The organism is Streptomyces sp. ADMS, from assembly GCF_033441795.1.
Lineage (GTDB): Bacteria > Actinomycetota > Actinomycetes > Streptomycetales > Streptomycetaceae > Streptomyces.
The window spans coordinates 114,985-156,607 of sequence record NZ_JAVFVX010000006.1 but is presented as its reverse complement, the minus strand read 5'-3'; the positions used below and the strand labels follow the sequence as shown (position 1 = coordinate 156,607).

Below are 41,623 nucleotides of genomic sequence, written 5' to 3'. Positions count from 1 at the left end.
GGCGTGAGGGAACCCGCCCCCGCATCCCCGGACCACGGACACGATCCGTGCCGCCCGGACGCGGAGCGAACGCGGGCAACCAGAACGCCCGACACCGTCGGGGCGTTCGACTGAGCATGGGTCCTGGCAACAGGACTCACCTTCCGCTCAGTCTCCAGGAACGGTCAGACTGGGACTGGCGGAGGATGAGGACCGGGGAGGTGCCGGGATGCCGGAGCTGTCGCAGGAGAGCGAACACATGAACGAACACGGGAGCGAGCATGGAGGGGCCGCGAAGCCCTTCGGGTGGGTCGAGGTGACAGGACCGTCCATGGTGCCGACGCTCTGTCACGGCGATTTCCTCGTGGTGCGGTACGGGAACCGGGTCAGGGTCGGCGACATCGTCGTCCTGCGCCATCCGTTCCAGCAGGACCTGCTGGTCGTCAAACGGGCCGCGGAGCGGCGTGAGGGCGGCTGGTGGGTGCTCGGGGACAACTCCTTCGCCGGCGGCGACAGCACCGACTACGGGACCGTGCCGCACGAACTGATCCTGGGCAGGGTGCGGTTCCGGTACCGGCCGTTGAAGCCCGGTCAGCGCTCGCCGCTGGCGCTGCTGCGCTGGGCGGTGGCGGCCGCCAGGCCCGTCTTCTCGGACCGGTCCGCCTCCAGGCGCTTGCGGGCGCGGTAGGCGGCCACGTTGGCGCGGGTCGCGCAGCGGTCGGAGCAGTAGCGCCGGGAGCGGTTCGTCGAGGTGTCGAGGTAGGCGTTGCGGCAGGGCGGCGCCTCGCACAGGCCCAGGCGGTCCACGCCGTACTCGGTGAGGTGGAAGGCCAGGCCCATCGCGGCGGTCGCCGCGAAGCCCGCGGTCGCGTTCGACGGGTGGTCGGCGAGGTGCATGTGCCACAGCGGGCGGCCGTCGTCGTCCCGGAAGTCGTGCCCGGAGATCTGCGGGCTCACCGGGAACTCCAGCAGGAGTGAGTTCAGCAGGTCCACCGAGAGCGTCTCGTCGCCGGTGTCCGCCGCTTCGAAGACCGCGCGCAGCCGGGCCCGAACGGAGCGGAAGCGGGTCACGTCGGCGTCGGTGGCGCGACGGGCGGCCTGCTGGTTGGCGCCAAAGAGATCGCGCACCGCGTCGATCGAGGTCAGCACGTCCTTGCCACGCGCCGGTTCCTCGGTGTTGACGAGGCGCACTGCGTAGTCCGAGTAATAGGCCAGTTCCACTTGTAGTCCTTACGGGGGCGTTCTATGGTCGTGGATCCGAGGAAGTAACGACTGACATTGCTTCCAGGGTATTACGCATGCGTTCAGAGTGAGCGGCCGACGGAGGGGCTTCGATGACCACCAGTACCGGGACGAACGCCAAGACCGGCTGGAACACCTGGCAGACGAGCTGGGACCGGCAGCAGGAGTGGTACATGCCGGACCGGGAGGAACGGTTCCGGATCATGCTCGACATGGTCGAGGCCCTCGTCGGCCCCGCCCCGCGCGTCCTCGACCTCGCGTGCGGCACGGGAAGTATCACGTCCCGCCTGCTCGACCGGTTCCCCGAGGCCACCAGCACCGGCGTCGACCTCGACCCGGCGCTCCTCGCCATCGCCGAGGGCACCTTCGCGGACGACGACCGCGTCACTCTCGTCACGGCCGACCTGAAGGACCCGCAGTGGATCAGCGGGCTGCCGTACGGCTCGTACGACGCCGTTCTGACCGCCACCGCCCTGCACTGGCTGCACAGCGAACCCCTCGCGGACCTCTACGGCCGGATCGCGGAGGTCGTCCGCGACGGCGGTCTGTTCATGAACGCGGACCACATGATCGACGACAGCACGCCCCGGATCAACGCGGCGGAGCGCGCACAGCGCCACGCACGTATGGATCAGGCCAAACACGGCGGCGCCGTCGACTGGGCGGAATGGTGGCAGCTCGCCGCGCAGGACCCCGTCCTCGCCGGACCGACCGCCCGCCGCTTCGAGATCTACGGCGAGCACGCCGAGGGCGACATGCCCTCCGCCGAGTGGCACGCGCGCGTGCTGCGCCAGAAGGGGTTCGCGGAGGCGCGTCCCGTGTGGTGCTCCCCCTCGGACACGCTGCTGCTCGCGCTCAAGTGACCCAGTGGGCAAGGGGCCGCGGAGGGTTCCGGCGGTACGGGAGAAATCCGTACCGCCTTTTCCGTGTGCGCCGCGTCCTGTGCGGGCCCCCACGGCACTGGAAAGGGTGAGACGGTCTTCGACCAGTGGACCGGGAGAGGGGGGAAGGATGATGCGGGGCGCGGACGCGACTCTGCACGCCTTCGTGGAGGGCAGACGTACGGCGCTGTTCAGGAGCGCCTATCTGCTCTGCGGCAACCGTGACGAGGCCGACGATCTCGTACAGACGACGCTGGTGAAGGTCGTCCTCGGCGCGCGCAGGTACGGGCGGCTGGACAACCTCGAGGCCTATGCGCGGCAGACGCTGATCAACACCTTCATCGCGGGACGCCGGCGCTTCTGGCGGCGCGAGCACGCCTACGGCGAACTGCCGGAGACGCCCGCCGAGTCGGCCGACAACGACACGGGGCTGATGGTGCGCGCCGCGCTGGCGAAGCTCGCGCCCAAGCAGCGGGCGGTGCTGGTGCTGCGTTACTGGGAGGACCTCAGCGTCAACGACACCGCGGACCTGCTCGGCATGCGGGTGAGCACGGTCAAGAGCCACACGGCCAGGGGAATCGCGGCGATGAGGGCCGCGGTGCGGGAGGAACACGTATGAGCATCGACGAGATCGACGAGGTCGAGACGTGGCTGGAGGGGCGCGATCTTCTCGGGCGGGCCCTGGAGGGGGTCTCCGCGCCGGCGGGGGGCGGTACGCGCGGTACTGGCGGTACGGAGGCGGTGTTCGCGCGGGCCGCGCGGCTGCGGCGGCGACGGTGGGGCGGGGCGACGGTCGTCGTGGCGGCCGCGGTCGCGGCGGGTGCGGTCGTGGGGCCCGGGTGGCTGACTTACGACGAGGCTGGGCCGAACGTGGGGACGGCCCAGCCCGCCGGCGAGGCGACCGAGGACGCGGCGCGCTTCGCGAAGCTGCTGCCCGCCGGGATCGGCGAGATCCGTGAAGTGGACCTGCGTCCCGGCGACTTCTTCTGGACGCCGGAATATGTGCAGACCGGCCGGATCGGCCCGTACCAGGGCGACTACTCGGTCAGCAGGGACGGGGGCGTCGGGTACCTCAGGGTCGACGGCGTGTTCAGCAAGAGTCGGTCCAAAGGCTGGGCGAACCCCTGCACCTGGCGGCCCGACGCGGCCAAGGACTGGAGTAACAGTGCGTACGTCCTGCCCTACAACCGGGAGAAGAACTGCACCTTCGAGAGGCTGCCGAACGGCAACGTCCTGGAGTTCCGGGAGAGCCTGGACCACCTCAATGTCCTGACGGCCACGAACAAGATCCAGACGTGGGACACGTATCTCAGCGCCACGCTCTATCTGAAGAGCGGCGGCTACGTCCAGGTCGACGACGCGACCGGCTTCACGGGCACGGACTCACTGGGTAGGCCCCTCGACGAGCTGCCGCTGATCAAGAGTCAGCTGCGTGAACTGGTCCTCAGCCCGAAGCTGTTGCTGAAGGCAAAGGACTAGCGCAGTGCGGAAGGGGCGGTACGGGATCCCCGTACCGCCCCTTCCGTATGTCAGCCGTCGTCAGAGCACCTTGGACAGGAACGACTGAGTCCGCTCGTGCTGCGGGTTCGTCAGGACGTCGCGCGGGTTGCCGGACTCGACGACCACGCCGCCGTCCATGAAGACGAGGCTGTCGCCCACCTCGCGGGCGAAGCCCATCTCGTGGGTGACGACGACCATCGTCATGCCGGACTCGGCCAGGTCGCGCATGACGTCCAGGACGTCACCGACCAGCTCCGGGTCCAGGGCCGAGGTCGGCTCGTCGAACAGCATCAGCTTCGGGTCCATGGCCAGGGCCCGGGCGATGGCCACGCGCTGCTGCTGGCCGCCGGAGAGCTGCGAGGGGTAGGTGGCGGCCTTGTCGGCCAGGCCCACGCGCTCCAGGAGCTGGCCCGCGCGCTCGCGGGCCTGCGTCTTGTTGACGCCCTTGACCTGGACCGGGGCCTCCATGATGTTCTCCAGCGCCGTCAGGTGCGGGAACAGGTTGAAGCGCTGGAAGACCATGCCGATGTCCCGCCGCTTCAGCGCGACCTCGTTGTCCTTCAGCTCGTACAGCTTGTCGCCCTTCTGGCGGTAGCCGACCAGCTCCCCGTCGACGTACAGGCGCCCCGCGTTGACCTTCTCCAGGTGGTTGATGCACCTGAGGAACGTCGACTTGCCGGAGCCGGAGGGGCCGATGAGGCAGAACACCTCGCCCGACTTCACCTCCAGGTCTATGCCCTTGAGGACCTCGACCGGGCCGAAGGACTTGTGGACGCCCTCCGACTTGACCATCGCGACGGCCTCGGACTGTGCCGGAGCCGTGCCGGTGACCTTTTCCGCGCCCATGGTCAGCGCCTCCAGCTTCCGAGGGACAGCATGTTCGCCTTGATCTTCTGGAGCGGTGTGTCCGGAAGGGTACGGCTGGAACCACGCGCGTAGTACCGCTCGATGTAGTACTGGCCGACGCTGAGGACCGAGGTGAGAATCAGGTACCAGGCCGCGGCGAGGAAGTACATCTCCACCGGCGCACCGGACGTCTGCCCGATGTCCTGGGCGTAGCGGAACAGTTCGGCGAACTGCACCACCGACACCAGCGAGGTCGTCTTGAGCATGTTGATGACCTCGTTGCCCGTGGGCGGCACGATCACGCGCATCGCCTGCGGGATCACGATCCGGCGCAGGGTCTTGGCGTGGCTCATGCCCAGGGCGTGCGAGGCCTCGGTCTGGCCCTCGTCGACCGACAGGAGGCCGGCGCGGCAGATCTCCGCCATGTAGGCGGCCTCGTTCAGGCCCAGGCCCAGCAGCGCCGTCAGGAGCGGCGTCATGAAGCTGGACCAGTAGTCCTTGTAGACCGGACCGAGGTTGATGTACGTGAAGACCAGGCCCAGGTTGAACCAGACGACGAGCTGGACCAGTACCGGGGTGCCGCGGAAGAACCAGATGTAGAACCAGGCGATGGTCGACATCACCGGGTTCCTCGACAGCCGCATGACGGCGAGCAGGATGCCGCCGACGATGCCGATCAGCATCGAGAGGACGGTCAGCAGCAGGGTCTTCCCGACGCCCGTCATGATGCGGTCGTCGAAGAAGTAGTCCGGTACGGCGCCCCAGTTGATGTTGCCCTGGGCGAACGCGTAGACGATCGAGACGAAGATCGCGATCGCGATGGCGGCGGAGACGTACCGCCCGTAGTGCCGGACCGGGATGGCTTTGATGGCCTCCGGTCCGGCCGGGGGAGTGTCAGCCGGGCCTGTCGACTTGTCGATGTCAGCAGTCACGGGTGTTGCCTTTCAGTGCCCGTAGCTTCCGTGAGCCTCGGGTCACTTGCCGCCGTTGACGGTGGCCGACGTCACGGCACCGTCCTCGACGCCCCACTTGGCGATGATCTTGCCGTACTCGCCGTTCTCGATGATCGCGTCGAGCGCGGCCTTCAGGGCGTCCCGCAGCTGGGTGTTCGACTTGGCGACCGCGATGCCGTACGGCGCCGCCTCGACCTGCTCACCGACGACCTGGAAGTCGTTGCCGCCGCCCGAGGTCTTCACCGCGTACGCCGTGACGGGGAAGTCGGAGGAGCCGGCGTTCGCGCCGCCCGCGCGCACCCGGGTCTGGGCCTGCTGGTCGTTGTCGTACGACTCGATGGTGATCTTCTTGCCGCCCGTGCACTTCGCCGACTCGGCCTTGGCGAGGTCCTCGGAGACCGTGCCGCGCTGCACCGCGATCTTCTTGCCGCACAGGTCGGACCAGGTCTTGATGCCCTGGTCGTCGCCCTTCTTGGTGTAGATCGAGACACCGGCGGTGAAGTAGTCGACGAAGTCGACGCCCTCGCCGACCTTCTTGCCGTTCTCGGTGCCCTCCTGGCGGTCCTTGGTGTCGGTCATCGCGGACATGGCGATGTCGTACCGCTTGGAGCGCAGACCCGTGATCAGGGTGTCGAAGGTGCCGTTCTGGAACTCGAACTTCACACCGAGCTGCTTGCCCATGGCGTCCGCGATATCCGGGTCGATACCGACCGTCTTGCCGGAGTCGTCCTTGAACTCGACCGGTGCGTACGCGATGTCCGAGCCGACGGTGACGACGCCCTTGTCCCGGATGTCCTGGGGCAGCTTGTCGGCCAGCGGGGCCGAGCTCGTCGAGGCGGTGGCCGAGCCGCTGTCCTTGTCCTTGGTCTGGTCACCGCAGCCGGTGAGCAGCAGGGCGCCCGCGACCGCGATCGCACCGACCGCGGCTAGCCGGTTCTGCGCGGCGGTCGTACGAACGGTGGAGCTTGCGGTCATGGTGGGTTCCTCCGGCGGATGGATGGTGTGCCATTGGGGCCGGCGCCCGCCCAGAAGGCGGACAAAACCGGCGGGTCGACTTGTGCACGCATCTTTGAGTGTCGCGACCTTGTGTGATTACGGCATCTTGCCATTCGGACTTGGGCATTCAGGCGACCGGCTATGTCAAAATCGGATAACGGGTGACCCCCGCTGGGCGTCAGGTCGGTGCATCGGAGCCGGACTTTCCCGGATCTTCTACGGGAATCACCGGTTCCGGCCGGAAGATCTCCGGCATATCTCGCCAGGTGAGCCGCTGCTGCATCCGCATGTATCTCGGCGTGGACGGCCGCGTGAGGACTCCGTCCGACTCGGCCTCCGCGTGTACCCCGGCTCGCCTCTCGATTTGATCGATCATGCCCGGGTATGTGGCCGTGTGTGGTGATGAGTCGTGTCGCCCGCGTGTGACCTTCGCGTTATGGGGTCGTCGTCGGTGTCCTCCGTCCGGTAAGAAGGTTCTTTACACCCCTCATCAGGGGCTCAGGGCGCGTGTGCGGCGCGCCCGTCGCGTTCGTGCCCGTGCGCATCACTCACCGGGGCCTTGCGCGGTGCCCGCCCACCCCTCACCAGGAGTGGCCACCCTCAAACCGTGAAGACTTAAGGGGTAAAACACAGTGGCAGCGGAGATCGTCAATCCTCGCAGCGACATCGACACGGACAGTGACACCGGTGAGTTCGACCCGGCGTTCGCTCTCCACCGGGGCGGCAAGATGGCCGTGCAGGCAACCGTGCCCATCCGGGACAAGGACGACCTGTCCCTCGCGTACACACCCGGAGTGGCCCGGGTGTGCACCGCCATCGCCGAGCAGCCCGAACTTGTCAACGACTACACCTGGAAGTCGTCCGTCGTCGCGGTCGTGACCGACGGTACGGCGGTGCTCGGACTCGGGGACATCGGCCCCGAGGCCTCCCTTCCGGTGATGGAGGGCAAGGCGATCCTGTTCAAGCAGTTCGGCGGCGTGGACGCGGTCCCGATCGCGCTGGCCTGCACGGGCGTGGACGAGATCGTCGAGACGGTGGTCCGGCTGGCGCCGTCCTTCGGTGGGATCAACCTGGAGGACATCTCGGCACCGCGGTGCTTCGAGATCGAGCGGCAGCTGCAGGAGCGGCTGGACATCCCCGTCTTCCACGACGACCAGCACGGCACGGCGGTGGTGACCCTGTCGGCCCTGCGCAACGCCGCGCGACTGACCGGGCGGGAGCTCGGGGAACTGCGTGGGGTGATCTCGGGCGCGGGCGCGGCGGGTGTCGCCATCGCGAAGTTCCTCCTTGAGGCGGGGCTCGGCGATGTCGCCGTCGCCGACCGCAAGGGCATCGTCTCGGTGGACCGGGACGACCTCACGCCGGTCAAGCGCGAGCTGGCCGAGCTGACGAACAAGGCCGGGCTCACGGGGTCGCTGGAGAGCGCCCTGGCAGGCGCCGACGTCTTCATCGGGGTCTCCGGCGGTACGGTCCCGGAAGCGGCGGTGGCTTCGATGGCCAAGGACGCGTTCGTGTTCGCGATGGCCAACCCGGACCCCGAGGTGCACCCCGACGTCGCGCACAAGTACGCGGCGGTCGTCGCGACCGGGCGCTCGGACTTCCCGAACCAGATCAACAACGTGCTGGCGTTCCCGGGGATCTTCGCGGGGGCACTGCAGGTGCGGGCGTCGCGGATCACCGAAGGGATGAAGATCGCGGCGGCGGAGGCGCTGGCCGCGGTCGTCGGTGAGGATCTGGCCGCCGACTACGTGATTCCGTCACCGTTCGACGCGCGGGTTGCTCCCGCGGTGACGGCGGCGGTCGCGGCGGCGGCTCGTGCCGAGGGTGTCGCTCGGCGCTGAGCGCTGGTCGTGGGTGGCCCCGCCGGTCGCGGTGGGGCCATTTCTCTGCCCACCCGCCTGCCCGAACTGTTTCCCCAGCCCAGGCCCCGGGTATCTCAGCCCGTCCGGCGTTTGACTGCAAGGCCCGTTCAGGGCCGTGGCGGGGGTCTGGGGGTGCAGCCCCCAGGGGTGGGACGTAGGGGCGGCGGGGGTGATATCAACAGGGCGTGTGTCACAGCGCCCCACCGTTCCCCCGGGCCCGCCGGGCCCCCTATCGTCAAGGTCATGTTCGCTGCCTACGCCGCCCGCATCGACCCCGACCACCCGCTCGACGGACTCGAGTTGGGTGACCGCCCAGCTCCGGAGGCGCGCCCGGGCTGGACGACGGTCGACGTCAGGGCCGCCTCACTGAACCATCACGACCTGTGGTCCCTGCGCGGAGTGGGCCTCCCCGAGGACCGGCTGCCGATGATCCTCGGCTGCGACGCGGCCGGCGTCGACGCGGACGGCAACGAGGTCGTCCTGCACTCCGTCATCGGCCAGACCGGTCACGGCGTCGGCCCCAAGGAACCCCGCTCCATCCTCACCGAGCGCTACCAGGGCACGTTCGCCGAGCAGGTCGCCGTACCGGCGTGGAACGTCCTGCCCAAGCCCAAGGAGCTCTCCTTCGCGGAGGCCGCCTGTCTGCCCACGGCCTGGCTGACCGCGTACCGCATGCTCTTCACCAACGCGGGCGTGCGCCCCGGCGACTCGGTGCTCGTGCAGGGCGCCGGCGGCGGTGTCGCGACCGCCGCGATCGTGCTCGGCAAGGCGGCGGGCCTGCGGGTCTTCGCCACCAGCCGGGACGAGGCCAGGCGGAAGCGGGCCGTGGAGCTGGGCGCCGTCGAGGCGGTGGAGTCCGGGGCGCGGCTGCCGCAGCGCGTGGACGCCGTGATCGAGACGGTCGGGGCCGCCACCTGGTCGCACTCGGTCAAGTCGCTGCGGCCCGGCGGCACACTCGTCATCTCGGGCGCCACCAGCGGCGACCGCCCATCGCACGCCGAACTGACCCGCATCTTCTTCCTCGAACTCAAGGTCGTCGGCTCGACGATGGGCACGAAGGACGAACTGGAGGACCTGCTGTCGTTCTGCGCCACAACCGGCGTACGCCCCGTCATCGACGAGGTGCTCCCGCTGGACCGGGCTCGCGAGGGCTTCGAACGCCTCGAATCCGGCGACCAGTTCGGCAAGATCGTCCTTACCACCTCCTGATCACTGTCACGTACGTCCGTCTGCGTCACGCACGTCCGTCTGCGGCGGGCCCGGGCTTCCGGGCCCGCCGTTCGCGTGTCCACGCACCCCGTGGCGTCAATCGGGGTTGACGGCGACCAGCGTGTCAACCTAAGTTGACGTCATGACCGAAGCAACAGATCTCGCCGAGCGCGCGGGCGACCGCGACCCGCGGGTCGGACTGCGGGCCGTCTCCGCGCTGCGGAAGCTGGTCGAGCAGTTGGAGGCCGTGCAGGTGCGCAGTGCGCGCAACCAGGGCTGGTCGTGGCAGGAGATCGCCGCGGAACTCGGTGTCAGCAGGCAGGCCGTGCACAAGAAATACGGGAGGCAGTGATGTTCGAACGGTTCACGAGCGATGCGCGCGCCGTGGTGAGGGGTGCCGTCGAGCACTCCGAGCGTGCCGGCAGTCGGTTTGTCGACGCCGAGCACCTGCTGCTCGCGCTGCTCGACCGCGAGGCGAGCCGGGCCTCCTTCGCGCTGGCCTCGCTCGGGCTCGCCGACCGCAAGGAGCCGGTGAAGGCCGCGCTGGCAGACGCCAGGCGCCGCGCAGGGTTGTCCCAGGCCGAGGCCGACGCCCTCGCCGGGCTCGGTATCGACGTGTCCGACCTCGTCTCCCGGGTCGAGGAGATGCACGGCGTCGGCGCGATGTCCGGCGATCGCAGGGGCCGGGGCTGGTGGTCGGGGCGCACCACCTTCAGCCGGGACGGCAAGGAGGTGCTGGAGAGGTGCCTGCGCATCGCGGTGGCCCACCGTGACCGCCGGATCGGCGACGAGCACATCCTTCTCGCCCTGGTGGCCCGGCCCGGTGTGCCGTCAGAGGTTCTCGCCGACCAGGGGGTCACCTACGAGACCCTGAGCCGTGTGCTGTACGGCGGGGGCGAGGCGAAGGCGGGCTGAGAGGGCGGGCGGGTTCGGAAGGCGTTCGGTGAGTGCCCTGCTCTCCCGGGCACTCCCGTTCACGCCTTCGGTGTCCGCAGCGCCGCCTCCACGTGTGCTGCGGCCGTTGACAAGTGGCGGCGGATTTCCTGGAGTTGGGGCTCCGCGACGCCGTGGTCGCGGGCCGTGTCGCGGATGTCGTCGCGGAAGCGGTCGAGGAGTCGGTCCAGGTCACGGGCCGGGTTGCCGGTGGATCCCTCGTGGGCCCAGGACGGTTCGTAGCCGGCCGGGAAATCTGGGGGAGTGTCCGTGAACTCCGGTTCGGGTGCCGTGGGGGGCGTCGAGCCGCCGGGGCGGGTGAAGCCGAAGTCCTTGCCCAGGCCCCTGCCGATGTCCTTTCCGAAGTCCCTGCCGAACTCGCCGAACTCCTTGGCCAGTTCGGTCAGTCCTTCCCGGACCCCCGTCGGCCAGTCACCCCTGGAGAAGTGGTCCTGGACCTGCTCCTGGACGCGTTTGGCGATGCGCTGCACCTCTTCCTGTGCCTGGGCGCGGGCGTGCTCCTGCGCCTCCTTGGCCTGGTGCCTGGCACGCTGGGCCTCGTCGCGGGCCCGGCGGCTCTCGTCCTTCGCGCGCCGGGCCTGCTCCTTCCACTCCTGTTTGACGCGTCGCATCTCCTCCTTCGCGGCGCGCCACGCCTCCTTGTCGCCGAGGTCCCCCTGCTCACCGGAAGCTCCGGGTTCTCTGCGGACCTCGCTCGCCGCCGCACGCATCTCCCTGCGCAGGTCGCCCGCCGCGCCCCGGACGTCGGACCGGATCTCGGCGGCCAGTTCGGCGACCGAGTCGCGGATCTCAAGTTCCAGGTCGGCCAGTTCGCCGCTGCGGTCGGCCAGTTCGGCGCGGCCCGCGTCCGTGATCGCGTACACCTTGCGGCCGCCCTCGGTGGTGTGCGTGACCAGGCCCTCGGTCTCCAGCTTGGCCAGGCGGGGGTACACGGTGCCCGCCGACGGCGCGTACAGCCCCTGGAAGCGCTCCTCCAGGAGGCGGATCACCTCGTAGCCGTGGCGGGGGGCCTCGTCCAGCAGCTTCAGCAGGTAGAGGCGCAGGCGGCCGTGGGCGAAGACGGGAGGCATGTCAGAGCACCTTCTTGTTCGTCGGGCCGGAATTGTCCCCCGGGGTGGGTTGATCGTCGGTGGTCGGGGTGGCTGTCGTACCCTTCTCGGCCTGCTCGTCCTCCCGCTGGGGACGGCGGAGCAGGGCGATCGAGCCGGATACCGTCGTCGCCCGCAGCTTTCCCGTGCCGGCGCCCAGCCGGCCCGTGACGCGATGAGCGCCCCACTGGCCGTGGACGCGGAGTCCGTCGAAGGCGTTCGAGATCCTTCCGCTCGCCGTGTTCGCCTCCACCTCGGCGTCCGCCGGGTGCGGGATCCGGATGGCGATCTCGCCCGACACGTTCGTCAGGTGCACATCCGTCGGGCCCTCCGGGTCGAGGTCGACGATCATGGAGCCGCTCACCGACTCCGCGCGCACGGAGGGTCCGGAACCCTCGACGACGGTGAGGTCGCCGGAGACGGAGTTGAAACGCAGATCACCCGTGACGGCCTGGGCCTCCAGGCTGCCCGAGACCGTGTCGGCACGAACCGGACCGGAGAGGCCGACGAGCGTCGTGTCGCCGGTGACGCCCTTCACCACCGTCGGCCCGTCGAGCCCCGAGACCACCGCGCCGGCACTGACCACACCCACCTCGACGCGTGTGCCGGCCGGGACGGCCAGGGACACCACCGCGGTGCGGCGCCAGCCCTTGCGGTCCAGCCACTTGAGGATGCCCTTCCACGGCAGGTCCTCGTACGCCACCGTCAGGACGCCGTCCTCCTGCGTCACGAGCAGGGGTGGGCCCTCGATCGCGGAGACCTCCAGACGGGCCGAGTCCTCGTCGGTGCCCACCACGTTCACCGTTCCGTTGACGATGCGTACGTGCAGGCCCGTGACGGGGTCGTCGAAGGTGAGCTTGCCGGGCTCCTTGACGGACCACTCGGATGTGGTGGACATGATGCGGACCCCCTGTGTGAACGGTGAACGGCGAACGGCGAACGGCGAACGGTCAATGGGCAGGCTGAGGCAGGGACAGGACATGACACGTCATATCGCGTGTTCCGCTATTCACGATATATCTCGGTCACGGAAAGTCAAGACACCCGTTCGGGGCCGCACATGCGAAAGCCCCGCGTCCCTTTGGGGCGCGGGGCGTTCTGACGGGCTACTCGTCGTCCTCGTCGTCCAGCCGTGCCAGCCAGGTCGCCAGGCGCTCCACCGGTACCTCGAAGTCGGGATTGAGGTCGACGAAGGTCCGCAGCTGCTCGGCGAGCCACTCGAAGGTGACCTCCTGCTCGCCGCGCCGCTTCTCCAGTTCTTCGATGCCTCGGTCGGTGAAGTACACGGATGTTCTCCTGGGGACTGCTCGGGACTGTCGTGGACCGGTGGTCGTGCCCTTCCAGGTTATGCGCACACATCGCAAGCCCTGCCTGCCGGAACCCCACTGGTCCTCCCCGCGCGCGCGTGCTCGCACAGGCACACCGGCCTCACCTGTAGTCACCAGGTTCGGGGGGGCGTCGTGGAACATCGCAGATCCAGGTGATCTACCTGTGCCCGCAGAGCGGGCAGGGCGCCGGGCTGTGGCACCGCCTTGTACGCACGCATGATCTGCACCATGCTGGTCGGCGATGGGAGGACACGAACCGTCCGTCCGACGAGCGGGCCGAACTGTAGGCCTGCTGGCCGAGTTGGAGCCGCCGCAGCAGCCGGACGCCGTGCTGGGCCTGCTTCCCACTGGGCGCGGGGTTCTCGCCGGCCTCACCGCCCCCCGAGCACTCTCCGTGGCGCTCCGCTGAACGCCGTACCGCTCTGGTGCTGCCATGCCACCGCGGACGACGGCACCGCCGTGCCCGATGAGGCTCGCGCCCTCGGTGTGGACTTCTCGCCCGCGTACGGGGGTTGTGGATCCGCAACGGGCTGCGGGAGAAGAACACCGACTGGATCAGGCACCTGGGCGTGTACTACGACCCTCCTGAGAACACATGACGGAGGCCTAAGCGTCGAACACCTCACGCACCAGCTGCTCCTGCTCCGCCTGGTGACGCTTCGCCGAACCCACCGCCGGGGACGAGCCCGCCGGGCGCGAGATGCGCCGCAGGCGCTCGCCGTGCGGGATGTCCGCGCCGACCGCCAGGTCCAGGTGGTCGATCAGGTTGAGGGCGATGAAGGGCCACGCGCCCTGGTTCGCCGGCTCGTCCTGCGCCCACAGGTACTTCTCGGCGTTCGGGTACTTGGCGATCTCCGCCTGGAGTTCCGCACCCGGGAGCGGGTACAGGCGCTCGATGCGGATGATCGCCGCGTCCGTGATGCCGCGCTTCTTACGCTCGGCCTCAAGGTCGTAGTACAGCTTGCCGGCGCAGAAGACGACCTTGCGGACGTCGGCCGGGGCCGCGGACTCGTCGCCGATGACCGGGCGGAACTGGCCGGTCGTGAACTCCTCCGTCTTCGAGGCCGCCGCCTTGAGGCGCAGCATCGACTTCGGGGTGAAGACCACCAGCGGCTTGTGGTGCGGGTTGTGCACCTGCCACCGCAGGAGGTGGAAGTAGTTCGACGGGAGCGTCGGCTGAGCGACCGTCATGTTGTTCTGGGCGCACAGCTGGAGGAACCGCTCGATGCGCGCGGACGAGTGGTCCGGGCCCTGGCCCTCGTAGCCGTGGGGAAGCAGCAGCGTGACGCCGGACGTCTGGCCCCACTTCTGCTCCGCCGCCGAGATGTACTCGTCCACCACCGTCTGCGCGCCGTTGACGAAGTCGCCGAACTGCGCCTCCCACATGACGAGCGCGTCGGGGCGGGCCAGCGAGTAGCCGTACTCGAAGCCCATGACCGCGTACTCGGAGAGCAGCGAGTCGTAGACGTTCAGGCGGGCCTGCTCGTCCGCCAGGTACTGGAGCGGGGTGAAGTCCTCGCCCGTGACCCGGTCGATGAGCACCGCGTGCCGCTGGCCGAAGGTGCCGCGCCGGGAGTCCTGGCCCGAGAGGCGCACCGGGGTGCCCTCCAGGAGCAGGGAGCCGATCGCGAGCGTCTCGCCCATGCCCCAGTCGATGGTGTCGTCCTCGATCATCGACGCCCGGCGCTGCAACTGCGGAAGCAGCCGCGGGTGGACGGTGACGTGGTCGGGGATGTTGACCTGGGACTCGGCGATGCGCTTGACGACCTCCTGGGAGACCGCGGTCGGCACGGCCACCGGGAACTCGGCCCGGAGGTCGCCGACGTGGGCCTCGCCCGGGGCGGAGATGGCCTCGCGGACCTCCGTGAAGACCTTCTCCAGCTGGCCCTGGAAGTCCTGGAGCGCCTGCTCGGCCTCTTCCAGGGTGATGTCGCCGCGACCGATGAGGGACTCGGTGTAGAGCTTGCGCACCGAGCGCTTCTTGTCGATCAGGTCGTACATCAGGGGCTGCGTGAACGCCGGGTTGTCGGACTCGTTGTGGCCCCGGCGGCGGTAGCAGATGAGGTCGATGACGACGTCCTTGTTGAACGCCTGGCGGAACTCGAAGGCCAGGCGAGCGACGCGGACGACGGCCTCGGGGTCGTCGCCGTTCACGTGGAAGATCGGCGCCTCGATCATGCGCGCCACGTCGGTCGCGTACATCGAGGAACGCGAGGACTCGGGCGCCGCCGTGAAGCCGACCTGGTTGTTGATGACGATGTGGACCGTGCCACCGGTGCGGTAGCCGCGCAGCTGGGACATGTTGAGGGTCTCGGCCACGACGCCCTGGCCCGCGAAGGCCGCGTCACCGTGCAGGGCGACCGGCAGGACCGTGAAGTCCGTGCCGCCCTTGTTGATGATGTCCTGCTTGGCGCGGGCGATGCCCTCGATGACCGGGTCGACCGTCTCCAGGTGGGACGGGTTGGCGGCCAGCGAGACGTTGATCTGCTCGCCGTCCAGGCCCGTGAACACGCCCTGGGCGCCCAGGTGGTACTTCACGTCGCCGGAGCCGTGCATCGACTTCGGGTCGAGGTTGCCCTCGAACTCCCGGAAGATCTGGGCGTACGACTTGCCGACGATGTTGGCGAGGACGTTGAGGCGGCCGCGGTGGGCCATGCCGATGACGACCTCGTCCAGGCGCGACTCGGCCGCGCTGTCGATGACCGCGTCGAGCAGCGGGATGACGGACTCGCCGCCCTCAAGGGAGAAGCGCTTCTGGCCGACGTACTTCGTCTGCAGGAAGGTCTCGAAGGCCTCCGCCGCGTTCAGCCGGCGCAGGATGCGCAGCTGCTCCTCGCGCTCCGGCTTGCTGTGCGGGCGCTCGATGCGGTCCTGGATCCACTTGCGCTGCTTGGGGTCCTGGATGTGCATGAACTCGACGCCGGTGGTGCGGCAGTACGAGTCGCGCAGCACGCCGAGGATGTCGCGCAGCTTCATCAGGGACTTGCCGGAGAAGCCGCCGACCGCGAACTCGCGCTCCAGGTCCCAGAGGGTGAGCCCGTGCTCGGTGATGTCCAGGTCGGGGTGCTTGCGCTGGCGGTACTCCAGCGGGTCGGTGTCGGCCATGACGTGGCCGCGGACCCGGTAGGAGTGGATCAGTTCGAAGACGCGGGCGGCCTTCGTGACGTCGTCGTCGTGCGAGGCGTCGATGTCCTTGAGCCAGCGGACCGGCTCGTAGGGGATGCGCAGCGCCTCGAAGATCTCGTCGTAGAAGCCGTTCTCGCCGAGCAGGTAGTTCGCGACGACACGCAGGAACTCGCCCGAGGCGGCGCCCTGGATGACCCGGTGGTCGTAGGTCGACGTGAGCGTCATGACCTTCGCGATGCCGAGCTTGTTCAGGGTGTCCTGGGACGTGCCCTGGAACTCCGCCGGGTAGTCCATGGAACCGACGCCCATGATGACCGACTGACCGGGCATCAGACGCGGGACCGAGTGAACGGTGCCGAGGCCGCCGGGGTTGGTCAGGGAGACCGTGACGCCGGTGAAGTCGTCCATCGTCAGCTTGCCGTCGCGGGCGCGGCGGACGATGTCCTCGTAGGCCTGCCAGAACTCGAAGAAGTTCAGCGTCTCGGCCTTCTTGATGCCGGCCACGACGAGCTGGCGGTCGCCGTTGGGCTTCACCAGGTCGATGGCCAGGCCGAAGTTGACGTGGGCCGGCTTGACCAGGGTCGGCTTGCCGTCCTTCTCCGCGAAGGAGTAGTTCATCGACGGCATGGCCTTGATGGCCTGCACCATCGCGTAGCCGATGAGGTGGGTGAAGGAGATCTTCCCGCCCCGGGCGCGCTTCAGGTGGTTGTTGATGACGATGCGGTTGTCGAAGAGCAGCTTCACGGGGACCGCGCGCACGGACGTGGCCGTGGGCACCTCGATCGAGGCGTTCATGTTCTTCGCCACGGCCGCTGAGGGGCCGCGCAGCGTCACGAACTCCGGACCATCCACGGCGCCGGCCTCGGCCGCAGGAGCGGCCTTCGGCTTGGCAACGGCGGGAGCCGCTGCGGCGGGCTTCGCGGCCGGAGCTGCCGGAGCCGCGGCCGGGGCGGCTGCGGCGGGCCTGGGAGCAGCCGCAGGCGCAGGCGCGGGGACGGTCGGGGTCACGGGAGCCGCGGGGGCGGCCGGCGCAGCTGGGGCGGTCGTGGTGGTCTCTGCGGCCCCCGCGGCCGCAGTACCCGCCGTAGCCGTGGGAACGGAGGCCGCTCCGGGCTTGTAGTCGGCGAAGAAGTCCCACCAGGCACGGTCTACGGAATTCGGGTCCTGGAGGTACTGCTGATAGATCTCGTCGACGAGCCACTCATTGGGTCCGAACGCAGCCGCAGGGTTACCTGCGGGTTCGTCGGTCGAGATGCTCGATGAGTTACTGGGGGACTGTGGCGACACGGCGGCAACCGCCCTCTTCCGCTTCACAAGGTGGCTTCACAAGGTGATGGACAGCGGGAATCAAGGCTACGCCCCCGTGGCCGAAAGGTCAGTCCGGGTCTGTTCATCGTCGCGTAAGTCACATCAACAATCGGGTTTCGGGGGGTGAAATGGCGGGAAACAAGCGTGGTTCCGGTCCGAAAGGGACACGTGAGGGAAGCGCGAATTGTCGCCCGGGCGCACCAAATGCGCGGGCCTGTGAGTAATCACACGTGTCCACGCGCGTCCGTCTGCGCGGACGTCCAGGTGGATCTTGCGGCTCCGCTTCGAACTTTACGTCAACTTGGAACAGATGACTCTCCCGGAAGGGTGACCAAAATCCGGCAGCCTCGCTCGGATTCGGCCACACCGATCCGGCCGCCGTGCAGATCGACCGCCCAGCGTGCGATCGCCAGCCCGAGGCCCGTGCCGCCGTCGCTGCCGGGCCCGTGCGGCGAACTGACGCCACCGCGGTTGAACCGTTCGAAGACCCGGTGCCACTCCGAGCGCGGAATACCCGGACCCTCGTCCAGGATCTCCAGTTCCAGCGACTCGGGCAGCGGCCCGCGCCGCGCCTTCACCGTGACCCGGCCGTGCGCGGGGCTGTGCTTGACCGCGTTGTCGATCAGGTTGGCGACGACCTGGTGGAGGCGCTCGGGGTCCGCGTGCGCGACGAGCTCGGGCGGGTTGACGTCGAGGTGCAGATGGACGTCGTTACGGGTGTGACCGCCGGAGCCCGACGCGATGCCCGCGCGCGTGGAGGCCAGCATGTTGGCCTCCTTGAGCACCCCGGAGAGATACGGCCAGACCTCGAACCGGCGCTTGCGCAGCGGTACGACCCCGTTGTCGAGCCGGGAGAGGTCCAGCAGGGTCTCCACCAGCCGCCCGAGGCGCTCGGTCTGCTTGAGGGCCGTCCGCATGGTCTCCGGATCGGCGGCCGAGACCCCGTCAACGACGTTCTCCAGCACGGCGCGCAGTCCCGCGATGGGTGTGCGCAGCTCGTGCGAGACGTTCGCCACCAGCTCCTTGCGCTGGCGGTCCTGGGCTTCCAGCTCGTCGGCCATGACGTTGATCGTCTGGGCCAGGTCGCCCAACTCGTCCCAGCGGTTCTCGCGCACCCGGCGCGTGTAGTCGCCGTGCGAGATGGAGCGGGCCACCGCGTTCATGTCGTCCAGCGGCGCGGTGAGCGAATGGGCCACGAACTGCGTAATCAGCAGTGTGGCGATCATCGAGAAGACCGTGATGAAGCGGAGCTCCGTCTTGGTGGTCACCGCGATCATGGACAGACCGGTGGTGATCAGCACCGAGACGACGACCAGTGCGCCCAGCTTGGTCTTGATCGAGAACGGGCGTACGCCGCCCCAGGGCTCCCCGGGGCTCCTCCGCGCGGCCGGCCGCCCCCGGTTCATGGCGTCGGTGTCTCCAGTGCGTAACCGACCCCGTGCACCGTACGGATCCGCTCGGCGCCGATCTTCCGGCGCAGCGCCTTGATGTGACTGTCGACGGTCCGGGTGCCGGAGGCGTCCGCCCAGTCCCACACCTCGGCGAGCAGCTGCTCGCGGGAGAGCACCGCGCGCGGGGTGTTGGCGAGGCAGACGAGCAGGTCGAACTCGGTGGGAGTGAGATGCACGTCCTCGCTGCGCACCCGCACCCGCCGCTGCGCGTGGTCGATCTCGAGTTCGCCGAGCCGCAGGATGCCGGAGCGCGGCGTCGACGCGGCGATGGCGGCCCGCTCGACCCGGCGCAGCAGCACGTGCACCCGCGCGGCCAGCTCACGCATGGAGAAGGGCTTCGTCATGTAGTCGTCGGCGCCGACACCGAGCCCGACCAGCATGTCGGTCTCGTCGTCGCGCGCGGTGAGCATCAGAACGGGCACGGCCCGCTGAGCCTGCACTCGCCTGCATACTTCCAGCCCGTCGAAGCCGGGCAGCATGATGTCGAGAATCAGCAGATCGGGCTGCCATGCCTCGGCGGTGTCGACGGCGGCCGGCCCGTCGCCCGCGGTCTGCACGAGAAATCCCTCTGCCCGCAGACGGGCCGCGATGGCGTCGACGATCGTCGGGTCGTCCTCGACCACGAGAACCCGGCGCTGGGCGCCGGGAGTCGCCGTCGCGCCGTTCTGGGAGGTGTGTGTCTGCTCCATCGCCCGCCCCTGAGTGTGCTTTCCGGAACCAGTGGGGTGATTCCTTGGCTGCGCCTGTCCGCGCATGACTGCGATTGACGCACGACTGATCGTATGAGTGATCGGCGTCAGGGGAGCAGAGTACGGGCAGTCACCACGTGAGGGCTATCCAGGCCTGACGGCGAGGTGGACGACGTCGGGAACTCCCCGGGCAACGGGGATCTCTTCGGTACGCACCCCCTGGAACCCGGCATTCCGGAGAGTTCCCTCAAATTCCGGAGAGGGCTGCGCGGACCACACCGCGAGTACCCCGCCCGGCCTCAACACCGTTGCGCAGCTTGCCAGTCCGGCCTGCGAGTACAGGCTCTGGTTGTCCTCGGTGACGGTCCAGCCGGGCCCGTTGTCGATGTCGAGACACAGCGCGTCGAATGTGGCCGATGTCTCATTGACGTATCTCACGAGATCGGCTGCTACGAGCTCGGTGCGGGGGTCGGAGACGGCACGGGAGGAGATTTCCGCCAGTGGCCCGCTCCGGTGCCAGTCGATGATCGCGGGTTCACGTTCGACGACGGTGATGCCGCCCCAGCGGGGGTCGGACACGGCGTGCGCGAGGGAGAATCCGACGCCGAGGCCGCCGATGAGGACGTGCGGGGCGGAGGCTCGGCCGGCGGGGGTGAGGGCGTCGAGAGCCGCGTCGATGAGCAGACGCTCGGACCGGCCGTCCGAAGTGTCCATCAGGAAGCACCCGTTGGCGATGATCTGCAGCAACCTGCCGTGCCGCCGCAGTACGACTTCGCCGTACGGGCCCTCGCGGCGGTCCAGGACTTCGGGGGTGTCGTGGGAGGCGGTGATGCGGGTCATGGGGGCATTTTCGCAGCGCGGCCGGGGCCTGCTCGTCCTTGGTGGTTCTGTCGGCCTGCTGTGAATCGGCCGGTGCGTGGCGCGGGTCACAGACAGCGGCATCGGCGGGGCGAAGGCTGGGGTGAAACGGAAGGAGCGCCTCATCGTGGAACGGGCCGATACGAAGGGTGACGTGACGACGGCTCCACCGGAGCCCTCGGACGCGCCCGTCGCGGAGAGCGTGCGGCTGCTGGACGGGATGCCGGGGCAACGGGGGCCGGCGGAAGCCGTGTCCGTGCGACCCGCGGATCCTGGAGGAGCCGCTCCCGGGAGGCGCGCCCCTCGCCCCTGGCACCTCCTCCCCACCCCTACCGGCACCCCGTTCACCTTCACGTACGCCACCGTCCTCCTCGTCACCGGGTTCATCGCCGAACACGCCGACCCCGCCCTCGTGCACGCCCTCCACCAGGGTTCCAGCACGGATGTCGCCCACCTCCTACGGACTCCGGTTTTCGTGCTCGTCACCAGCGCGCTGTGGGTCGTGGGGGGCGTGACATCGCCGTACGCCGTTGTCTTCCTGCTCGTCCTCACCGCGCTGGAGCGGCGGATCGGAGGGCTGCGTACTGCCGGGGTGTTCGCGCTCGGGCATGTACTGGCCACCCTCGCGACCGAGGTGCCGGTGGGGCTCGCCGTGCTGGTGGGGTGGCTGCCCGGGAGTTCGTCGCACCGGCTCGACTACGGGATCAGTTTCGGGGTCGCGGCGAGTGCGGGGGCGCTGGCGGCGCTGCTGCGGCCCTGGCTGGGGTGGCCGGTGCTGTTGGTGTTCGGCGGGACGCTGGTGCGGGACCTCGTCGCGTACACCGATCCCCTGACCAACTGGGGGCATGTGATGGCGCTGGCCGTCGGGGTCGCCACGTGGCCGTGGGTTCGGCGATGGCGGAACGGGCGGAACGTCGGGGTGCGCCCGGCCCGGCCTTCGGGACAATCACGGAAAGTCACTGTCTGATTACGTGAATCCGGATAACCTGCCGGAAACGTGGGACCGGCCAGTACGGGTCGCACGGGATGTCAGTGCTTGCCGAGGGGGGCCGGTGTGGGGGAGAGGCTGCGCGTCGCCGATGTCGAGCGTGTTCCGACGGAGAGGCTCGTCGCGCTGATCACCGAAAGCTTCGACAACCTCGTGACCGTGGCCATCGCGGAAGCCGTCCACGGGAGGTTTCTCCCGCCACGCACCGGCCGACTGCTGCGCAAGGCGGAATGGCGGCTGGACTGGCAGGACGCCCTGCTGTGCGCGGGCGGAGAGCTCCAGGTCGCCTCCGAGCGGATGCGTTACACCGGCGACCCTCGCCTGGAGGTCACCGAGCACCGGCTGGGCCGGGTCCGCCATCGCGCCCACGAGGCCGCCGTACTGGTCAAGAAGTTGCGGCGCAACGACTTCAACAACAGCCGGGAACGCAAGAGCGGTATGAACTCCCGTCTCACGGCTCAGGGTTGGCTGAGGCTCGCGTTCCCGGGCGAGTACGCCGAACTGGTCCAGCGGGAGCGCGCCCTGCGGCACCTGAACGACATGGCGGAGCCCCCCGCGTTCCGCGACGTGCACGACGAGATCGTGTACGCCGTTGCCGAGGGCCGGCTCTCCGCGCCGCGTTCCCCGGAGGTCGACGCGCTGTTCACCGGCAGCGACACCGCCGTGCGGCTGGCCGCGGCCGACGATGCCAAGGACCAGGACGAACGTGACATGGCGCTGCGCCATCCCCTGATGCTCAAACGGTGGGAGAACGCCCTGCGGGAACTGGGGGCGGTGGCCGCGGAAAAGGCTCGTACGGAGACGCCGCACGCGCTGGGCACGCTCCCCCACGACTTCTACGCCCTTCCCGAGGCGGAAGCGGGCGCGGTACTCAACGCCCGGCGTTTCCTCGCTGCCGTCCAGCAGCGGCGGATGGAGTGCAAGCGGTACATCCGGCAGATCACCCAGGCGTTGCGTGAGCGGGCACTCGAAAGTCCGTACGCGATGGCCGTGTCCGAGGCCAAAGCGGCGGCCGACCTGCTCCTGGTCGAAGGGCATCCCTCCGAGTACGCCTTCATCCGCGCCGAACTGCGCACGCACGAGGAGCACGCCGGCTATCTGCCCCTGTCCCTCGTCAGCAGCCCGCAGCGTGCCGAGATCAAGCGCCGAGTCCTGGCCGCCCTGACGGACGGCACGTGGATGTGCCCGGCGGCGCCGGAAGCGTTCTGACGGCGGCCGGACCGGCCCCCGTGCCCGTGAACCTCGCGCTCGTCTGACGGGCTTTCCCCGCCGGCCCGACGCCTCGTACAGCGCCCGTCCCTCCGGTGATCCGGGCCGGTGCGCCTCTCTCCGCGCCCTGTGTGAAGGCCTCCGGTGCGAGCGTTCACATCGCCGGCGTGACGCCGGCGCGGGTCCGGACGCGCGGCCGGAACCGTCGGGGACGGTGGGCGCCTCCGTGGCCGTCAGCCGGGCCGGCAGCAGGCGGCCGGGCCCGAAGCCGGTCCACCAGCCCTCGCCGAGTCGGCCCCGACCGTCGCCGGGTCGTCGAACACCTTGAGCCCCCCGCCCGCCCAGGTCACCGCCTCCTCGTCGATCACCGCGTCGAGGGCGTGCCGGGTGACGTGCTCGGCCGTGCCCGCGTCGATCGTGTGTCCCCAGGGCTCGACCAGGAGCTGCGCCGCCCGGCACGGGACGACCCAGCCGTCGACCCGGGACCGAAACGGTTTCCGTCCACGGGTGCCCCGCCACCGCGGCAGAGGTGATCGCTCACGGCGAACACGCCCTGGGGAACAATCGACCGACACCAAGCATTGAGTCGGCATAGCTCAACTTGACTGCCGAAGGGGAGATCATGGCTTCGACGTCCACACCGCTCACTCTGCCTGTGCTGCCGCTCGACGACGAGGTCGTGCTGCCCGGGATGGTGGTTCCGCTGGACCTGAACGACGCCGATGTGCGTGCCGCCGTGGAGGCCGCCCAGGCCGCCGCGCGCACCGAGCCCGGCAAGCCCCGGGTTCTGTTGGTGCCGCGCATCGACGGGACGTACGCGAACACCGGTGTCCTCGGCACCGTCGAGCAGGTCGGCCGGCTGGCGGACGGGGATCCGGGGGCCCTCATCCGCGCCCGTGGGCGTGTGCGGATCGGCGCCGGGACCACCGGGCCGGGAGCGGCGCTGTGGGTCGAGGGGACCCGTGTCGACGACACCGTGACGGAGCCCGTGCCCGGGCATGTCACCGAACTTGCCAAGGAATACAAGGCACTTGCCACCGCCTGGCTCCGCAAGCGCGGTGCCTGGCAGGTTGTCGACCGCGTTCAGGCCATCGACGACGTCTCCGCCCTTGCCGACAATTCCGGTTACTCACCCTTCCTCAGCACCGACCAGAAGATCGAGCTGCTGGAGACGGCCGACCCGGTGGCCCGGCTGAAACTCGCCACCCAGCAGCTGCGCGACCACCTCGCCGAGCAGGACGTCGCCGAGACCATAGCGAAGGACGTCCAGGAAGGCGTCGACAAGCAGCAGCGGGAGTTCCTGCTGCGCCGGCAGCTGGAAGCCGTACGCAAGGAGCTGCGCGAGCTCAACGGCGAGCAGGACGGCGAGGAGTCCGACGACTACCGGACCCGCGTCGAAGCCGCCGATCTGCCCGGGAACGTGCGCGAGGCCGCTCTCAAGGAGGTCGACAAGCTGGAGCGGTCCTCCGACCAGTCGCCGGAGGGCGGCTGGATCCGGACCTGGCTCGACACCGTTCTCGAACTGCCCTGGAACGAGCGGACCGAGGACTCGTACGACATCCAGGGCGCCCAGGCCGTGCTCGACGCCGAGCACGCGGGACTGCAGGACGTGAAGGAGCGCATCACCGAGTACCTCGCCGTGCGCAAGCGGCGGGCGGAGCGAGGACTCGGGGTCGTGGGCGGGCGCCGTGGTGGCGCCGTGCTCGCGCTCGTCGGGCCGCCCGGCGTCGGCAAGACCAGCCTCGGGGAGTCCGTCGCGCACGCCATGGGGCGGAAGTTCGTCCGCGTCGCGCTCGGCGGTGTCAGGGACGAGGCCGAGATCCGTGGGCACCGGCGCACGTATGTCGGCGCACTGCCCGGGCGGATCGTGCGGGCCGTCAAGGAAGCCGGGTCCATGAACCCCGTCGTTCTCCTCGACGAGATCGACAAGGTCGGGTCCGACTTCCGGGGCGACCCCGCCGCCGCGCTGCTCGAAGTCCTCGACCCGGCGCAGAACCACACCTTCCGCGACCACTACCTCGAAGTCGAACTCGACCTCAGCGACGTCGTGTTCCTCGCCACCGCCAACGTCCTCGAAGCCATTCCCGAGGCCCTGCTCGACCGGATGGAACTCGTCCGGCTGGACGGCTACACGGAGGACGAGAAGGTCGTCATCGCCCGGGACCACCTGCTGCCCCGGCAGCTGGAGCGGGCCGGGCTGGAGGGCGCCGAAGTCGCCCTCGACGAAGGCGCGTTGCGCAAGCTCGCCGGCGAGTACACCAGGGAGGCCGGGGTCCGGAACCTGGAGCGGTCCATCGCGAGACTGCTGCGCAAGGTCGCCGCACAGCACGAACTCGGGGAGCGCAAGCTGCCGTTCACCGTCACGGAGGACGATCTGCGCTCACTCATCGGGCGGCCCCACCATGTACCCGAGTCCGCCACGGACCCGGCCGAGCGTCGTACGGCCGTCCCGGGTGTGGCGACCGGGCTTGCGGTCACGGGGGCCGGGGGTGACGTCCTCTACGTCGAGGCGTCGCTCGCCGATCCGGAGACCGGCGCCGCCGGACTGACCCTCACCGGGCAGCTCGGCGACGTCATGAAGGAGTCCGCGCAGATCGCCCTCTCCTTCCTGCGCTCGCACGGCGCCGAACTGGAGCTGCCCGTCGCCGACCTGAAGGACCGGGGCGTGCACATCCACTTCCCGGCGGGGGCCGTGCCCAAGGACGGTCCGAGCGCGGGCGTCACCATGACGACCGCCCTCGCCTCGCTGCTCAGCGGACGGCTCGTCCGTACGGACGTCGCCATGACCGGCGAGGTCTCGCTGACCGGACGGGTGCTGCCCATCGGCGGTGTGAAGCAGAAGCTGCTCGCCGCACACCGGGCCGGCGTCACCACCGTGATCATCCCGAAGCGCAACGAGGCCGACCTGGACGACGTCCCGGCCGAGGTCCTGGAGAAGCTCGACGTCCACGCCGTCACGGACGTCCGCCAGGTCCTGGAACTGGCGCTCACCCCGGCGGAGAACCCGGCGGAGGCGAGGGTTCCGGCAGCGGCGTGACGGACGTTGCCGGTCGGTGGAGGCCCGGGTCCCGGAAGGGGCCCGGGCTTTCCCGTAGGGAGATCTCGTGCTGCCGTGGGCATGCCGTGAAGGGCCGGAAGGGGGGTTGGGCGACGCCGACGCTCCCGGCCTGCGAAATACTGTCCGAGCTGCGGCAATGGCGTGTTCGACGGATACATTCAGAGCGGCGAAACCGGATCAGGGGTGCTGACGTGCACGAGGACGGGAACGGCGGGGAAAACCCTGACGGGGAGCGTGCCGGGTCCACCACACCCGGGGGTGGGGTGGAGCGGGAGTTCCTCGCCCTGGAGCGCGAACTGACGGTGTTCCTGCGGCGCGCCCGGGCCAACTCCGGGGAGATGGCCCGCGAGGTCCATCCCGACCTGGAGTCGTCGGCGTACGGCCTGCTGGTGCGGCTCGACGAGTGCGGGCGTCAGCGTGCCACCGAGCTCGCGGCCTACATCGGCGTAGGCAAGGCCACCATGTCCCGCCAGTTGCGCGCCCTGGAGCAGCTGGGCCTCATCGCCCGCGAGCCGGACCCGGCCGACGGACGCGCCTGGCTCGTCCACCTCACGGACGAGGGCCGCGACCGCTTCCGTACCGTGCGGGAGGCCCGACGTGCGCGGTACGTACGGGGGATGGCCGCCTGGGACCGCGCCGAGGTGGCCGAACTCGCCCGGCTGCTGCATCAGCTGAACCTCGGCATGGAGAAGTAGGCCCCCGCCCGCGACCGGCGGCTCATCGCCGCCGGCCTCTACAGCTCCACGTACACCACCGTCGCGTCGTCGTGCGTCTTGGCGCGGCCCAGACGCGGCCGGCCCGCGGCGGCGTCCGCCCGCTCCAGCTCCCGTACGCGGTGCACCAGCGCCCCCGGACCCTCCTTGCGCAGGGCGGTGAGGCAGGCCGTCCAGTCGCCCTCGGTGAACCTCTCCACCCAGCGGGTCGCACCGTCCGTCAGGGCGGCCAGAGCGGACACCTCGGCGCGGGGGAGCGTGCCCGCGACCGCGCGGGACGCCACCGACGGGTCGGCGGCAGCTGTGAAGAAACCGCCCTCCTTGTTGCGTACCGTCGCGTCGGCGATCGCGTCCGTGGCCAGGGAGGAGCGGGGGACGCGGGACAGGCGGTCGTCCAGACGGGCGGTGACCGTGCCGTCCGGGGACTCGGTCAGCAGGGCCGAGTCGGACAGGACCAGATGCTCGACGGTGGCGGGGGACCAGCGTGCGAGAATCACCGTCGCCTGGGGTGTACGGGGGTGAGAAAGGTCACAGGTATGCGCGTGGGCCTCGGCAGTACGAGAGATTGCGGCCGCCAGTACCTCGGTGAGCGGCATATCCCGTTGTGAAACCGACAGTTCGGTCAGTGCGCCGCCGAGCCGGGCCGTGTACCAGGGGACGGAATGCAGACAACCGGTTCCGGTCCTGGGGGGAGTGACCCCGTCCAGGAGGACGAGCGAACCGCCCTGTCCGGAGGCGGGAAGTGCGATCGCTGCGAAGTCCTCATTGGGGCGGGCCGGATCGCCGGGCTCCGTGACGAGTTCAGTGCGCATCCGGCCAGTCTGCACGAGCCCTTCACAAGCTTCTCGACAGGCTGGCAACAGTTGTGGAAACAGCGTGTAGCCGCTGGTCAGACACCTGGTTTGGGAGGGAATGGGCTACTCCGTGCAGACGTCGCGGCAGATAATGTCAAAGCCCGCCGCCCACGTCCAACCGGTCCGCCGGGGGCGGTGGCGGCACAGGCCAGAGGAACTTGCCGCCAACTCCCCGCCGATGTTGACTCCTTGATGTTCACTCCTTTGAGTGGCGGGTCAGGTGACGCGCGCTCCATGCCCACAGGCATGGGAGGGTCGGGAGCCGGACCGTGCCGGAGAACCGGAACCGTACCGGGTGAGCGGCAGGCCAGAACCATCCGGGCGGCCATCCAGTTGACGAATCGTCATCCGGGTGCGGACGCATCGTCACCCGGGCCCATGGGCACACGAGTCAGGAATGCGAGCACCGGTGCAGAAGACGCGGCCTCGGCGCACAGGCAGGCAGACAGCTCCCGCGGGGAGCGCCACCGGTGACGCCCCGACCGATCCCGCGGGCAGGGGACGCCCCGGACACGTCCGCAACCGGCTCATCGTGGCCGTCGCCGTCGTGGCCGCCGCGATCGCCGGGGCCGGAGCCCCCTCCGTCGTCGCCTCCTCCTCCCAGCTCCACGACTCCCAGGATCTGGTGACGCTCGCGGCGCAGACCCAGGACGCCCTGACCCTCGCCCACTCGCTCGCCGACGAACGCGACGAGGTCACCGTCTACATCGCCGCCGGCCGCGCCGAGTCGAAGGCGCCCTCAGACCAGCGCGGCGCCCGCGTCGACCGTCAGGTCGGCGATCTGAGCGCGAACCCCGACATTCCGGCCGCGCTCCGTGAGGACCTCGACGGGATCGCGGCGCTGCGCAGAGCGGCGCTCACCGGGAAGAGCACCGCTCTCCAGGCGCATGAGACGTACTCCGCCGCCATCGCCGGGCTGCACCGCCTCGCCGAGCAACTGGCCGAGCAGCAACCGCCCCGGGCAGGCGCCGGCGCCTACGCCCTCGCCGAGCTCGACTCCGCCGTCCAGCAGGCCGCCGCAGCCCGGGGCCTTCTCCTCGCCGCGCTCAGCGTGCCGACGTCCACCGAGACCGTGTACGACCCGGTCACCGGGCTGTCGTCCGAGGAGACCGTCACCTCGCCGGCGAACACCAGGCAGCGGGGCGAGCTCACCGCCGCCGCACAGCAGGCCCGCCTGCGCTCGGACGCGGCGATCACCGACTTCCGCGAGACGGCCCCGGAGGCAGCCGTCGGCAGCTACGACTCCACGGTCACCGGACCCGAGGTCGACACCGCCGACAAGTACCTCGCCTCGCTCACCGACCAGCCCACGCTGTCCACGAGTGAGCTCGCCACCAGCCTCAGCGGTGTGGACGCGGCCCTCTCCGCCCGCGTCGAGCTGATGCGCGGCGTCGAGTCCTCCCTCTACGACCGTCGCACCAAGGCCCTCATCAAGCTCCGCGACGACGACGTCACCGAGCTGGAGATCCGGATCGCCGCCCTCGGCGCCCTCCTCCTGATCGCCGCGGGTATCGCCACAGCCATGGCCCGCACCCTCACGCGCCCGCTCTCCGTGCTCCGCCGGGGCACCGCCCGGCTGGCCGAGGCCGCCGATCCGCTCGCCGAGGAACCGGTCAGGTTCACCGGCCGCAACGACGAGTTCGCCCAGGTCGTCCGCTCCGTCAACACCCTGCACGCACGCGCCCTCGCCGTCCACGAGCGTATCGCCACCCTGGAGTCCGACCGCAAACACCTGGTCGGCCAGCGGCAGAAGATGGCCGACGCCCGCGAGGAACTGCGCACCGAACTCGCCGATGCCGCCGCCCAGTTGGCGCGCACCCGGGACAGCATCCACGGCACCTTCGTGAACCTCGCGCTGCGCACCCTCGGGCTTGTCGAGCGTCAACTCGCCGTCATCGAGGGCCTGGAGGAGCGCGAGCAGGACCCGGACCGGCTCGCCACCCTCTTCAAGCTCGACCACTTCGCCACCGTCATGCGCCGGCACAGTGAGAACCTCCTCGTCCTCGCCGGCGCCGAACACGGCCACCAGCACGCGGGCCCGGTCCCGCTCGTCGACGTCGTCCGGGCCGCCGTGAGCGAGATCGAGCGGTACGAGCGGGTGCGCATCGCCGCGCTGCCTCCGCACGCGCATCTCGCCGGGTTCGCCGCCGACGACGTCAGCCATCTGCTGGCCGAACTCCTGGAGAACGCCACCTCGTTCACCCCGCCCGACCTCCCGGTGGAGATCTCCGGCTGGCTCCTGGAGAGCGGCGAGATCATGCTCTCCGTCCAGGACGAGGGCATCGGCATGACCGCCGACCGCCTCGTCCGTCTCAACTCCCGCCTCGCCGACCTCGATCCGGACGCCCCGTACGACACGCGCGCCGGCGCCGAGGAGGAGGACGGCGACGGGATCGGGCTCGGGCTGTACGTCGTCGCGCGGCTCGCCCATCGGCACGGTGTGCGCGTGCAGTTGCGGGAGCAGAAGCAGGGCGGTGTCGCGGCGGTCGTCGTACTGCCGAAGGCGCTGCTCGCCCCGGCCCCCGGAGACGTCGTGTCACCGTCGGCCGTCCCGACGCTCGGCGGCACCCCGGTGCTGTCCTTCCCGGGCGCCGACGCCGAGGTCAACTCCAATGTGCTGCAAGGGCGTTCGGAGGCCGAGGAGCCGGGTGAGGAGCCGGGTGAGGTGCCGTCCGTCGCCCCGACCCCGTCCGTCGCCCCGATCCCGGTCGGCGGACCGGACCCGATGATCGCTCTGGCGGAGCGGGCCGTACGGAACGCGGAGGCCGACTCCGAGGCGGAAACGGATGCGCCGGAGCCCGGCCCCGAGCCCCTTCCCGCGTCCGAGATCACCATGGAACTGCTCGTGCCGGGACCCCCGGCCGAGGACATCGCCGAGCCGGCCGTCCCCACGGCTCCCGACACCGACGTACTGCCCGCGACCGCGACCGCGAGTGAAACCGCCGCCCCGGACCCCTACGCCATCGGCCCCGACACGCATGAGCGAGTCCCCGATCGCGTCGCCGACCGCGACCTCGACGAGGAGGAAACGGTCACCGACAAGGGGCTGCCCAAGCGGACCCCGAAGATCACCGAGCCCGCCGCGCCGGTGAAGCCGCGGATCGGATCCGTCGACGCCGAGGCCCTGCGCCGCCGTCTCGGCGGGTTCCACCGGGGTGCGGTCGACGGACGCCGTGACGTGGAGGCGGAGATCGCGGAGCGGACGGGACAGACGGCGCGTACGGCAGAGCCGGCACGCGCCGAAGAAGCCACGGGGGGAACAGTCGAGGAGGCAAGCAGTTGACCGCGCCCAGTACCTTCGGCCTGAGTAGTGAAGCCCGCAACCTGCACTGGCTGCTGACCAATCTCGTCGAGGAGGTGCCGGGACTGACGTCGGTCGCGGTGGTCTCCTCGGACGGGCTGCTCTTGCTCTCGTCCGACCCAGACAGGAACGCGCGGCGCCGGCCCGACCAGCCGACCGGCCCCAAGGGCTCCGCCGCCGACCTCGCCACCATCGTCTCCGGCATCGGCAGCCTCACCATCGGTGCCGCCAAGCTGATGGACTACGGCGCCGTCAAGCAGACCATGGTCGCGATGGAGGACGGCACCCTCTTCGTGATGTCGATCAGCGACGGCTCGCTGCTCGGTGTGCACGGCTCCCCGGACTGCGACATGAGTGTGGTGGCGTACCACATGGCGCTCTTCGTGGGGCGCGCAGGCCATGTCCTGACCCCCGAACTCCGCAGTGAGCTACGGGAGTCGATCGAACGCGGGGCGCCGGACAACGAGCCGGTGACGGTCGGTCCGATGGCGGTCCGGTCCGTGCGGGACCGGTCGGCGGGGGGCACCAAGTGAGTACGCCCGACGCGCCCAGGCTTCCCGTCCGTGGCGGCGACCGCAAACCGGCCCGGGTACGCCCGTACTCGCTGACCGGGGGCCGGACCCGCTTCGGACACGTACTTCTCGTCGAGACGTTCGTCGCCGCGATCGAAGCGGCCGAGGAGCGCAAGGAGCTGGAGAATGGTTCCCTCAGCACCCGGGTCATGCCGGAGCTGCGGGCCATCGTCGAACTGTGCCGCCGGATGCGTACGGTGGCCGAGATCGCCGCGCTGCTGAAGATGCCGCTGGGTGTGGTCCGCGTGCTCCTCAGCGATCTCGCGGACCAGGGAAAGATCCGTGTGTACGGAACCGGTCACGGGCAGGGGCAGCCGGACCGCGCGCTGCTGGAAAGGGTGCTGAGTGGACTCCGTCGTCTCTGACGTCGCCCGTGGTGTCTCCCCCCTCCTTCACATCCAGCCGGAAGGCCGACTTCCGGCGGAGAAAGAGGAGTTGCGACCGTGGCAGGAGGACCGCACCCGGGCGCCGATCGCCACGAAGATCGTGATCGCGGGCGGTTTCGGCGTCGGCAAGACCACCATGGTCGGCACGATCTCGGAGATCGAGCCCCTCCAGACGGAGGCGCTGATGACCGAGGCGAGCGAGGGCACCGACGACCTCACCGAGACCCCGGAAAAGCGCACGACCACCGTGGCCATGGACTACGGCCGCGTCACGCTCGACGACGACCTGGTGCTCTACCTCTTCGGTACGCCGGGCCAGCAGCGGTTCTGGTTCATGTGGGACGACCTGGTGCGCGGTGCGATAGGCGCGGTTGTGCTGGCCGACACCCGGCGGCTGAAGGAGTGCTTCCCGGCGCTCGACTACTTCGAGAGCTGCGGGCTGCCGTACGTCGTGGCCGTCAACCACTTCGACGGCAGCGCCGAGTTCGAGGCGGAGGACGTGCGGGAGGCGCTCACGGTGCCCGCGCACATACCTGTCATGATCATGGATGCGCGTCGCCGTATCCCGGTGATCGAGACCCTGCTCGCCCTGGTGGGCCACGCGCTGGACGTCAGTCCCGAGTAACTGCGACAAGGGGAGACCAGACCGTATGCGGAAGATACTCGTCGTCGGAGCCGGTCAGGCCGGACTCCAGATAGCCCTCGGACTCCAGTCGCACGGGTACGAGGTCACCCTGATGTCCAACCGGACCTCGGACGAGATCCGGTCCGGCCGGGTCATGTCCACGCAGTGCATGTTCCACACCGCCCTCCAGCACGAGCGCGATCTCCAGCTGAACTTCTGGGAGTCCCAGGCCCCGAAGATCGAAGGACTCGGTGTCTCGGTCGCCGCACCCGGTTCGCACGACCCGGGCCCGACCCAGCGCGCGATCGACTGGGTCGGCAAGCTCGACGGCCACGCCCAGTCGGTCGACCAGCGGGTGAAGATGGCCGGCTGGATGGAGACGTTCGCCCAGCGCGGCGGCCAACTGGTCATCCACGGCGCGGCGGTCGGCGACCTCGACTACTTCTCCCGTACGTACGATCTCGTCCTGGTCGCCGCAGGCAAGGGCGAACTGGTGTCGATGTTCGCCCGCGACCCCGAGCGCTCCCCGTACCGCGAGCCGCAGCGCGCGCTGGCCGTCGCCTACGTCCACGGCCTGGGCCCGCGCCCCGAGCACCCGGACATGGACGCGGTCCGCTGCAACCTGGTCCCGGGCGTCGGCGAGCTGTTCGTGATGCCGACGTTCACCACCTCGGGCCGCGCCGACATTCTGTTCTGGGAGGGCATACCCGGCGGCCCGCTGGACGTCTTCAACGGCGTCCGCGACCCGGCGGAACACCTCTCCCTGACCCTGGAACTCATGGAGCGGTTCACGCCGTGGGAGTACGCGCGGGCCACCAAGGCCGAACTCACCGACGCGGGCGGCACCTTGGCCGGCCGCTACGCCCCCACCGTCCGTAACCCGGTCGGCCGCCTCCCCGGCGGCGGCCTGGTCCTCGGCGTGGCCGACGTGGTCGTGGCGAACGACCCGATCACCGGTCAGGGCTCCAACTCGGCCTCGAAATGCGCGGCTTCGTATCTCGCCTCGATCCTCGAACAGGGTGAGAAGGAGTTCGACGAGACCTGGATGCGGGCGACCTTCGACCGCTACTGGGACACCGCCCAGCACGTCACCAAGTGGACCAACGCGATGCTCGGCCCGCCGCCGGAACACATCATCAACCTCCTTGGCGCGGCAGGCCAGTTGCCCCCGGTCGCCGACCGCTTCGCCAACGCCTTCAACGACCCGTCGGACTTCGAGGACTTCTTCTACGAGCCCGAGAAGACGGCCGCTTACCTGGGTTCGGTGACCGGCGCGTAGTCACCCGGCTCTGCGGGCTCTGCGGGCTCTGCGGGCTCCGTGGCGAGGGCGTAGCCCTCGTCCGAGCCCGCCGTGGCGTCGGCGGGGAGCTTCGGCGGCGTGTACCGCCGCAGGGGCTCCCCGTCCGGGTCCGGCCGTACCGCGCCCAGCACCGGGTTGGCCGCGAGCGGAGACACCTTCACCTTCGCGCCCGGCCGCGGCGCCTGTACGACCATCCCGTCCCCGAGATACAGGGCGACATGTGTCGCCTCGGGGAAGTAGACCACCAGGTCACCGGGGCGCAGCTCGGCCAGCGGGATGTGCGGCAGCCGCGCCCACTGCTCCTGGCTGGTCCGGGGGATGGGCCGGCCCGCCGCCTCCCAGGCCTGCGAGGTCAGCCCCGAACAGTCGAACGACGCCGGCCCCTCGGCACCCCACTCGTACGGCTTCCCGAGCTGAGCCACGGCCTGACGCACCGCCCGCTCACCCTCCTCGGACGGCGTCCGGTGGGCGCTGAGGGCGCCGGAGGCGACGAACTCCCGCTGTTCCGCGGTCACTTCGCCGCGCTCCAGCTCGGCCAGCTCGGCGAGTTGTTCGGTGCTCAGTGAGGCGAGCAGCTCCTCGACCTCCCTGAGCCGCTCCCGTACGTCGTCCCGGTCCCGCTTCTGCCTTTCGGCGAGGGTGAGTTGCTCGTCCAGGGCGGCACGGGCCGCGCGTGCGAGACCGCCGGTGCGCCGCTCGCCGCCGGCCAGGCGGTCCACCGTTTCGGACCGCTCCAGGGCCAACTGCCGGATCACATGCCCCTGTTCGAGCGCGTGCTGCGGATCGCGGGCCAGCAGCAGCTGTACGTACGGGGAGATGTCGGTGCTGCTCTGGTACTGCTGCCGGGCGAGCCGGCCGAGGGCGCCGCGCCGCTCGTGCAGGGAGAGCCGGGCGCGCACCAGCCGGCTGTCCAGGCGTCGTACCTCGGCGCGCTGCCGCTTCAGCCGTTCGGCGGTGGCGTCGTAGGTCTCGGTGGCCTGCTCGGCCTCGCGGTACAGCTGCTGAAGCTCCGTCAGGAGAGCTGCGACGGACGGCTCTTCCTCCGTGGAGGGCTCGCCGGAGGACTGGGTTGCCGAGGGGCTCGGGTCCGGTACGGCCAGTGCGGGGACGGGTGCGAGGAGTGTGCCGGCCGCCATCGCCGCCGTGCAGACCAGACGCAGAAGCCTTCCTGACACGTCATCACCTCCGGTGCGGAGCAGCCCTTCCACTCCGCACCGCGAGCTTGTGACGCGGGGGCGAGGTCCGCGCGGCGAGCGTGCGCGGTTCGGCCCAACCCCGTCACCCGTCGGTGTCGTCCGGCTTGCCCTGCGGCGTGGCGCCTGGTGCCGTGGCCGGTTTGGACCACGGCCAGCGCAGCCCACCCTCGCCGGCCCTGTCGCCCTCGGGGTCGTACGTGTACTTCCAGCCAGGGTGCAGGCCGAGCTTTCCCGGCCGGCCACTGGGCACGCGCCGGTAGACCAGCACGGTAGGCGGGCCGCCTGCCGCGTCCGGCACCGGGACCTTGTACGTCTTGGGCGGGTGCCCGGTCGGCCCGAGCAGGATGGGCAGCACACGGCCGTCCAGGGGGCCGCCCTCGAAGGCGGTGTCTTGGCTCTTCACGGGACCAGTTTCCGGTATCGGGGGAGCGGGGCCGGGGTCAGGTGTGCGTGCCCAGCGCGTCGCGCACCACCGCCGCGGTCTGCGGGTCGCGGCCGGCGGTCACCGTGAGCACCGCCGTGAACTGTTCCACCAGCCAGTCCCGCAGCTCCCCGACCGGCGGCTCCTTCTCCTCGTCCAGCCAGATCAGCGAGGCCGCCTCGACCGCGGTGATCCACATCCGTACGGTCATCCGCAGCCGGGGGCCGGGTTCCGCGACCCCGAGATGGCTGAGGATGTGCTCGGCGGCGGTACGGCGGACCCGGTCCACTGTCGCCGTCGTACGGGACGTCTCGACGACGCTGCCGCCCTGGAGGAGGGCGCTGAATCCGGCGTCGTGCTCGTCGACGAAGGTGAGGTAGCGGTCGAGGGCGCGGGAGAGACGCTGGGGGAGCGGGCCCTCAGGGGGTTCGTCGAAGCAGAGTTCGAGTTCCTCGGCGGCGGAGCGCAGCGCGGCCTCGTACAGCTGCTGCTTGCCGCCGGGGAAGTACCGGTACACGAGGGGGCGGGAGACCCCGGCCGCCTCGGCCACGTCGTCCAGGGAGACGTCCTCCGGGGGGCGGTGGGCGAAGAGGGTGAGGGCGGCTTCCAGCAGTTGGTGTCTCCGTTCCTCGACGCCGAGTCGTCGGTATGCGGGGGTGGGGGTCATGGGGGCAGCGTAATCGGGTGCCGCAGGTGAGATGGGGCGCCCTGTGCCGGTGCGGTCCTCGCTGGGGGCTGCCGCCTCAGACCCCCGCTTCGGCCTGAACGGCTTCGTCCTCAAGCTCCCCGGAGGGGCAACCAGACCCCCGACGGGCCGAGATTGCCGGGACCAACGCCAGAAGTGGCCGCCCGCTCAGCACCCGGGAAAGGAGCCCCCCCGTCCCGACGGCTACGCCAGCAACCCCGACGACCTCCACAACCTCCGCCCCACCCCCCGCAACACCCCGATGTCGTCCAGGAAGTCCGTAAGACGCCGTGCCCCCGTCTGCATCACATCCCTTCTGTGCCCGCTGGCCCTCACCTGTGCCACCGCCTCCGCCGTGTTCAGGCCGACGTTCGCGTAGACGTCCGGGTTGACGAAGGCCACCGAGAACACGCGGGCGAACTCACCGGACGAGACACGGGTGAACTCCTGGGACCACCTCGGGGCCGTCACCATCTGGCGGCGGAGTTCCTCGCGGGCGTAGCGGACGTGGCGGGCCTCCTCCACCACATGGATTCTCGTCACGCCCCGGATCAGCGGCTGGACGCGCTCGTCCGGGAACGTCAGGCGCTGCATCCAGTCGAGGACCTCCTCGCCGAGCAGGGTCGCGGTGAAGGAACCGGGGGTGGTGGACACCGTCTTGAAGAACCGGCCCAGGTTCTGGTGCAGTCGGCTGACCGGGTAGTACGGGGTGCCGCTACGGCTGATCAGCCGGGCGAACATCTTCGAGTGGCGGCACTCGTCCTCGATCTCCGTCAGGGCGTAGCGGACGTGCGCGCTCGTCGCCGCCTTGTCGTAGATGTGTCGTACGAGGAGCTGCATCAGGATGATCTCGAACCAGATGCCGAGCGAGGCGAGCGCCGCCGCCTCGTGCCGGGAGAGCAGGATGCGCTGCTCCTCGCTCATCCGCTTCCACATGGGCGTGCCGTAAAGGGACACCAGCTCGGGCGGCCAGAACCACTTGCCGTCCTCGAAGGGTGCGTCCCAGTCCAGTTCCTTGTCCGGGTCGAAGGAGTGCTTGGCGGACGCGTCGAGCAGCCGTTCGGCCACTTGTTCCCGGTCCTTGAGCGCTCCGAGTGCGTCGCGGAGTATCTCGGCTTCCGTCACTGTCGTCACACTCTTATGAGACCGCTTGTCAGCAAGTCGGTCAATCCCCTGGGAGCTACGCGTAGCCCCGAGCGTGGCCTTATGCGGGGCTTACGAAGTCACCCAAGTGCAGTAGCGTGCTGGCGTGTCCACGACTCCGCCGCCCCAGCCGCCCGACAACCCCGACGGCCCGCCCCAGGTTCCGGGGCCCTACGGCCGGCAGCCGTCCCCGCCGCCGCCGTATCAGGGTCCGCCTCCGGGGCCGTACCAGTCCCCGGGCCCGCACGACCAGAGCCCCTACGGGCAGCAGCCGCCCCAATTCCCCTACGGGCAGCCCTATGGCGCGCCCGCCCCCGCCCCCTGGGGTGCGCCGATGGCGCCGCCGCCCAGGAAGAGCCGCCTCGGGCTGGTCCTCGGCATCGTCGGTGGTGTCGTCGTGCTGGCCGTGGCGGGTGTGGCCGCGCTCTACTGGATCGGGACGGAGTCCGACAGTGGCTTTCCCGATGCCGAGTACGAACTGACGCTGCCGCAGAAGGTGCTCGACGAGAAGTACGAGCTCGCCGGTGACCTCTCCGGCTCCGAGGGGCAGGCCATCGAGAAGGAGGCCGACGGTGCCTGGGACGCCCGGGACACCAAGGCCGTGGTCGGTCAGTACAGCCTCGGCGGCGACCAGGCGCAGGGCACGCTGGTGATCTCCGGAATGTACGGACGGTTCAAGAACACCGACCTCGCCCGCGACAACATGATGGAGGGCACGGCCGGCGGCGACGGGGCCGAGGTCGCCGTGAAGCCCAAGGACTTCAAGCCGGCCGGTTCCGACGTCACCGTCACCTGCGAGGTGCTCGTCCAGACCCAGCTCGGTACGGAGATCACCATTCCCGTCTGCGGCTGGGTGGACGGCAACACCGGGGCCTCGGTCGCCGAGATCACCGCCGACTCCGTCACGAAGAAGCCCGCGGAGGTGGATCTGGCGGCGGCAGCCGAGACCGCCGTCAAGATCCGCGGCGAGATCAGGAAGCCGATCGGCTGACCGACTCCGTCACCGGGCCCGGTACGGGGTTCGGTACGACGTTCGGCACGGGGTTCGGCACGGGGTTCGGCACGGGGTTCGGCACGGGGTTCGCGGGGCCGGGCGGGAACGGCGTACGCAGGGTGAACGCGTACTCCGTCGGTCCGTGCGCACGCAGATGGAGGAGGCGGGTCTCCGCCTCCTCCACCGTCGGCCGGTGTCCCGCCGGCACCCACCACAGGGTCGTGACCGCCTCTTCCAGCCGCTCGAAGAACTCCCGGCGACGCGCCAGCAACTCCCGGTGCTGCCCCTGGTACATGAACGCCGTGAGGGCGTTGGTGTCCCGCCACACCGACATGTTGACCAGGATCCACTCGTCGCCGAAGAAGCGGATGTCCGTCGCGTCGCCCGCCTCTCCCTGCAGCCTCCAGACGAATCCGTCCGAGGCGTCGGCGACGGCGTTGACCGGGTCCAGTCCGTCGGCGAACGGCTTCAGCCGAAGTGAATCCAGAGGGGCTGCGAGGCGACCGATATTGACCTGGGCGAGTTCGTACGCGGCTGCGGATGATGGCGTCATGGCCGCACGGTAGGTCGGGGGTCCGGCCCCCGCACCCCCTTTTCTCATCTGCTGAGCACCGCCTTCATCACCGCCCGCGCGATCGGCGCCGCCACCCCGCCCCCGCTGATGTCCGTCCGGTCGGCGGAGGCGTCCTCGACCACCACCGCCACGGCCACCGTCGGTTCGACGTCCCGTTCGCCCTGCGCCCAGGAGACGAACCAGGCGTACGGCGTACCGGAGTTGCCGATGCCGTGCTGGGCGGTGCCGGTCTTCCCGCCGACCGTGGCGCCCGGGATCGCCGCGTTCCCGCCGGTGCCCCGCTCCACGACGTCCCGCATCAGCTCGCGCATCCGTACAGCGGTCGACGGCTGCATCGCCCGATGCCGGGGCCGTACCCCCGAGGTGGCAACTGTCGTGCCGTGCACGTTGGTTGTCCGCTCCACCAGGTAAGGGGAAGGTACCTGGCCGCCGTTGGCGACGGCCGCCGCGACCATCGCCATCTGCAACGGCGTGGCCCGCGTGTTGTACTGGCCGATCGCGGACAGCGCCAGCTGAGCCTTGTCGACGCGTGTGTCGAAGGTGCTCGGCGCGACCGAGAAGGGGATGTGCAGGCCCGCGCCGTTGAAGCCGAAGCCGTCCGCCGTGGCCGCCAGGTCGGCGACGCCCAGGTCCACCCCCAGCTTGGCGAAGACCGTGTTGCACGACCAGGTGAACGCGGCCCGCAGCGAGACGTCCGCACACCCGTCGCCCTCGTTCGTCAGCACCGTGGACGTACCGGGGAGACGGTACGGGTCGGGGGACCGGGTCGGCTCGTCCAGATCGGTGACCACCCCCGCGTCGAGGGCGGCCGCCGCCGTGACCACCTTGAACGTCGAACCCGGCGGATACGTCTGCCGCACCGCCCGGTTGAGCATCGGCTTGTCCGGATCGCCGTTCAGCTGCCGCCAACTCCGTTCCACGGAACGCCCGTTGCCGGACAGGGCGGCGGGATCGTACGACGGTGCCGAGACCAGGGCGAGGATGCGCCCGGTCGACGGCTCCACGGCTGCCACCGCGCCCTTGCGCCCGCCGAGACCACCGTAAGCGGCCTGCTGGGCAGCCGGGTTGATGGTGGTCACCACCGCACCGCCGGGATTCTGCGCGCGCGTCACGTCGTTCCACGGGGGGAACGGTGAGAGCAGCGGATCGGTACCCGACAGGATGCCGTCCTCCGCGTGCTCCAGGAACGTCGTGCCGTACACCTGCGAGGCGAAGCCGGTGACGGGGGCGTACAGCGGGCCGTTCTTGTACGTCCGTTCGTAGCGGAGCTGCTCCCCTGTGTCCGTGGACCCGGTGACCGGCCGGTCACCGACCAGGATGGCGCCGCGCGGCTGGCCGAAACGGGCGATCACCTGGCGGCGGTTGGCCGGGTTGTCGTCGTAGCGCTCGGCCTGGACGACCTGGACGCGGGTGATGTTGACGAGGAGGGCGAGGAGCAGCAGGGCGCAGAAGAGGGCTGCGTGCTTGATGCAGCGCGTCATCTGCCGTGGTTTTCTGGCCCGTTCCGGTTGTCTCGTCATGGGGTGGGCTGCCCGTCGTCGTGCGTGTACTGGCGGCGGGCCGAGTCGCTGATCCGGATCAGCAGCGCCACGATGACCCAGTTGGTGACGACGGACGAGCCTCCCTGGGCCAGGAACGGCATCGCCATACCGGTGAGCGGGATGAGGCCCGACACCCCGCCCGCGATGACGAACACCTGGAGCGCCACGATCGAGGCGAGGCCGACGGCGAGCAGGCGGCCGAAGGGGTCGCGCAGCGAGAGGCCGGCCCGGTAGCCGCGCTCCACCAGCAGGGCGTACAGGATGACGATCGCGGAGAGGCCGGCCAGGCCCAGTTCCTCGCCCGCCGTCGCCAGGATGAAGTCCGACTTGGCCGCGAAGCCGATCAGGATCGAGTGGCCCAGGCCCAGACCGGTGCCGAGGATGCCGCCCGCCGCGAACGCGAACAGCGACTGGGAGAGCTGGTTGGGGCCCTCGCCGGCCTCGATCGTCGCGAAGGGGTGCAGCCAGTCCTCGACGCGGCTGTGCACGTGCGGTTCGAGGCTGCCGACGGCGAAGGCGCCCAGCGCGGCCAGCAGCAGGCCGACCGCGATCCAGCCGGTGCGGCCCGTGGCGACGTACAGGAGGACCACGAAGAGGCCGAAGAAGAGGAGCGAGGTGCCCAGGTCGCGCTCCAGGATCAGTACGACGACGCTGATCAGCCAGATCGCGACGATCGGGCCGAGGACGCGCCCGGTGGGGAGCTGGAGACGGCTCAGCCGCCAGATCTGGCGGCCGGTGTACGCGAGCGCGCCCCGGTTGGCGGCGAGGTACGCGGCGAAGAAGACCGCGAGCAGCACCTTCGCGAACTCGCCCGGCTGGAAGGAGAATCCGGCGATCCGGATCCAGATGCGGGCCCCGTTCACCGACGGGAAGAAGATCGGGAGGATGAGCAGGACGAGGGCGGCGGCCACACAGACGTACGCGTAGCGCTGGAGGACACGGTGGTCGCGCAGCAGGACGACGACCACGATGAACAGCGTCACGCCGACCGTGGACCAGACGAGCTGGGCGGGGGCGGCCCGGTGCCCCGGCGTCTCCAGGTCGAGCCGGTAGATGAGCACCAGGCCGAGGCCGTTGAGCAGCACGCCGATGGGGAGCAGGAGCGGGTCGGCGCAGGGTGCGCGCCGGCGCACCGCGAGATGGGCGAGGAGCGCGAGTACGCCGAGCCCGGCGCCGTAGCCGGCGGCGCCGGGCGGGACGGTGCCGTTCTTCGCGAGGCCCACATCGCAGTAGCCGTACACGGAGAGGAGGACGGCGACGACGATCAGGGCGAGCTCGACGCCACGGCGCCTGGGGACGCGTGGGGCGGGAGCGGAGGGATCGGCGGGCTCCGAGAGCCAGGGCTTCGGGGATTCCTCGTACTCCGCCGCCACGGTGGTTCCGGGCTTCGTCATGTCCGGAACCTACCCAAACTTCATGAAATTTTATGCGATGTGACCTGTGACCTCTGTGTGCCGGGTCAGCAGAAGCGCGGCGCGGCGCCGATGTTGTCGATGTAGCGGGCGGCACCCCAGGCCCAGGTGCCGTCCGTGAGGAGGTACCAGAGCGAGTTGCCGTCGACGTTCTCGCCGCCGACCTTGCAGAAGATGTTGACGATCGTGCCCTTCGGGACGACCCGGATGATCGCGCTGCCGCGGTTCGGCGCGCTGCGCAGCCGCAGTCCGCCGTTGGCGGTGACGATCCCCTGGTAGGGCCCGACCTTGGGGCTGGTGTTGTTGTGCTGGCCCCAGTTGTTGCTGTTGTTCCCCTGGTTCCAGTTGCCGCCGTTCTGATGGCCCCCGTCGTTGTTGTCG

The 41,623-nt window shown here is 70.0% G+C and carries 39 protein-coding genes and 1 pseudogene; 19 read left to right on the top strand and 21 right to left on the bottom strand.

Annotated elements, in window-relative coordinates; all coding sequences use genetic code 11:
• Together RB628_RS42505 and sodX are read left to right on the top strand one after the other, a co-directional pair.
• A pseudogene (locus tag RB628_RS42505) lies at positions 1-155 on the top strand (transposase); the annotation flags it as partial.
• A gap of 53 nt (positions 156-208) precedes the next feature.
• Positions 209-667 (top strand): nickel-type superoxide dismutase maturation protease, encoded by a 459-nt coding sequence (gene sodX, locus RB628_RS04760; RefSeq protein ID WP_318318987.1) that lies wholly within the window; start codon positions 209-211, stop codon positions 665-667.
• Here sodX and RB628_RS04755 read toward each other — a convergent pair.
• Positions 571-1,200, bottom strand: coding sequence for a CGNR zinc finger domain-containing protein (locus RB628_RS04755; RefSeq protein WP_318318986.1), 630 nt, complete (start codon positions 1,198-1,200; stop codon positions 571-573). The two genes, sodX and RB628_RS04755, sit on opposite strands and share 97 nt — an antisense overlap.
• A 113-nt stretch (positions 1,201-1,313) precedes the next feature.
• On the opposite strand from RB628_RS04755, the gene RB628_RS04750 reads away from it, so the two are divergent.
• From RB628_RS04750 to RB628_RS04740, 3 genes are all read left to right on the top strand, one after another.
• Positions 1,314-2,084, top strand: coding sequence for a class I SAM-dependent methyltransferase (locus tag RB628_RS04750; protein WP_318318985.1), 771 nt, complete (start codon positions 1,314-1,316; stop codon positions 2,082-2,084).
• A 148-nt stretch (positions 2,085-2,232) separates the two neighbouring features.
• The gene (locus RB628_RS04745) at positions 2,233-2,721 is read left to right on the top strand and encodes a SigE family RNA polymerase sigma factor (protein ID WP_318318984.1); all 489 of its coding nucleotides are present in this window, start codon (positions 2,233-2,235) and stop codon (positions 2,719-2,721) included.
• Positions 2,718-3,581: a hypothetical protein gene (locus RB628_RS04740; RefSeq protein WP_318318983.1), complete on the top strand. Its 864-nt coding sequence runs from the start codon at positions 2,718-2,720 to the stop codon at positions 3,579-3,581. The genes RB628_RS04745 and RB628_RS04740 overlap by 4 nt, the downstream gene beginning before the upstream one ends.
• 60 nt (positions 3,582-3,641) lie before the next feature.
• Here RB628_RS04740 and RB628_RS04735 read toward each other — a convergent pair whose 3' ends face one another.
• Genes RB628_RS04735 through RB628_RS04725 form a run of 3 tightly spaced genes read right to left on the bottom strand, consistent with a single transcriptional unit; the run spans position 3,642 to position 6,376 of the window.
• Positions 3,642-4,448 carry an amino acid ABC transporter ATP-binding protein gene (locus tag RB628_RS04735; RefSeq protein ID WP_318318982.1) on the bottom strand — a complete coding sequence of 269 codons (807 nt, stop codon included), beginning with the start codon at positions 4,446-4,448 and terminating at the stop codon, positions 3,642-3,644.
• 2 nt (positions 4,449-4,450) lie between these two features.
• On the bottom strand, positions 4,451-5,380 hold the full coding sequence (locus RB628_RS04730) for an amino acid ABC transporter permease (protein WP_318318981.1): 930 nt from the start codon (positions 5,378-5,380) through the stop codon (positions 4,451-4,453).
• Between the two features lie 42 nt (positions 5,381-5,422).
• Positions 5,423-6,376, bottom strand: a complete 954-nt coding sequence (locus RB628_RS04725) for an ABC transporter substrate-binding protein (RefSeq protein ID WP_318318980.1) — start codon at positions 6,374-6,376, stop codon at positions 5,423-5,425.
• A 653-nt stretch (positions 6,377-7,029) separates the two neighbouring features.
• Between RB628_RS04725 and RB628_RS04720 the strand changes: the two genes are divergently transcribed.
• The 4 genes from RB628_RS04720 to RB628_RS04705 all read left to right on the top strand — a co-directional run bounded on the left by RB628_RS04720 (position 7,030) and on the right by RB628_RS04705 (position 10,383).
• Positions 7,030-8,238, top strand: a complete 1,209-nt coding sequence (locus RB628_RS04720) for an NADP-dependent malic enzyme (protein WP_318318979.1) — start codon at positions 7,030-7,032, stop codon at positions 8,236-8,238.
• A 264-nt stretch (positions 8,239-8,502) separates the two neighbouring features.
• The gene (locus tag RB628_RS04715; RefSeq protein WP_318318978.1) at positions 8,503-9,468 is read left to right on the top strand and encodes a zinc-binding dehydrogenase; all 966 of its coding nucleotides are present in this window, start codon (positions 8,503-8,505) and stop codon (positions 9,466-9,468) included.
• A gap of 142 nt (positions 9,469-9,610) precedes the next feature.
• On the top strand, positions 9,611-9,820 hold the full coding sequence (locus tag RB628_RS04710; RefSeq protein WP_019058236.1) for a helix-turn-helix domain-containing protein: 210 nt from the start codon (positions 9,611-9,613) through the stop codon (positions 9,818-9,820).
• Positions 9,820-10,383, top strand: coding sequence for a Clp protease N-terminal domain-containing protein (locus RB628_RS04705; protein WP_318318977.1), 564 nt, complete (start codon positions 9,820-9,822; stop codon positions 10,381-10,383). Before RB628_RS04710 ends, RB628_RS04705 begins: the two co-directional genes overlap by 1 nt.
• Positions 10,384-10,442: 59 nt before the next feature.
• Here the strand turns inward: RB628_RS04705 and RB628_RS04700 are convergent, their stop codons facing one another.
• The 7 genes from RB628_RS04700 to RB628_RS04670 all read right to left on the bottom strand — a co-directional run bounded on the left by RB628_RS04700 (position 10,443) and on the right by RB628_RS04670 (position 20,243).
• Positions 10,443-11,492, bottom strand: a complete 1,050-nt coding sequence (locus tag RB628_RS04700) for a helix-turn-helix transcriptional regulator (protein WP_318318976.1) — start codon at positions 11,490-11,492, stop codon at positions 10,443-10,445.
• A 1-nt stretch (position 11,493) separates the two neighbouring features.
• On the bottom strand, positions 11,494-12,408 hold the full coding sequence (locus RB628_RS04695; protein ID WP_318318975.1) for a DUF4097 family beta strand repeat-containing protein: 915 nt from the start codon (positions 12,406-12,408) through the stop codon (positions 11,494-11,496).
• 208 nt (positions 12,409-12,616) lie between these two features.
• Complete coding sequence (locus RB628_RS04690) at positions 12,617-12,796, bottom strand: DUF6104 family protein (protein WP_046418474.1); 180 nt, start codon at positions 12,794-12,796, stop codon at positions 12,617-12,619.
• A 648-nt stretch (positions 12,797-13,444) separates the two neighbouring features.
• Complete coding sequence (locus RB628_RS04685; RefSeq protein WP_318318974.1) at positions 13,445-17,251, bottom strand: multifunctional oxoglutarate decarboxylase/oxoglutarate dehydrogenase thiamine pyrophosphate-binding subunit/dihydrolipoyllysine-residue succinyltransferase subunit; 3,807 nt, start codon at positions 17,249-17,251, stop codon at positions 13,445-13,447.
• Positions 17,252-17,568: 317 nt separating this feature from the next.
• The gene (locus RB628_RS04680; RefSeq protein ID WP_318318973.1) at positions 17,569-18,678 is read right to left on the bottom strand and encodes a HAMP domain-containing sensor histidine kinase; all 1,110 of its coding nucleotides are present in this window, start codon (positions 18,676-18,678) and stop codon (positions 17,569-17,571) included.
• Positions 18,675-19,412 carry a response regulator transcription factor gene (locus RB628_RS04675; RefSeq protein WP_006383578.1) on the bottom strand — a complete coding sequence of 246 codons (738 nt, stop codon included), beginning with the start codon at positions 19,410-19,412 and terminating at the stop codon, positions 18,675-18,677. The genes RB628_RS04680 and RB628_RS04675 overlap by 4 nt, the downstream gene beginning before the upstream one ends.
• 144 nt (positions 19,413-19,556) lie before the next feature.
• Entirely contained in the window at positions 19,557-20,243 is a 687-nt protein-coding gene (locus RB628_RS04670; protein WP_412180593.1) for a spermidine synthase, read from the bottom strand.
• A 154-nt stretch (positions 20,244-20,397) separates the two neighbouring features.
• On the opposite strand from RB628_RS04670, the gene RB628_RS04665 reads away from it, so the two are divergent.
• Both RB628_RS04665 and RB628_RS04660 read left to right on the top strand, forming a co-directional pair.
• On the top strand, positions 20,398-21,237 hold the full coding sequence (locus RB628_RS04665; protein WP_318318971.1) for a rhomboid-like protein: 840 nt from the start codon (positions 20,398-20,400) through the stop codon (positions 21,235-21,237).
• An 87-nt stretch (positions 21,238-21,324) separates the two neighbouring features.
• Positions 21,325-22,467 carry a hypothetical protein gene (locus RB628_RS04660; protein WP_318318970.1) on the top strand — a complete coding sequence of 381 codons (1,143 nt, stop codon included), beginning with the start codon at positions 21,325-21,327 and terminating at the stop codon, positions 22,465-22,467.
• A gap of 233 nt (positions 22,468-22,700) precedes the next feature.
• Here the strand turns inward: RB628_RS04660 and RB628_RS04655 are convergent, their stop codons facing one another.
• A complete protein-coding gene (locus tag RB628_RS04655; protein WP_318318969.1) occupies positions 22,701-23,060 on the bottom strand; it encodes a hypothetical protein in 360 nt (119 codons plus the stop codon).
• 29 nt (positions 23,061-23,089) lie between these two features.
• Here RB628_RS04655 and lon point away from each other — a divergent pair, with 29 nt between their 5' ends.
• Together lon and RB628_RS04645 are read left to right on the top strand one after the other, a co-directional pair.
• The gene (gene lon, locus RB628_RS04650; protein WP_318318968.1) at positions 23,090-25,504 is read left to right on the top strand and encodes an endopeptidase La; all 2,415 of its coding nucleotides are present in this window, start codon (positions 23,090-23,092) and stop codon (positions 25,502-25,504) included.
• Between the two features lie 212 nt (positions 25,505-25,716).
• The gene (locus RB628_RS04645) at positions 25,717-26,220 is read left to right on the top strand and encodes a MarR family winged helix-turn-helix transcriptional regulator (protein WP_318318967.1); all 504 of its coding nucleotides are present in this window, start codon (positions 25,717-25,719) and stop codon (positions 26,218-26,220) included.
• 38 nt (positions 26,221-26,258) lie between these two features.
• On the opposite strand, the gene RB628_RS04640 is transcribed toward RB628_RS04645, so the two are convergent.
• Positions 26,259-27,050: a protein phosphatase 2C domain-containing protein gene (locus RB628_RS04640; RefSeq protein ID WP_318318966.1), complete on the bottom strand. Its 792-nt coding sequence runs from the start codon at positions 27,048-27,050 to the stop codon at positions 26,259-26,261.
• Positions 27,051-27,489: 439 nt separating this feature from the next.
• Here RB628_RS04640 and RB628_RS04635 point away from each other — a divergent pair, with 439 nt between their 5' ends.
• From RB628_RS04635 to RB628_RS04615, 5 genes are read left to right on the top strand one after another with little or no spacing between them, the layout of a single operon-like run.
• Positions 27,490-30,375: a nitrate- and nitrite sensing domain-containing protein gene (locus RB628_RS04635; protein ID WP_412180592.1), complete on the top strand. Its 2,886-nt coding sequence runs from the start codon at positions 27,490-27,492 to the stop codon at positions 30,373-30,375.
• Positions 30,372-30,926 carry a roadblock/LC7 domain-containing protein gene (locus RB628_RS04630; RefSeq protein ID WP_318318964.1) on the top strand — a complete coding sequence of 185 codons (555 nt, stop codon included), beginning with the start codon at positions 30,372-30,374 and terminating at the stop codon, positions 30,924-30,926. The genes RB628_RS04635 and RB628_RS04630 overlap by 4 nt, the downstream gene beginning before the upstream one ends.
• Positions 30,923-31,330, top strand: coding sequence for a DUF742 domain-containing protein (locus tag RB628_RS04625; protein ID WP_318318963.1), 408 nt, complete (start codon positions 30,923-30,925; stop codon positions 31,328-31,330). Before RB628_RS04630 ends, RB628_RS04625 begins: the two co-directional genes overlap by 4 nt.
• A complete protein-coding gene (locus RB628_RS04620) occupies positions 31,311-31,976 on the top strand; it encodes an ATP/GTP-binding protein (RefSeq protein WP_318318962.1) in 666 nt (221 codons plus the stop codon). The genes RB628_RS04625 and RB628_RS04620 overlap by 20 nt, the downstream gene beginning before the upstream one ends.
• 25 nt (positions 31,977-32,001) lie before the next feature.
• On the top strand, positions 32,002-33,255 hold the full coding sequence (locus RB628_RS04615; protein WP_318318961.1) for a styrene monooxygenase/indole monooxygenase family protein: 1,254 nt from the start codon (positions 32,002-32,004) through the stop codon (positions 33,253-33,255).
• Here the strand turns inward: RB628_RS04615 and RB628_RS04610 are convergent.
• The 4 genes from RB628_RS04610 to RB628_RS04595 all read right to left on the bottom strand — a co-directional run bounded on the left by RB628_RS04610 (position 33,228) and on the right by RB628_RS04595 (position 36,712).
• The gene (locus tag RB628_RS04610; RefSeq protein ID WP_318318960.1) at positions 33,228-34,451 is read right to left on the bottom strand and encodes a C40 family peptidase; all 1,224 of its coding nucleotides are present in this window, start codon (positions 34,449-34,451) and stop codon (positions 33,228-33,230) included. The two genes, RB628_RS04615 and RB628_RS04610, sit on opposite strands and share 28 nt — an antisense overlap.
• A 103-nt stretch (positions 34,452-34,554) precedes the next feature.
• The gene (locus RB628_RS04605; RefSeq protein ID WP_318318959.1) at positions 34,555-34,875 is read right to left on the bottom strand and encodes a hypothetical protein; all 321 of its coding nucleotides are present in this window, start codon (positions 34,873-34,875) and stop codon (positions 34,555-34,557) included.
• A 37-nt stretch (positions 34,876-34,912) separates the two neighbouring features.
• Entirely contained in the window at positions 34,913-35,560 is a 648-nt protein-coding gene (locus tag RB628_RS04600) for a TetR/AcrR family transcriptional regulator (RefSeq protein ID WP_318318958.1), read from the bottom strand.
• Positions 35,561-35,782: 222 nt separating this feature from the next.
• Positions 35,783-36,712 (bottom strand): diiron oxygenase, encoded by a 930-nt coding sequence (locus RB628_RS04595; RefSeq protein WP_318318957.1) that lies wholly within the window; start codon positions 36,710-36,712, stop codon positions 35,783-35,785.
• Positions 36,713-36,827: 115 nt separating this feature from the next.
• On the opposite strand from RB628_RS04595, the gene RB628_RS04590 reads away from it, so the two are divergent.
• On the top strand, positions 36,828-37,712 hold the full coding sequence (locus tag RB628_RS04590) for a hypothetical protein (protein ID WP_318318956.1): 885 nt from the start codon (positions 36,828-36,830) through the stop codon (positions 37,710-37,712).
• Here the strand turns inward: RB628_RS04590 and RB628_RS04585 are convergent.
• The 4 genes from RB628_RS04585 to RB628_RS04570 form a co-directional block, all read right to left on the bottom strand.
• Positions 37,693-38,268, bottom strand: a complete 576-nt coding sequence (locus RB628_RS04585; RefSeq protein WP_318318955.1) for a DUF3291 domain-containing protein — start codon at positions 38,266-38,268, stop codon at positions 37,693-37,695. The genes RB628_RS04590 and RB628_RS04585 overlap by 20 nt on opposite strands.
• 44 nt (positions 38,269-38,312) lie before the next feature.
• Positions 38,313-39,770, bottom strand: a complete 1,458-nt coding sequence (locus RB628_RS04580; protein ID WP_318318954.1) for a penicillin-binding transpeptidase domain-containing protein — start codon at positions 39,768-39,770, stop codon at positions 38,313-38,315.
• Positions 39,771-39,805: 35 nt separating this feature from the next.
• On the bottom strand, positions 39,806-41,224 hold the full coding sequence (locus tag RB628_RS04575) for an FtsW/RodA/SpoVE family cell cycle protein (protein ID WP_318318953.1): 1,419 nt from the start codon (positions 41,222-41,224) through the stop codon (positions 39,806-39,808).
• A gap of 65 nt (positions 41,225-41,289) precedes the next feature.
• On the bottom strand, positions 41,290-41,623 hold a 334-nt coding region (locus RB628_RS04570), incomplete at its 5' end, for an SH3 domain-containing protein (RefSeq protein WP_318318952.1).

What these genes read in the sequence shown, in the direction of transcription:
- sodX (WP_318318987.1), top strand. Translation starts at nt 209, where the DNA reads ATGCCGGAGCTGTCGCAGGAGAGCGAACACATGAACGAACACGGGAGC.
- RB628_RS04750 (WP_318318985.1), top strand. Translation starts at nt 1,314, where the DNA reads ATGACCACCAGTACCGGGACGAACGCCAAGACCGGCTGGAACACCTGG.
- RB628_RS04745 (WP_318318984.1), top strand. Translation starts at nt 2,233, where the DNA reads ATGATGCGGGGCGCGGACGCGACTCTGCACGCCTTCGTGGAGGGCAGA.
- RB628_RS04740 (WP_318318983.1), top strand. Translation starts at nt 2,718, where the DNA reads ATGAGCATCGACGAGATCGACGAGGTCGAGACGTGGCTGGAGGGGCGC.
- RB628_RS04735 (WP_318318982.1), bottom strand. Translation starts at nt 4,448, where the DNA reads ATGGGCGCGGAAAAGGTCACCGGCACGGCTCCGGCACAGTCCGAGGCC.
- RB628_RS04725 (WP_318318980.1), bottom strand. Translation starts at nt 6,376, where the DNA reads ATGACCGCAAGCTCCACCGTTCGTACGACCGCCGCGCAGAACCGGCTA.
- RB628_RS04715 (WP_318318978.1), top strand. Translation starts at nt 8,503, where the DNA reads ATGTTCGCTGCCTACGCCGCCCGCATCGACCCCGACCACCCGCTCGAC.
- RB628_RS04710 (WP_019058236.1), top strand. Translation starts at nt 9,611, where the DNA reads ATGACCGAAGCAACAGATCTCGCCGAGCGCGCGGGCGACCGCGACCCG.
- RB628_RS04705 (WP_318318977.1), top strand. Translation starts at nt 9,820, where the DNA reads ATGTTCGAACGGTTCACGAGCGATGCGCGCGCCGTGGTGAGGGGTGCC.
- RB628_RS04700 (WP_318318976.1), bottom strand. Translation starts at nt 11,492, where the DNA reads ATGCCTCCCGTCTTCGCCCACGGCCGCCTGCGCCTCTACCTGCTGAAG.
- RB628_RS04695 (WP_318318975.1), bottom strand. Translation starts at nt 12,408, where the DNA reads ATGTCCACCACATCCGAGTGGTCCGTCAAGGAGCCCGGCAAGCTCACC.
- RB628_RS04680 (WP_318318973.1), bottom strand. Translation starts at nt 18,678, where the DNA reads ATGAACCGGGGGCGGCCGGCCGCGCGGAGGAGCCCCGGGGAGCCCTGG.
- RB628_RS04675 (WP_006383578.1), bottom strand. Translation starts at nt 19,412, where the DNA reads ATGGAGCAGACACACACCTCCCAGAACGGCGCGACGGCGACTCCCGGC.
- RB628_RS04655 (WP_318318969.1), bottom strand. Translation starts at nt 23,060, where the DNA reads ATGCCGACTCAATGCTTGGTGTCGGTCGATTGTTCCCCAGGGCGTGTT.
- lon (WP_318318968.1), top strand. Translation starts at nt 23,090, where the DNA reads ATGGCTTCGACGTCCACACCGCTCACTCTGCCTGTGCTGCCGCTCGAC.
- RB628_RS04640 (WP_318318966.1), bottom strand. Translation starts at nt 27,050, where the DNA reads ATGCGCACTGAACTCGTCACGGAGCCCGGCGATCCGGCCCGCCCCAAT.
- RB628_RS04635 (WP_412180592.1), top strand. Translation starts at nt 27,490, where the DNA reads ATGCGAGCACCGGTGCAGAAGACGCGGCCTCGGCGCACAGGCAGGCAG.
- RB628_RS04615 (WP_318318961.1), top strand. Translation starts at nt 32,002, where the DNA reads ATGCGGAAGATACTCGTCGTCGGAGCCGGTCAGGCCGGACTCCAGATA.
- RB628_RS04600 (WP_318318958.1), bottom strand. Translation starts at nt 35,560, where the DNA reads ATGACCCCCACCCCCGCATACCGACGACTCGGCGTCGAGGAACGGAGA.
- RB628_RS04585 (WP_318318955.1), bottom strand. Translation starts at nt 38,268, where the DNA reads ATGACGCCATCATCCGCAGCCGCGTACGAACTCGCCCAGGTCAATATC.
- RB628_RS04580 (WP_318318954.1), bottom strand. Translation starts at nt 39,770, where the DNA reads ATGACGCGCTGCATCAAGCACGCAGCCCTCTTCTGCGCCCTGCTGCTC.
- RB628_RS04575 (WP_318318953.1), bottom strand. Translation starts at nt 41,224, where the DNA reads ATGACGAAGCCCGGAACCACCGTGGCGGCGGAGTACGAGGAATCCCCG.